The 57,671-nt window shown below is 35.1% G+C and carries 50 protein-coding genes and 2 tRNA genes (1 of these 52 running past the window's edge); 28 read left to right on the top strand and 24 right to left on the bottom strand.

The window, feature by feature from the left end; all coding sequences use genetic code 11:
• Together gyrB and DLK05_RS09025 are read left to right on the top strand one after the other, a co-directional pair.
• Positions 1-902 carry the end of a DNA topoisomerase (ATP-hydrolyzing) subunit B gene (gene gyrB / locus DLK05_RS09030; protein ID WP_127343682.1) on the top strand. It extends 1,060 nt beyond the left edge of the window, so only the last 902 of its 1,962 coding nucleotides appear in the window; its start codon lies off the left edge, out of view; the stop codon is at positions 900-902.
• 104 nt (positions 903-1,006) lie between these two features.
• Complete coding sequence (locus DLK05_RS09025; protein ID WP_127343681.1) at positions 1,007-1,573, top strand: LOG family protein; 567 nt, start codon at positions 1,007-1,009, stop codon at positions 1,571-1,573.
• Here DLK05_RS09025 and DLK05_RS09020 read toward each other — a convergent pair.
• Positions 1,570-4,386 carry a cache domain-containing protein gene (locus tag DLK05_RS09020; RefSeq protein WP_127343680.1) on the bottom strand — a complete coding sequence of 939 codons (2,817 nt, stop codon included), beginning with the start codon at positions 4,384-4,386 and terminating at the stop codon, positions 1,570-1,572. The two genes, DLK05_RS09025 and DLK05_RS09020, sit on opposite strands and share 4 nt — an antisense overlap.
• 116 nt (positions 4,387-4,502) lie before the next feature.
• Positions 4,503-5,288: a diaminopimelate epimerase gene (gene dapF / locus DLK05_RS09015; protein ID WP_127343679.1), complete on the bottom strand. Its 786-nt coding sequence runs from the start codon at positions 5,286-5,288 to the stop codon at positions 4,503-4,505.
• Positions 5,289-5,532: 244 nt separating this feature from the next.
• Between dapF and DLK05_RS09010 the strand changes: the two genes are divergently transcribed.
• Positions 5,533-6,978 (top strand): S1C family serine protease, encoded by a 1,446-nt coding sequence (locus DLK05_RS09010; protein WP_127343678.1) that lies wholly within the window; start codon positions 5,533-5,535, stop codon positions 6,976-6,978.
• Between the two features lie 108 nt (positions 6,979-7,086).
• Positions 7,087-7,947 (top strand): sigma-70 family RNA polymerase sigma factor, encoded by an 861-nt coding sequence (locus DLK05_RS09005; protein WP_127343677.1) that lies wholly within the window; start codon positions 7,087-7,089, stop codon positions 7,945-7,947.
• Positions 7,948-7,994: 47 nt separating this feature from the next.
• On the opposite strand, the gene uvrB is transcribed toward DLK05_RS09005, so the two are convergent.
• The 3 genes from uvrB to DLK05_RS08990 all read right to left on the bottom strand — a co-directional run bounded on the left by uvrB (position 7,995) and on the right by DLK05_RS08990 (position 11,757).
• The gene (gene uvrB / locus DLK05_RS09000) at positions 7,995-10,004 is read right to left on the bottom strand and encodes an excinuclease ABC subunit UvrB (RefSeq protein ID WP_127343737.1); all 2,010 of its coding nucleotides are present in this window, start codon (positions 10,002-10,004) and stop codon (positions 7,995-7,997) included.
• Between the two features lie 129 nt (positions 10,005-10,133).
• On the bottom strand, positions 10,134-11,153 hold the full coding sequence (locus tag DLK05_RS08995; protein WP_127343676.1) for an endonuclease/exonuclease/phosphatase family protein: 1,020 nt from the start codon (positions 11,151-11,153) through the stop codon (positions 10,134-10,136).
• 19 nt (positions 11,154-11,172) lie between these two features.
• A complete protein-coding gene (locus DLK05_RS08990) occupies positions 11,173-11,757 on the bottom strand; it encodes an HAD family hydrolase (RefSeq protein WP_127343675.1) in 585 nt (194 codons plus the stop codon).
• 323 nt (positions 11,758-12,080) lie between these two features.
• On the opposite strand from DLK05_RS08990, the gene DLK05_RS08985 reads away from it, so the two are divergent.
• The 4 genes from DLK05_RS08985 (at position 12,081) to DLK05_RS08970 (ending at position 17,049) form a co-directional block, all read left to right on the top strand.
• Positions 12,081-12,443, top strand: coding sequence for a hypothetical protein (locus DLK05_RS08985; protein WP_127343674.1), 363 nt, complete (start codon positions 12,081-12,083; stop codon positions 12,441-12,443).
• A 242-nt stretch (positions 12,444-12,685) separates the two neighbouring features.
• Positions 12,686-14,332: a hydroxylamine reductase gene (gene hcp / locus DLK05_RS08980; protein ID WP_127343673.1), complete on the top strand. Its 1,647-nt coding sequence runs from the start codon at positions 12,686-12,688 to the stop codon at positions 14,330-14,332.
• A 72-nt stretch (positions 14,333-14,404) separates the two neighbouring features.
• The gene (locus tag DLK05_RS08975; protein WP_127343672.1) at positions 14,405-15,940 is read left to right on the top strand and encodes a PepSY domain-containing protein; all 1,536 of its coding nucleotides are present in this window, start codon (positions 14,405-14,407) and stop codon (positions 15,938-15,940) included.
• Positions 15,941-16,002: 62 nt separating this feature from the next.
• Positions 16,003-17,049, top strand: a complete 1,047-nt coding sequence (locus DLK05_RS08970; protein ID WP_127343671.1) for a nucleoid-associated protein — start codon at positions 16,003-16,005, stop codon at positions 17,047-17,049.
• Between the two features lie 52 nt (positions 17,050-17,101).
• Here the strand turns inward: DLK05_RS08970 and DLK05_RS08965 are convergent, their stop codons facing one another.
• Positions 17,102-18,082 carry a transglutaminase domain-containing protein gene (locus DLK05_RS08965; protein ID WP_127343670.1) on the bottom strand — a complete coding sequence of 327 codons (981 nt, stop codon included), beginning with the start codon at positions 18,080-18,082 and terminating at the stop codon, positions 17,102-17,104.
• Positions 18,083-18,816: 734 nt separating this feature from the next.
• Here DLK05_RS08965 and DLK05_RS08960 point away from each other — a divergent pair.
• On the top strand, positions 18,817-20,253 hold the full coding sequence (locus DLK05_RS08960; protein ID WP_127343669.1) for a S8 family peptidase: 1,437 nt from the start codon (positions 18,817-18,819) through the stop codon (positions 20,251-20,253).
• A 204-nt stretch (positions 20,254-20,457) separates the two neighbouring features.
• Here the strand turns inward: DLK05_RS08960 and DLK05_RS08955 are convergent, their stop codons facing one another.
• Entirely contained in the window at positions 20,458-21,585 is a 1,128-nt protein-coding gene (locus DLK05_RS08955; protein ID WP_127343668.1) for a M14 family metallopeptidase, read from the bottom strand.
• A gap of 203 nt (positions 21,586-21,788) precedes the next feature.
• Here DLK05_RS08955 and mltG point away from each other — a divergent pair, with 203 nt between their 5' ends.
• Positions 21,789-22,859 (top strand): endolytic transglycosylase MltG, encoded by a 1,071-nt coding sequence (gene mltG, locus DLK05_RS08950; protein WP_127343667.1) that lies wholly within the window; start codon positions 21,789-21,791, stop codon positions 22,857-22,859.
• A 50-nt stretch (positions 22,860-22,909) separates the two neighbouring features.
• On the opposite strand, the gene murB is transcribed toward mltG, so the two are convergent.
• From murB to DLK05_RS08930, 4 genes are all read right to left on the bottom strand, one after another.
• The gene (gene murB / locus DLK05_RS08945) at positions 22,910-23,923 is read right to left on the bottom strand and encodes a UDP-N-acetylmuramate dehydrogenase (protein ID WP_127343666.1); all 1,014 of its coding nucleotides are present in this window, start codon (positions 23,921-23,923) and stop codon (positions 22,910-22,912) included.
• A gap of 28 nt (positions 23,924-23,951) precedes the next feature.
• The gene (locus tag DLK05_RS08940; protein ID WP_127343665.1) at positions 23,952-24,983 is read right to left on the bottom strand and encodes a threonine aldolase family protein; all 1,032 of its coding nucleotides are present in this window, start codon (positions 24,981-24,983) and stop codon (positions 23,952-23,954) included.
• Between the two features lie 91 nt (positions 24,984-25,074).
• Entirely contained in the window at positions 25,075-25,623 is a 549-nt protein-coding gene (locus tag DLK05_RS08935; RefSeq protein WP_127343664.1) for a hypothetical protein, read from the bottom strand.
• 6 nt (positions 25,624-25,629) lie between these two features.
• A complete protein-coding gene (locus tag DLK05_RS08930) occupies positions 25,630-25,962 on the bottom strand; it encodes a hypothetical protein (RefSeq protein ID WP_127343663.1) in 333 nt (110 codons plus the stop codon).
• 113 nt (positions 25,963-26,075) lie between these two features.
• On the opposite strand from DLK05_RS08930, the gene DLK05_RS08925 reads away from it, so the two are divergent.
• On the top strand, positions 26,076-26,948 hold the full coding sequence (locus DLK05_RS08925) for a metallophosphoesterase (protein WP_127343662.1): 873 nt from the start codon (positions 26,076-26,078) through the stop codon (positions 26,946-26,948).
• A gap of 164 nt (positions 26,949-27,112) precedes the next feature.
• Entirely contained in the window at positions 27,113-28,384 is a 1,272-nt protein-coding gene (locus DLK05_RS08920; RefSeq protein ID WP_127343661.1) for an alpha/beta hydrolase-fold protein, read from the top strand.
• Here DLK05_RS08920 and DLK05_RS08915 read toward each other — a convergent pair.
• On the bottom strand, positions 28,370-29,248 hold the full coding sequence (locus tag DLK05_RS08915; protein WP_127343660.1) for an AraC family transcriptional regulator: 879 nt from the start codon (positions 29,246-29,248) through the stop codon (positions 28,370-28,372). The two genes, DLK05_RS08920 and DLK05_RS08915, sit on opposite strands and share 15 nt — an antisense overlap.
• Positions 29,249-29,494: 246 nt before the next feature.
• Between DLK05_RS08915 and DLK05_RS08910 the strand changes: the two genes are divergently transcribed.
• Both DLK05_RS08910 and DLK05_RS08905 read left to right on the top strand, forming a co-directional pair.
• The gene (locus DLK05_RS08910; RefSeq protein WP_127343659.1) at positions 29,495-30,724 is read left to right on the top strand and encodes a sugar MFS transporter; all 1,230 of its coding nucleotides are present in this window, start codon (positions 29,495-29,497) and stop codon (positions 30,722-30,724) included.
• Positions 30,725-30,744: 20 nt separating this feature from the next.
• Positions 30,745-31,704: an ROK family protein gene (locus DLK05_RS08905; protein WP_127343658.1), complete on the top strand. Its 960-nt coding sequence runs from the start codon at positions 30,745-30,747 to the stop codon at positions 31,702-31,704.
• A gap of 168 nt (positions 31,705-31,872) precedes the next feature.
• On the opposite strand, the gene DLK05_RS08900 is transcribed toward DLK05_RS08905, so the two are convergent.
• Complete coding sequence (locus DLK05_RS08900; protein ID WP_127343657.1) at positions 31,873-32,529, bottom strand: response regulator; 657 nt, start codon at positions 32,527-32,529, stop codon at positions 31,873-31,875.
• 4 nt (positions 32,530-32,533) lie between these two features.
• Positions 32,534-34,327 carry a PAS domain S-box protein gene (locus tag DLK05_RS08895; protein ID WP_127343656.1) on the bottom strand — a complete coding sequence of 598 codons (1,794 nt, stop codon included), beginning with the start codon at positions 34,325-34,327 and terminating at the stop codon, positions 32,534-32,536.
• A 466-nt stretch (positions 34,328-34,793) separates the two neighbouring features.
• On the opposite strand from DLK05_RS08895, the gene DLK05_RS08890 reads away from it, so the two are divergent.
• Positions 34,794-35,663, top strand: a complete 870-nt coding sequence (locus tag DLK05_RS08890) for a Cbp1 family collagen-binding glycoprotein adhesin (RefSeq protein ID WP_127343655.1) — start codon at positions 34,794-34,796, stop codon at positions 35,661-35,663.
• Between the two features lie 78 nt (positions 35,664-35,741).
• Here DLK05_RS08890 and DLK05_RS17500 read toward each other — a convergent pair whose 3' ends face one another.
• Positions 35,742-35,885 carry a hypothetical protein gene (locus DLK05_RS17500; RefSeq protein WP_209319811.1) on the bottom strand — a complete coding sequence of 48 codons (144 nt, stop codon included), beginning with the start codon at positions 35,883-35,885 and terminating at the stop codon, positions 35,742-35,744.
• The gene (locus DLK05_RS18045; protein WP_369073566.1) at positions 35,852-36,043 is read right to left on the bottom strand and encodes a DoxX family protein; all 192 of its coding nucleotides are present in this window, start codon (positions 36,041-36,043) and stop codon (positions 35,852-35,854) included. Before DLK05_RS18045 ends, DLK05_RS17500 begins: the two co-directional genes overlap by 34 nt.
• A 358-nt stretch (positions 36,044-36,401) precedes the next feature.
• On the opposite strand from DLK05_RS18045, the gene DLK05_RS08880 reads away from it, so the two are divergent.
• Together DLK05_RS08880 and DLK05_RS08875 are read left to right on the top strand one after the other, a co-directional pair.
• A complete protein-coding gene (locus DLK05_RS08880) occupies positions 36,402-37,688 on the top strand; it encodes a citrate (Si)-synthase (RefSeq protein WP_127343654.1) in 1,287 nt (428 codons plus the stop codon).
• Between the two features lie 115 nt (positions 37,689-37,803).
• Positions 37,804-39,444 carry an ABC-F family ATP-binding cassette domain-containing protein gene (locus tag DLK05_RS08875; protein ID WP_127343653.1) on the top strand — a complete coding sequence of 547 codons (1,641 nt, stop codon included), beginning with the start codon at positions 37,804-37,806 and terminating at the stop codon, positions 39,442-39,444.
• Between the two features lie 109 nt (positions 39,445-39,553).
• On the opposite strand, the gene rplT is transcribed toward DLK05_RS08875, so the two are convergent.
• The 4 genes from rplT to thrS all read right to left on the bottom strand — a co-directional run bounded on the left by rplT (position 39,554) and on the right by thrS (position 42,754).
• Complete coding sequence (gene rplT / locus DLK05_RS08870) at positions 39,554-39,907, bottom strand: 50S ribosomal protein L20 (RefSeq protein WP_127343652.1); 354 nt, start codon at positions 39,905-39,907, stop codon at positions 39,554-39,556.
• A gap of 91 nt (positions 39,908-39,998) precedes the next feature.
• Positions 39,999-40,187, bottom strand: a complete 189-nt coding sequence (gene rpmI / locus DLK05_RS08865; protein ID WP_425593783.1) for a 50S ribosomal protein L35 — start codon at positions 40,185-40,187, stop codon at positions 39,999-40,001.
• A gap of 36 nt (positions 40,188-40,223) precedes the next feature.
• Positions 40,224-40,781 (bottom strand): translation initiation factor IF-3, encoded by a 558-nt coding sequence (infC, locus tag DLK05_RS08860; protein ID WP_127343651.1) that lies wholly within the window; start codon positions 40,779-40,781, stop codon positions 40,224-40,226.
• 20 nt (positions 40,782-40,801) lie between these two features.
• Positions 40,802-42,754, bottom strand: a complete 1,953-nt coding sequence (gene thrS, locus DLK05_RS08855) for a threonine--tRNA ligase (RefSeq protein WP_127343650.1) — start codon at positions 42,752-42,754, stop codon at positions 40,802-40,804.
• 303 nt (positions 42,755-43,057) lie between these two features.
• Between thrS and DLK05_RS08850 the strand changes: the two genes are divergently transcribed.
• Entirely contained in the window at positions 43,058-45,271 is a 2,214-nt protein-coding gene (locus tag DLK05_RS08850; RefSeq protein ID WP_127343649.1) for a S9 family peptidase, read from the top strand.
• Between the two features lie 193 nt (positions 45,272-45,464).
• Positions 45,465-45,537: transfer RNA gene (locus DLK05_RS08845), tRNA-Gly, on the top strand.
• A 69-nt stretch (positions 45,538-45,606) separates the two neighbouring features.
• Here the strand turns inward: DLK05_RS08845 and DLK05_RS08840 are convergent.
• Both DLK05_RS08840 and DLK05_RS08835 read right to left on the bottom strand, forming a co-directional pair.
• A complete protein-coding gene (locus tag DLK05_RS08840) occupies positions 45,607-45,870 on the bottom strand; it encodes a hypothetical protein (RefSeq protein ID WP_127343648.1) in 264 nt (87 codons plus the stop codon).
• Positions 45,871-45,972: 102 nt separating this feature from the next.
• Positions 45,973-46,056: transfer RNA gene (locus DLK05_RS08835), tRNA-Leu, on the bottom strand.
• Positions 46,057-46,222: 166 nt separating this feature from the next.
• Between DLK05_RS08835 and DLK05_RS08830 the strand changes: the two genes are divergently transcribed.
• The 5 genes from DLK05_RS08830 to DLK05_RS08810 all read left to right on the top strand — a co-directional run bounded on the left by DLK05_RS08830 (position 46,223) and on the right by DLK05_RS08810 (position 50,043).
• Complete coding sequence (locus tag DLK05_RS08830; protein ID WP_127343647.1) at positions 46,223-46,774, top strand: hypothetical protein; 552 nt, start codon at positions 46,223-46,225, stop codon at positions 46,772-46,774.
• A gap of 168 nt (positions 46,775-46,942) precedes the next feature.
• Positions 46,943-47,389, top strand: coding sequence for a thioredoxin family protein (locus DLK05_RS08825; protein WP_127343646.1), 447 nt, complete (start codon positions 46,943-46,945; stop codon positions 47,387-47,389).
• 2 nt (positions 47,390-47,391) lie between these two features.
• Positions 47,392-48,435, top strand: coding sequence for an FAD:protein FMN transferase (locus DLK05_RS08820; protein WP_127343645.1), 1,044 nt, complete (start codon positions 47,392-47,394; stop codon positions 48,433-48,435).
• A 100-nt stretch (positions 48,436-48,535) separates the two neighbouring features.
• Positions 48,536-48,763 carry a DUF4266 domain-containing protein gene (locus DLK05_RS08815; protein WP_127343644.1) on the top strand — a complete coding sequence of 76 codons (228 nt, stop codon included), beginning with the start codon at positions 48,536-48,538 and terminating at the stop codon, positions 48,761-48,763.
• Positions 48,754-50,043: a DUF3570 domain-containing protein gene (locus tag DLK05_RS08810; protein ID WP_209319802.1), complete on the top strand. Its 1,290-nt coding sequence runs from the start codon at positions 48,754-48,756 to the stop codon at positions 50,041-50,043. Before DLK05_RS08815 ends, DLK05_RS08810 begins: the two co-directional genes overlap by 10 nt.
• Positions 50,044-50,141: 98 nt before the next feature.
• Here DLK05_RS08810 and DLK05_RS08805 read toward each other — a convergent pair whose 3' ends face one another.
• Positions 50,142-51,530, bottom strand: a complete 1,389-nt coding sequence (locus DLK05_RS08805; RefSeq protein WP_127343642.1) for an FAD-binding oxidoreductase — start codon at positions 51,528-51,530, stop codon at positions 50,142-50,144.
• A gap of 100 nt (positions 51,531-51,630) precedes the next feature.
• Positions 51,631-52,710, bottom strand: a complete 1,080-nt coding sequence (locus DLK05_RS08800; protein ID WP_127343641.1) for a nickel-binding protein — start codon at positions 52,708-52,710, stop codon at positions 51,631-51,633.
• A gap of 498 nt (positions 52,711-53,208) precedes the next feature.
• Between DLK05_RS08800 and DLK05_RS08795 the strand changes: the two genes are divergently transcribed.
• The 4 genes from DLK05_RS08795 (at position 53,209) to DLK05_RS08780 (ending at position 56,948) form a co-directional block, all read left to right on the top strand.
• Positions 53,209-53,886, top strand: coding sequence for a DUF554 domain-containing protein (locus DLK05_RS08795; protein WP_127343640.1), 678 nt, complete (start codon positions 53,209-53,211; stop codon positions 53,884-53,886).
• Positions 53,887-53,931: 45 nt separating this feature from the next.
• Positions 53,932-55,371: a RapZ C-terminal domain-containing protein gene (locus DLK05_RS08790; protein ID WP_127343639.1), complete on the top strand. Its 1,440-nt coding sequence runs from the start codon at positions 53,932-53,934 to the stop codon at positions 55,369-55,371.
• A gap of 177 nt (positions 55,372-55,548) precedes the next feature.
• On the top strand, positions 55,549-56,280 hold the full coding sequence (locus DLK05_RS08785; RefSeq protein ID WP_209319801.1) for a nucleotidyltransferase family protein: 732 nt from the start codon (positions 55,549-55,551) through the stop codon (positions 56,278-56,280).
• A gap of 26 nt (positions 56,281-56,306) precedes the next feature.
• Positions 56,307-56,948, top strand: a complete 642-nt coding sequence (locus DLK05_RS08780; protein WP_127343638.1) for a transporter — start codon at positions 56,307-56,309, stop codon at positions 56,946-56,948.
• The last annotated feature ends 723 nt before the right edge of the window (positions 56,949-57,671 follow it).

The following is a 57,671-nucleotide window of genomic DNA, read 5'->3' as shown; positions in this document are numbered from 1 at the left end:
GTAATTCAGAGATCAGTATTGCTGTTGATCAGGCGGTAAGCTCTATGCTTTCCAATTATCTGGAAGAGCATCCAAAAGATGCAAGAACCATTGTTCAGAAGGTGATAATGGCTGCAACTGCGCGTCATGCAGCAAGGAAAGCTCGCGAGTTAGTGCAAAGGAAAACTATTTTAGGGGGTTCAGGTCTTCCTGGAAAATTATCAGATTGTTCGGATAAAGATCCTGTTAAATGTGAAATATTCCTTGTCGAGGGAGATTCGGCAGGAGGTACTGCAAAACAAGGTCGAGATCGTAAATTTCAGGCAATATTACCATTAAAAGGTAAAATTTTGAATGTGGAGAAAGCCATGCAACATAAGGTTTTTGAAAGCGAGGAGATTAAAAATATATTTACTGCACTTGGAGTTACTTTTGGAACAGAAGAAGATAGTAAAGCTGTTAATATGGAAAAGTTGAGATATCACAAAACCATAATTATGTGTGATGCCGACGTCGATGGTAGCCATATTGCTACGCTTATTATGACATTCTTTTTCCGTTATATGAAACCTCTTATCGAAAATGGATATTTATACATTGCAACTCCTCCTTTGTATTTGGTGAAAAAAGGGAAGAATCAGCAATATTGTTGGGATGAGAATCAGCGACTTCGCTTAATAGAAGATTGGGGAGGTGGAAAAGAAAGTTCTTTGCACATTCAACGATACAAAGGTCTTGGAGAAATGAGTGCCCATCAGTTATGGGAAACTACAATGAACCCTGAAGACAGAACTTTACGTCAGGTTACCATTGATAATGCTGCAGAAGCAGATCATGTATTTTCAATGTTAATGGGAGATGAGGTACCACCAAGACGTGAATTTATAGAAAGAAATGCTACTTATGCAAATATAGATGCTTAGTAGTAATTATTGAATATTTCAAAAGCCCTTGAGTAGATTACTCGAGGGCTTTTTTATTATTAGCATTTAAGTTTTTATTTTTAATAATCCTTAATAATAAGAAAATGAATATATGCGTGTTTTGTTCATCCAGTAATTTTGTAGGTGAAATTTATTTTAAAGAAGCCAGAGATCTTGGATCTGCTATTGGCAGAGGAGGACATCAATTGATATATGGAGGAACAAATGTCGGATTAATGAATGAGCTTGCTAAGACAGCACAGTCTTTCGGAGCTAGAGTGATTGGTGTAATTCCTGAATCAATAAAAAACAAAGGTATTGCTGCGGATGACTTGGATGAGTTGGTTGTCACTTCGGATATGATGGAGCGGAAAAAGATTTTGCAAGATAAGGCAGATGCATTTATTGCTTTACCTGGCGGATTTGGTACCCTGGAAGAACTTATGGAGGTAATCACTCTTAAACAATTGAGTTATCACCAAAATCCTATTGTAATAGTCAATACAAATGGTTTTTATAACCCAATGTACTTGCAATTTGAACAAGCATATGATCAAGGTTTCGCAGATGATAATTATCGCAAACTCTATAAATTTGTAAATTCATCGCAGGCTGCACTTGATTATATTTATACTAATAGTAGCAACTCTATCCCATCCAAGATGGATTAATTAATGAAGAATTGTTTATTGATTGATTCAAGTAGAACACTTGATTTTATTGGTTTTGTGAGATAATCGTCGCATCCGGCATCCATAACTTTTTGCTTGTATTCTTTTTGAACAAAAGAGGTTTGTCCGATAATTGGAATTTGAGCATTCTGCAATTTAATTTGCTTAGTTGCTTCGTATCCATTCATCACAGGCATTTGTATGTCCATAAGAATCATGTCTACCTTTACCTTTTCGCAAAAGGATATTGCCTCTATTCCATTTTTTGCCCAAATAATTTCAGCATTGGTTTTAGTTAAACTAGCCTTGAAAAATGCATAATTATTTTTCTCATCATCCACTATTAAAATTTTCTTTCCACTCCAGTCATATAGTTTTTCCTTCCCGATTTCAGAAGATTGATCAAGTTTGTAATTTTGAATATAGGGAAGACTGACATAAAATGAAGTTCCTTTATTTTCTTCAGACTTCACACTAATTTCGCCTCCTAATAACTCTGCTAAACGCTGAGAAATGGTTAAACCAAGACCTGTTCCTCCAAATTGTCTTGTATCTGATCCATCAAATTGTCTGAAAAGTTGAAAAATATTTTGAATAGCAGACTTAGGGATGCCTATACCGGTATCTTTCACGAAAAATTCAATAGTTTTTTGATCTTTTAGATGATAACCAAATTCCACAGATCCCTCATTTGTGAATTTTATCGCATTCTCAATTAAATTAGAAAGCAATTGTTCCAAACGATGAGCATCAGAAATGATGACAGAATCTTTATCACTTAATGCTTTCTGAATTTTTAATATAAGATGAGACTTTTGAATAGTATTCTTATGGTGATAGTACTTTTCGTATAATGAGGATAAGATTCGATTAATACTTATTTTTTGTTTGTTTAATTTAATCTGTTTAGACTCGATTTTTGATAAGTCGATAATGTTGTTGATTAACTGAAGTAAACTATTGCCACTTTGCTTAATAAGTTCAGCATATTCCTGACGGTCTTCATTCTCAATATCCTGATTGCTGATAAGATCAGTAAACCCAAGAATGTGATTCATAGGTGTTCTTATTTCATGTGACATGTTAGCTAGAAATGCAGATTTTAACTTGTCTGATTCTTCCGCTTTATGTCTGGCTTCTGTTAAATGCTGTTCGTATTCTTTCCGTTGTGTGATGTTTCGGTAAATAGCAAAAATAGCTATTGACTTTCCTTCAATTAAAATTGGGTTTCCCATAATAGAGACATCAATAAATTCACCATTTTTACATCTTCTTTTGGTCTCAATTTCAATTAATTGACCTTTGGATGTCATTGCGTTCAGATTCTTAGCCTCCTCTTTCTTTGATTCATCTGCGAGTAAAGAATCAATTACAACACCGTCAATATCTTCTTTTGTATATCCAAAGATATTGGTAAACTGTCGATTGATTTTTATTCCTTTGCTTTCATTATCTGTAATTGCAATTGCTTCTGGCGAATTTTCAAAAAGTTGTTCAAAATAAGCTGTTTCGATATTTAGTTGGTGTTCCGTTTCTTGCCGTTTTAGAATCATTTGATTAGCGAGTTGTCCAAGGCGCTTGAACTCTTTGAAGTGAAGCGTAGTGGTATCAATTAATATAGACTTGGAAGCTGCTTTCTCATAAAATTTAGTGAATACATTTAGTCCGGATTTGCTAATTTTAATCATAAAGCGAGTGAGAAAACCAATCAAAATACTAGTTAATAGTAAAATGATGCAAGCTTTTAGAATATAGTTATTAACGCTAGCCTTAAGTTCTGACTTTTTTCGAGCAATAGAACGGTTAAGCTCATCAGTGTGTACTCCGGATCCAATGACCCATTGCCAATCTTTAAAAGATTTCGCATACATTAATTTGGATAAATATTTAGAAGTATCTTGTTGGAAAGGATCAGAATACCTTATAAATCCCCCGTTTTCATCTGTGCCTCTGGTAATAAATTCTTGAACAATCATTTTTTTATCATGATCCTTGGTGTACCATAAATTTTTCCCAATTAGGTCTTTTCTACTGTGAGCAAGGCATGTTCCATCAAAGCTGAAAACCGCTATGGTTATACTATCATCAAATCTTAAATCTGTTATTTTATTTAGAATTTTCTTTTGGATCTCAGTTTTGTATTTTTCAACATATTGCGTACATCCAATATACCAATTGTAAGGTTTAAAGAGTTTTACAAATGATATTTTGGGATATATTTTTTGTTCGTCATCTTTTTGCCACGAATAGTTGGAATAACCTTCCTGTTTGCTTTTTGCCGTTTTAATCTCATTTTGAATGATTGGCATTCCATAAACATCCTTTAACGAAAGTCTATTTTCTCCTTCCATAGATGGTTGTTTAGGATCCATAATAACAGATCCATCTAAATTGTTGATGTAGAAAAACCCTTCTCCATCATTGAATCTAACGGATCTTAAGGCATCTACAATTAGTTTTTTTAAATCCTCATCAGGAAGCTGATCTTTATAATTTTCATAAAGATTTGTTGCAATGGAATGTGCTTCATGAACGCGGTTGCGAATATCTTTTTTTAGTAGGTTTCTAGTTTGTCGACGTTCGTTTTCTATGAAATTAATTAATGTTTGAGTTTCGTGCTGTAAGGTTTTTTCTTGATTTTTAAAAAAGTTTGCTTGAACTTTTGTAGATTCTTCATCAAACTTCTGAATTTCTTGTTGTATCCAAAATATACCTAAGGTGATAATTAGTAGAAAGGATGTGGAGAGTAAGGAAATCAAAAATACTTTGGATATACTTTTATCTTCAAAGATTTTACCAAATATATATTTCATGTTAAGATTTTGCTTTATAAGAATTGCCTTTTGTTGACTAAAATGCAAGAAATCAATAGTTAATAAATTTCCAGCAGATTTAACTTTATTGCCTTGTGAAAAATGAAAGGTTAAGGTTATAAGTTAAACTTTCCTGTAAATACGTACTTAGCCGGACCAGTTAACCAAATTTCTTTTATATTTTGGGAATCTATTTTTTCGAAATTAACTTTTAAATTACCTCCCTTGGTTATGATTTTAAAACTTTGATTCTTTGTTTTAAAACTTGCACTAATGGCAGCTGCCACTACTCCAGTACCACAAGAATAAGTTTCGTCTTCTACTCCTCTTTCAAATGTACTAACCATTATGGAATCATCTTGAAAAGAAACGAAATTTACATTTGTACCTTCCTTTTTAAACCGGTCGTTATTTCTGATTTTCCGACCTTCGGAATAGGTGTCAAAATTGTTGTGATTTGGAATAAATTTCACAAAATGAGGTGATCCTGTATTTAGATAAAAATAATCTTCACCGATTTCTAGTTTAGAGATATTTTGCATTTGTAAGGAAATCAAGAGTTCCTTTTTATTGTTCAGTATTTTTGCTTTATGTTCTCCGTCAACAGCTATAAAACTCGTTGAATCTGTAATTATTCCAAGATGATATGCAAAAGCAACAATACATCTTCCGCCATTTCCACACATACTTGCTTCTTTTCCATTTGAGTTAAAATATCTCATGCGGAAATCAAAGTTTTCTTCATTTTCTAAAAGCATTAAACCATCACCCCCTACACCAAAGCGCCGATCACAAATTTTCTCAATTAATGATATGTCCTTTGAATCGATGATGAAATCGCGATTGTCAATTAGTATAAAGTCATTTCCAGTACCTTGATACTTAAAGAAATTGAGTTGCATTATGTCTAAATATTGTTAATAAGTGTTAAAACCTGAAAATGAGTGAACACTTATGAAGTTATATCGTTAAAATTGTAATAAAAGTAAGAATCTTATTGGTATTACTCCTTTTCCAACAGATTAAAAGTTTAATTTTTTGACAAGAGGTAAAATCTTTGCTTTCACCTTACTTTGTTGGGATATAAGTGTAAAAGAACTACAATAAGGAGGAATTTAAATCGTTAAAAATAAAAGTAATTACAAAATGAAAACAAAATTATTTCTTGGAAGAATTTTAACCGCTGTAGTGGGTGGAGTTGTTGCTGTTTTATTATTTATTTTATTTGCGAATCACGAAAAAAAAATCATTGCTGTTTCAGAACCCAATACAGTGCAATTGGCTAGTCATTCTGCTTCTGGAGGGAATTCTGTTGATCTGACAGAGGCGGCTGCAATATCTGTAAAATCTGTAGTTCATGTAAAAACACTTTATTCAAACGAAGAATATCAATCGAATCCGTTTTACGATTTTCTTTTTGGTAATGCTGAGAGAAATTATCAACATGCTCCCAGTCTTGGTTCTGGTTCTGGGGTGATAATTTCTTCGGATGGTTATATTGTTACAAATAATCACGTCGTTAGAGGTTCAAATCTAATAAACGTTGTATTGTATGATAAGCGATCCTACGAGGCCAAATTAGTTGGACAGGATCCATATACAGATTTAGCATTGTTGAAGATCGATGAAAAGGATCTTCCTTACCTTGAAATGGGAAATTCTGATGATTTGAAATTAGGAGAGTGGGTTCTTGCAGTTGGTAATCCTTTTAATTTAACTTCTACAGTAACTGCAGGTATTATAAGTGCAAAAGCCAGGACTTTGGGCCTTTCGGGAAATCAAATGAGTATTGAGTCTTTCTTACAGACTGATGCCGCTGTTAATCCAGGAAATAGTGGAGGAGCTTTAGTCGATACAAGAGGTAGGTTGGTTGGTATTAATACAGCTATTGAATCGAGAACGGGTTCTTATTCAGGTTATTCTTTCGCGATTCCCGTAACAATTGTTAAAAAAGTGGTGGGAGATTTAAAAGACTTTGGTGAAGTGCAAAGAGCATTTCTTGGTGTTTCCATTAGAACCATTGATGCTAACCTGGCGGATAAAATTGGGGTGGATAAGATTGAGGGAGTGTACGTTGCCGGAATAAATACTGATGGAGCTGCAGAACAGGCTGGCATAAAGATGGGAGATATTATTTTGGATGTACACGGAAAAGTTGTAAATTCTAGCTCGGAACTTCAGGAGCAGGTTAGTAAATTTCATCCTGGCGATCATATTGCTATTGTAATAAAAAGAGATGGAAAAAAGAAACAAATAGATCTTGTTTTACGTAACAGGTTAGGAGATACCAATATAGTAAAATCTAAAGATTTAACTTTTCTTGGAGCCGAGTTTGAACCAATTTCCTCGCAAGAAAAATATCGACTTCAGATTAATAGGGGAGTAAAAGTGAAGCATCTGCGAAGTGGAAAGCTAAAAGATGAAAATATAAAAGAAGGATATATTATTTATAAAATTAACGATAAGCCAATCTATAAAACAGAGGATATTCAAAAAGCTTTGCAGGAGGTTAAAGATGGAGGCGTTTTTATATCAGGTATTTATCCAGATGGGAATGTTAAGTATTATGCCTTCTCTTTGAGAGATGATTAATAAGTACAAGCTATAAAAATAGAAATAATTCGAATTAAATGACAAAAAATGTTGACATTTTTTATTAAATAGTTTAATTTTGCGGCATATTTTCGATGAAAAGGGACTATGAGACAATTAAAGATAACCAAATCAATTACCAATCGTGAGAGTGCTTCATTAGACAAGTACTTACAAGAGATTGGTAAAGAAGATCTTATTACAGTAGAAGAAGAAGTTGAATTGGCGCAGCGAATCAAAAAAGGCGACCAAAGAGCTTTGGAGAAATTAACCAGAGCAAATTTGCGTTTCGTTGTTTCTGTAGCTAAGCAATATCAAAATCAAGGATTAAGCCTTCCTGATCTTATCAATGAAGGAAATCTTGGATTGATTAAAGCGGCAGAAAAGTTTGATGAAACTCGTGGTTTTAAGTTCATATCTTATGCTGTATGGTGGATTCGTCAGTCAATTCTTCAGGCTTTGGCAGAGCAGTCTCGAATTGTTCGATTACCATTGAACCAGGTTGGTTCGTTGAATAAAATCAACAAAGCATTTTCGAAATTCGAGCAAGAACATGAAAGAAAGCCATCACCAGAGGAATTAGCAGAATCTTTAGAATTACCTGCAGATAAAGTTGCAGATACTCTTCGTGTTTCTGGTCGTCATATCTCTGTAGATGCTCCATTTGTTGATGGAGAGGATAACAGTTTGTTGGATGTATTGGTGAATGATGATTCTCCAATTGCAGACAGAAGCCTCTTGAATGAATCATTAACCAAAGAAATTGATCGCGCATTGGCTACTTTAACAGAAAGAGAAAGCGATATCATTAAATTATTCTTCGGTATTGGAATTCAAGAAATGACATTGGAAGAAATTGGCGAGAAATTTGGTTTGACACGGGAGCGTGTTCGTCAAATTAAAGAAAAAGCGATTCGTCGTTTGCGTCATACTTCCAGAAGTAAATTATTGAAGTCATATTTGGGTTAATATTACCCTTGAGATAACTAAAGCAGTTTCGTGAGAAGCTGCTTTTTTTATTGTTTATTCTCTAAAAGTTTTTGCAACTTATACATTTCATCTCGATATTGAGCAGCCTGCAGAAAGTCTAATTCTTTAGCTGCCTTTTGCATGGCTTTTTTCGTTTTTTCTATGCTCTTTTCAAGGCTGGACTTACTCATGTATTGAATAATTGGATCTGCTGCAATTTCCACTGACTCCGGACCGCTGTAAGCATTTTCTACCACTCTATAGCCCTGTTCTAGAATGCTTTTCTTTGATCTTTGAATTTGTTTTGGTGAGATTCCGTACTTGGAATTGTAAGCTAATTGTTTTTCTCGTCTATGATTGGTGGAATCAATTGTTTCCTGCATCGACTTTGTTATTTTATCTGCATACATAATCACTTGTCCATTTATGTTTCGTGCTGCACGTCCCGAAGTCTGAACCAGTGATCGTGTAGATCGTAAGAATCCTTCCTTGTCTGCATCTAATATTGCCACTAAAGATACTTCTGGTAGATCCAGACCTTCACGCAATAAATTAACCCCAATTAATACATCAAAAACACCATTGCGTAAATCTTCCATAATTTTCACCCGATCTAAAGTATCTACATCGGAATGGATATAGCTACACCTAATATTTAAATTAGCAAAATATTCCGATAACTCTTCAGCCATTCGTTTAGTTAAGGTTGTGACCAAAGTGCGCTCGTTTTTTTCTGTTCGTTCGTTAATTTCTGCGATCAAGTCATCGATTTGATTTAGGCTTGGTCGAACATCAATTTTAGGATCTAATAATCCTGTAGGACGAATTACTTGCTCTACAACAACACCTTCGCATTTTTCTAATTCATAGTCTGCCGGTGTTGCACTCACATAAATAGTTTGATCTGTGATCTCCTCAAATTCCTCAAATCGCAATGGACGATTATCAAGTGCTGAAGGTAAGCGAAATCCATAATCCACAAGGTTAATCTTGCGGGAATGGTCACCTCCATACATCGCTCTAACTTGAGGAAGGGTAACATGACTTTCATCAATTATCATTAGAAAATCATCCGGGAAGTAATCAATCAGACAGAAGGGGCGGGTACCTGCTTTTCTGCCATCAAAATAACGTGAATAATTTTCGATACCAGAGCAGTGTCCCAATTCCCGAATCATCTCTAAATCAAAACTTACCTTTTCCTCCAGTCGTTTAGCTTCCAGGTGTTTTCCGATATCTTTTAGGAATTTTACTTGAGCAACCATATCGTCCTGGATCTGATGAATTGCTGTTTGAACCCTGTCTTTACTCGTTACAAATATATTGGCAGGATAGATTTTAATTTGGTCGTAATTTTCTATTTTTAAACCATTTAAAGGATCAAATGAGTATATTTCTTCAATCTCATCATCCCAAAAAATAATACGATAAGCAAAATCTGCATAAGCGGGAAAAATATCAATTGTATCACCTTTTACCCTAAATACACCGCGATCAAATTCGATCTCGTTTCTAGTATACAAAGCATCTACAAAAGCATGTAATAATTTGTTTCGAGAAATGATTTGTCCCTTTTTTATTTCGGTGACATTAGCATGAAAATCTTCAGGATTTCCAATCCCGTAAATACAAGATACAGAAGAGACTACAATGACATCTTTCCTGCCCGAGAGTAAGGAGGAGGAAGTACTTAACCGAAGTTTTTCAATTTCATCATTAATAGATAAATCCTTTTCTATGTAGGTTCCTGTTACTGGCAGATATGCTTCTGGCTGATAATAATCGTAATAGGAAACAAAATATTCAACAGCATTATTTGGGAAAAAGTTTTTAAATTCTCCATATAGTTGAGCAGCCAAAGTTTTGTTGTGACTTAATACGAGTGTTGGTCTTTGTACTTGCTCAATTACATTGGCAATGGTAAAGGTTTTTCCTGATCCTGTAACTCCCAAAAGAGTTTGGTATGGATTTCCGTTTTCCAAACCTTCTTTAAGCTGTTTAATAGCTTCGGGTTGATCTCCTGTAGGTTTATATGGTGATTCAATTTTAAAATCCATAGATTTTTTTTGATAGATTCTGTTGTGACTTCCTAAAAATAGAGAAACATTATGAGTGCAGGAATCTTTTAGAAACAAAAAATGCCAAACTTGCGGAGATGCAGTTGGCATTTTTGAAATATTTTGCTTCTAATTTTCAGTTAATCTAAAATAGACGGGAAAATGATCACTATAACCACCGTAATAATTAGGCCCTCCGTAAGTCCGACTTGGCGTTAAAACACCAGCTTTGTTTTTGTAACACATCCATTCTTCTGAGAAAATATGACCAGAAGTAGTAGTTGTATGGTATCCATTTTTATTATTGAATAAGCTATTGGAAACAATTAAATTATCAAGCATATTCCAGTTTCCCCGAAAATAATATGTTCCCTCACCTTGTGCATCCTGATTGAACATTAGATTGTATAAGGCTCTTGGATTATCAGTATTTATCTTGTTGTCTGCTTTTAAGCTTTCCACAACAGCTCTGTCATTTGGCTCATCATTAAAATCACCCATAATAATGATTTTTGCTTGGGCATTTGTGTTTTGAATCTTATCAACGGATGCTCGTAATTGGGAGGCAACAAATATTCTGTTTTTTTCAGATTTTTCTTGTCCTCCTCTGCGCGAAGGCCAGTGGTTTATAAAAACGTGAAGCGTGTCCTGATTTCCGATAATCCCTTGTACATGTAGGATGTCACGAGTTTTATATTCGGGCTCCCAAGGGAATTCAATTCCAATAATTTCCTGATTTAATATCTTAAAATCATTTTTATTATAGAGTAAAGCACAGTCAATACCTCTTTTATCCGGGCTTTCGATATGTACTATCTTGAAATTAGAGGAAATTAGATTCTTGTCATTAATTAGATCTTTTAATACCCTTTGATTTTCAATTTCACAAAGTCCAATCAATGCAGGTGATTTTCCATTATCAATGGAGGAAATTACCTTGGAAATTTTGTCAAGTTTATCCTGATAACGCTTCGAAGTGTATTGAAGTTTACCTTCAGGGGTGAAATCATCATCCCTTGTGTTTGGATCATTGATTGTGTCAAATAGATTTTCAACATTATAAAAAGCAAATGTATACTCCTTTTTTTCCTTCGTACAGGAAAAGGTTACCAGAGCCACCAAAAGTAAAAATAATGATTTTCTTAACATGAAATAAGCTTTATTAATTCTAATAAAATGGAGTTACATCTGTGACCATCATTCCGGCTTTTTGAGCTGCCTGAATGCCTAATGCACCATCTTCGAAAACTTGACAATTTTGTGGTGATATACCCATCAAATCAGCACATTTCAGAAATGTCTCCGGATTTGGTTTAAATTGTGTAACGTCATCAGCACTCACAAGAATTGAAAAATATTTGTTTAAGCCTAGAATTTTTAAGGTTTCTTCGGCAATTTTTCTTTTTCCTCCAGTTCCGACAGCCATTGGCAATTTTTTGTGGTATTTGTATACTAAATCGGTTACTGATGAAATTTCTTTGATGTTATGCATCTCCTTGGTGAAAAATTCCTCTTTCAATAGGGAGAATTCCTGCGGATTAATAGAATGGTTATTTCTTTGATTTAATAGTTCGATGATTTCTGATGTAGGCATTCCTGCACAACTACAAAGAAAATCAAAACTATAATCTACACCCATTATTTTTGATGTCTTTTTCCATGATTCGTGATGAATAGGCATCGAGTCTGCCAAAGTTCCATCCAAATCAAAGATTAAAGCTTTTGTATTAGGGTATATTTCTATCGATTTCATGCTGTTTTGTTTTATGTATTGTTTCACTTCACTAGATTATTAAACCTCTATCGCACAAATCTGTTTCTAGTATACAATATTACTATAGCTTCGATAGAAAAGGATGCCTAAATTATTAAATATTTTTTAATTTATAGAATGATAGAAGAACTATTTAAAGTGTATTTAGATAGTGTACTTCTTACTGAAATACATCCATTTATAATGGTTGGGAATTTGTTATTACTACTGTTTTTTCTAATTTTAAGCAGTTTTGAATAACTTTTAAGCAGATTAAACGTTTCTTAAGAGTTCGTGGTAGTATAAATTAATAAATAGAATTTATGAAGATTGTGGCTAGAAGTTTGATTCTATTGTTTGTGCTTTTGAATTTTGAAGGGAGTGCCAAAACAATTTCTTTTGCAGAAAAAAGAGCACAACTTATAACTAGTTGGATGGAAAAGAAGTTGGAGTTGAAACCCAATCAAATTCCTCAAATTGAAGCCTTAAATTTAAAATGCGAAAAAGAAATTGATCGATTAAGCAGAGAAAAGAATGGTTTCTCGTGTATGCAGGCTGTTCGTGATAGCTTGTTGCAAAAGGAAAGTGAATTTAGAAATATCCTTACATCGCAGCAATTGGAGAGCTATTTAAAATGTAAATGTGAATTAAAAAAGGAGTTGAAGCGATATTATAGTCAACTTTAGCGATATATGGCTTAGAATTAGTCCCAAACAATTTTCGTTTGGGATTTTTTTGTTGAAAAAACAGAAAGAGATAAAAAAATCTTATTTTTTTCATGTTTGTAACATCTGTTACACTTTTTAGAATCGGGCTGTTGCATCTTTGTGGTGTCGAAAGGAGATAAGCTCACTAATTATAATGGACATATCTTCGCAGATTTTGTAACTTGAATAAATTAATATCAACAATACTAAAAAATAAAATTATGAGCATGTTTTGTTATCAATGTCAGGAAGCAGCCAAAGGAACAGGCTGTACTGTAAAAGGAGTTTGCGGAAAAACCGATGAGGTTGCAAATATCCAGGATTTATTGATGTACGTGATGAAAGGAATATCACAGTACAGTACTAAAGCTCGTGAAGCTGGTGTTGAAAATGAGAAGGTGAACAAATTTATTACAAATGGTTTGTTCATGACTATTACTAATGCCAATTTCGATAAGACAAAATTTGTTACTGTAATTCGCGAAGGTCTTCAACTGAAAGAAAAAATTAAGAAACAAGCAGAGGATGCAGGAGTTGTTTTTGGTGATTTACATCATTCTGCAACTTGGACTGCTGATTCTGAAAATGACTTTGATGCAAAAGCTCGTGTGGTTGGAGTTTTATCAACTGCAAACGAGGATGTTCGTTCATTGCGCGAACTAACAATTTATGGATTAAAAGGTTTGGCAGCTTATGTAGAGCATGCTTATAACTTAGATTTCGAAAAAGCTGAATTGTATGCATTCATGCAAAAAGCATTGGTTGCAACAACTGATGATACGCTTACAGCAGACGATTTGGTTGCTTTAGTAATGGAATGTGGTGCGAATGGTGTAACCGCTATGGCTACATTAGATGAGGCAAACACTTCTGCTTATGGTAATCCTGAAATCACGAAAGTGAATATAGGTGTAAGCAACAAACCAGGTATTTTGATTTCAGGTCACGACTTAAAAGATATGGAAGAGTTGTTGAAGCAAACAGAAGGAACTGGTGTTGATGTTTATACTCACTCTGAAATGTTACCCGCAAACTATTATCCAGCATTTAAAAAGTACGAACACTTTGTAGGAAACTATGGTAATGCTTGGTGGAAACAAAAAGAAGAATTCGAGACTTTCAATGGACCAATCTTATTTACAACAAATTGTATTGTTCCTCCGAAAGCTACTTCAACTTACCAAGATAAAGTATTTACTACTGGTGCATCGGGATTCCCTGGATTTAAGCATATTTCTGCTGACGAGAATGGAAAGAAAGATTTCTCTGAAATCATTGAATTGGCTAAAACTTGCGCTGCTCCAATCGAAATCGAAAAAGGTGAAATTATTGGTGGATTCGCTCACAATCAGGTGATGCAACTTGCCGATAAAGTAGTTGATGCTGTAAAAAGTGGTGCTATCCGTAAGTTCTTTGTTATGGCAGGTTGCGACGGTAGAATGAAAGGACGTGATTATTATACTGAATTTGCGGCTAAACTTCCAAAAGATACAGTAATTCTTACTGCTGGTTGTGCTAAATATCGTTACAACAAATTGGAGCTTGGCGATATAGGTGGAATTCCTCGTGTGTTGGATGCCGGCCAGTGTAATGATTCCTACTCTTTAGCAGTAATTGCATTGAAATTGAAGGAAGTATTTGAGTTGAATGATATTAATGAACTTCCAATTGCATACAATATTGCATGGTACGAGCAGAAAGCAGTAATCGTATTGTTGGCGCTTCTTTCATTAGGTGTGAAAAATATTCACCTGGGACCTACATTGCCAGCATTCCTTTCTCCTAATGTAGCTAAAGTATTGGTTGATACTTTCGGAATTGCAGGAATTGGTACTGTTGATGAAGACATGAAAATGTTTTTGAACTAAACGATTTAAAATTGTTTTATATATTCATCCTGACAGGTTTTAATAACTTGTCAGGATTTTTTCTTTTGTAGTATGAGCAGAAACAAAACAATTAAGTTTTTAAAGAAATACCACAAGTGGCCTTCAATTGTGTTGACCGTGTTTCTTATTCTATTTTCCTTTTCGGGGATTGTGATGAATCATCGGAGTATTTTTTCAACGTTTGATGTGAATCGGAAATTTCTTGGGAAAGGGTACCAATATAATAATTGGAATAAGGCTGCGGTGAAGTCTGCAATTCAAATACAAGGGGATGCCGCATTGATTTATGGGAATATTGGAGTTTGGAAAACGAAAGATAATTTTAAGAGTTTTACAGCTTTTAATAAGGGATTTCCAAAGGGAATTGATCACCGAAAGATTGAAAAGATGATTCAAACTAATTCGGGAGATGTTTACGCCGGAACTCTGTTGGGATTATATCAATTGAATTGCCAATCCAAAATTTGGGAGTCTGTGGAGTTACCCGTTCACGAGAAGCGTGTTGTCGATTTTATGGAAATTAACGATGATTTTTATGTGCTTACCCGTTCTCATTTACTAAAGAAAAATAGTACAGGTTTTGAGCAAATCAATTTATTATCTAAAGCCGATTACGATGGTAAAATGAGTTTGTTTAAAACCTTATGGGAATTGCATAGTGGGGAAGCATTTGGTTGGCTTGGAAAACTATTTGTCGATTTTATTGGATTCCTATTTCTGTTTCTGTGCTTTAGTGGTTTGGTGTATTTCTTTTTTCCGGCATGGATAAAAAAGAGAAAGAAGAAAGGAAACATTGTTAAGCGGAAGGTGAATTTCCTAAAATTCAATCTGAAATGGCACAATCATTTGGGAAACTGGTTGTTTGTGTTTCTTTTGCTCACTACGCTTACCGGTATGTTTTTGCGTCCACCATTATTAATTGCTATTATTTCTAATAAAGTAGCTAAAATACCTATGACTCATCTGGATAATCCAAATCCATGGTATGATCAATTGCGCAGAATACTTTACGATGAAGAATTAAAACGAGTGGTGCTTGCAACAAATGAAGGGATATATTATAGTGATGATCTTTTTCAATCTGCACCAAAAGCTTATCCGGTTCAACCGCCATTTTCAGTAATGGGAGTGAATGTATTGGAAAAAGTTGCAGGCGGACAATATTTATTGGGCTCTTTTAGCGGTTTGTTTTATTGGGTTCCTGAAAGAAATGTAGTTATTAATTATATTACGACAAGACCTTATATCCCTGTGAAAACAATGGGTCCCCCTTTGTCAGACCATCCGATAGCTGGTTACCTTAAAGATGCTACGGGAAAGGAAATTGTCTTTGATTATAACTTGGGAGCGGGAAATTTGAGCGATTCCTCCGGATTTACTATAATGCCCCAACAAATTAAAAATTCTCCTATGTCCTTATGGAATCTTTGCCTGGAAATTCATACCGGAAGAATATATCAATACATCTTTGGAAAATTTTATATTTTATTTATTCCACTTGCCGGACTCGGTATTTTATTAGTATTAATAACCGGATATTTGTTGTATAGAAAGCAGAGAAAGAAATCTGTTAAAATCAGTTCCTGAAAAAGGAAACTTAAAATATCACGAAAGTGAGTACTTTTAGGGCGTTATTAAAATTTAAGAAGATGTTCAATTTTGAAGATATAAATTTGGATCGGATTGTGGTTCATAATGTAGGAAATAAACACTTAGAGGAAGATTTAAAGCTTTCCAAAACTGAAATTCAGATAGAAGACGATGATGTTCGGGATATCCTGTTAAAGTATTTTTTAACGGCTTTTAATAAGGAAGAATTTTATAATTTCCAGCATGATTTAGGTCTGGAAATGAATGAGATTTATTCTTATGCGAATGAATATTTTCAGGATAACACTACGTTTTACGATCAATCTAACAACATTGCAGTTCATCTGTACGAAGTATCTAATCACCCAAATATAAAGGGAGGAGAGTTTTATCTGGTTGGCTTTTCGGGATGTATTGTAGATGGGGAAGTCTGCGATGCACTCGGTATTTTTAAATCGGAGAACAAAGATACTTTCCTGAAGGTTTATCAAAAACAGGATAATTTCGAATTGGGTTGTGAAAGTGGAATCAATATTAAAAAACTTGATAAGGGTTGCTTGATTTTTAATACCGAGAAGGAGACCGGATACAAGGTTTGTATTGTGGATAAAACCAATAAAAATAACGAGGCATTATACTGGAAGGATGACTTTTTAAATTTAAAATTGCGGGAAGATAATTTTTATCATACCCAGAATTATCTGGATATGTGCAAAGGATTTATCAAGGATGTATATAACGACGATAATGAAGTTGCCAAGGCCGACCAAATTGATATGATGAACAAATCTATCAATTTTTTTAAGGATAAAAAGGAGTTTAACGAGGAGATTTTTAAGGAGGAAGTAATTGAGCAGCCAGAAGTTGCAACTGCTTTTGCTGAATACAAAGATTATTACCAGAATGAAAATGGAGCAGCTATTCAACCCGAATTTGAGATTAATAACGATGCAGTTAAAACAGAGCAGCGTTTTTTCAAGCATGTACTAAAACTCGATAAAAACTTTCATGTTTATATTCATGGTCAGCGCAAGTATTTAGAGAAAGGATATGATGCTGCTCGCGACATGAGCTATTACAAGCTGTTTTTTAAAGACGAACAGTAACAAAAAGAAATGAAGCTTTTGCAATGTACTATTGTAAAAGCTTCTTTTTTATTTATTTTACCTGGATTTGATAACCCAAAGCCGGCTCATTATTAAAATAAATAATCAATTCATCTTTCCCTTTAAATTGAGGTCGAATTGTGAAAATGGTGGAATCCTTATTCCGATATATCTGAAGATGTTGACCGTATTTCTCCTTCTTAAAATGATATGCAACAGAGGTATTTTCAGGTAGATTTAACATTTTAAAAGCCAGGGTCTCTCCATTCTCGATGTGTTGAATTCCCTTAGTTGGAGATAATAATTCTATATTTTTACCCATAAAAGCAGGATACAACATGGGCTGTTGTGCAAAAGATATTTTGTCGATTTTTTCTTTGGTAAGCAACCATTTCGGATTATCCGGATAATGTTTCATCGCAAACTCGACAGGCTTGCTTGCAAAGTAAGCCGATGCATAGTCTCGGGTGAAAATCATTCTGCTAAAATCTACCGATCCAGCGGCCCAGGTAGCATCAACAAGCAACCATTTCTGATTTACTTTTACAGCATTCCAGGTGTGATTTGAACTTAGGCTCGTATTACCAATGTCGGCAACAGAACGCCTTGCCGTGCCGGTCACAAGCTCACATTGCAGGTGCATTAATTGGCATACTTCCTGATAAAGAGTGGCATAACCTTCGCACAATGCCTTTCGTTTGTGTAAGGTTTTTAAAGCTAAATTTTTACGAAATTGTCTCTTCTTGGCTTGTAATTCAGTCTCGGTACGATATGAAAATCGAATTCGTGAAGGTTTTGTAAGATTTTTGGTATCGTAAGCTATATTCCTGGCAATCCATGCAAATGCTGCTTTTGCTCTTTCCTTATCTGTCTTGAAATCGGATTCTATTTGTTGGGCGAGCTCCACCGTATTCTTATAATATTTAGGATACCTGCTTATTTTTTCTTCCATACTATTATTTTCCTGGCTATGGGCTTTTAATCCAGTGAAGAGGAATAGAATGATTAAGAAAGGAAAAATAGAATGCTTCATTGTTTTAAACCTAAATAAGACAAAGCGTTTTTGGTAAAAATAGAATAAGGATTGAAAGTACTAAAATAGTTTTTTCTAATAAAAGGATAGGTAGTAAGGTACATTTCATTTAAGCTTAAGTATCTTTTCTTTAAAAGGTCGTTATGTATTGATGTTTTGATCTACATCAAAAAAGAATATCATCTACATGAAAATATATTTTGATGTAGGTCAAAAATTATTTTAATGCAGGTGAAAAATGTAAACCTTCCTTACATTTTCTCTGAAAGATAAGGTGGAAGATAATAAAATAAGCTTATTGCTTGGGTGAGAATAGGCTAGGGAATTGATAAAGGAATGTTGGATAGTGTGAAATTAGTTTGTCAATAGAGTCTTGTTCTTCTAGGTAAGCAGATGAAAAAATCAAATTTAAGAATAGAAATAATCCTATTTGTAACAATGATATAGCTATCATTTTTATGTTACTGTTTAATAAATTTATTCAGTTGTGAGTTGTTTGTGGGTTATACAATAAAAATAATTTCAACGCATGTTTGAGATTAATCGATTTGATATTCAGATCTTCTTGGAAGATAGTTTGTCGTTTCATAAAAAAATAATTGTGATTTCAATATTATGAATATTTTAATGTACGGTAAAATAATTTAGATTGTTCTTGCGAAATTAATATTGACTTTGAAATTTTTATGATGTAATTTTATTTGTGTTATAACACTTTAAACTAAAAAATTACTATGAAAAAAATTATTGTTATTTTCTTTGCTGGGCTGTTTATTTCAGCCTGTTCAAATGATTTTATTGAGGAAGACCTTAATTTGGAAACTCCCGAATTAGCGACCAAAGTAAAAAGTGTAGAATTGTCTGCTACACAAAGTGTAACTTATAAGGCTGATGGATTTCTTATTTTTGCAGATAATTTCTCGACTGAAATTGAAAATCAAATTCTGCAATTAAATGCTAAAATTAATCAGAAACTCCCCGAAATAGGAATGATTGTGGTTAAAAGCAAAGAAGCTGATTTTATTAAAAAAATTAAAAAAATTAAGGGTATCACTGATGTGTTGCCAGATATCCGTTTGCAATGGATAAACACTGAAACAACAGACAAAGCTCAGTTTTTTCCATTAAACATAGGATCAAATGAGCAATATTTTGGATATCAATGGGGGTTGAAAGCTATTAATGCTCCTGGTGCTTGGGATAAAGGTTATACTGGAAATGGAGTAAAAGTCTTTATTCTTGATAGTGGTATTGATGCAGAACATCCTGATTTGGCACCCAACCTAAATACTGATTTATCGAAATCTTTTGTTCCTGGCGAAGATTACAACATCCGCCCTGGTTTTTATTTTAATCATGGCACCCATGTGGCCGGAATCATTGGTGCTACTAATGGTCCAGACTTGGGTGGTGTTGATTATGGTGTGATTGGAGTTGCACCAAAAGCTGAATTAGTTGCCGTTAAAGTACTTTCAGAATATACTGGGAGTGGTTCTTTTTCATGGATAAATGCTGGAATTGTCTATGCTGCGAATAATGGAGCTGATGTAATAAATATGAGTTTAGGAACAAGTCTTCCTCAGAATGGTTATTATGTGCAATTACCAGATGGTTCAATTATAAAAGTGGGGGCACAAGAAGTAGCTGCTTACATTAATACCATACAAAAAGCCATAACTTATGCTTATCAAAAAGGATCTTTGGTGGTTGTTGCCGCTTCAAACGATGCTTTGGATGCCAACCATACCAAAAATTTGGTTTTTATACCAGCCAGTCTCAATCATTTAATGAGTGTATCTGCGACTGCTCCTTATGGCTTTGCTTTTGATCCCAATACCAATTTGGATATTCCTGCCAGCTATACAAATTACGGCCAGTCTTTGATAGACATTGCAGCACCAGGTGGTGATTTCGATTACCCTGGTAATTTTTGGTGGTATGATATGGTAATCAGTACGATAAGTGAAGGGTGGGGTTTTGCAGCAGGAACTAGTATGGCTGCACCTTATGTTGCAGGAACAGCTGCCCTGATAATTGAAAAATTCGGAGGAGATGCTACACCTGCTCAAGTGATGTCGATATTAAGGCAAAGTGCAGATGATCTTGGAAAACCAGGGAAAGATGCCTATTTTGGTTCTGGCAGGGTTAATGCCGCCAATTCTGTTCAATAAACTTGAAATTTATTTTTTCTGGAAAGTAAATTTGATTAAAAGGAAAAAGTCCATGTTTGAATTTAAAATATGGACTTTTTTTATGCATTCCCTATAGGGGAATTTTTGTTCCATTAATTGCTAAAGAAAAATTAAAAAGACCCACACTTACGGAAGCTTAAGCATGGGCCTTTCGAGTAATATACTTAGTAGTATAATCCTTAATTATCTTAGTTGATCAACCACTTGCAGAATTGGCTGAAGTACAGATTCTCCAAATAAAATACACCTATCAGGAGACCAACCACATTCTGGTTCAGGTAAATCATTATTATCCTTAAAAGGCATTTCGATTGTCAAAGATAAACATTTAAATCTTTCACCAATGTGTTTTGAGCAAATTGCGAGATTTCCTTTGCCCGGCTCATTCTTTGGGTATCCATGAAGATCCTGGAAATCAGGACAACTAGCTTTCCATGAGTCGATAAAAATTTTGGTGAGATTTTTAAGACGATCATCGAAAGATGGGATTCCTTCAATACCGGAAATGAAATTATAGGGCAATGCTTCATCGCCGTGAATATCTAAATTCAGATCACAGCCATACTCATCCATTAAATTGCGAACATGAAAAACTTCGGGGCTGTTGTCAATATTCGGTTCTGCCCATTCCCGGTTGTAATTAAATCCTTTGGTATTTACACGAAGATTACCTGCAATACTACCATCAATATTCATGTTAGGAACTAAGTAAAACACTGCTTTATTCAATAAAGTTCTGGATACCGGATCATCCTCATCTAATAATTTAGCTATTAATCCCTGCATAAACCATTCTGCCATGCTTTCACCAGGATGCTGACGTGCAATTATCCAGATTTTTTTCTTCTGCTTATCGGGTTCACCAACAACCAGCATATCAATATCCTTTCCTTCTACACTTGTACCGATAGAAACCAATTCGCACTCAGAGGACATTTGTGCCTGATGCACCAAATCTAAATGTTGGGAGTAGGTGTAGGGTGCAAAATAGGCGTAATAAACTGAATTAAACTCTGGTGTATGTTCTATAATCAGCTCCTTTCCATTGTAAAGAGTAGGTACTCTAAACCAATGTTGCCTATCATAAGAAGCTACTGTATTGTAATGTTCATAACCTTCGGGATAGGAGGCCTCGTGTGCATTGATTATCTTAAGTTTCAATGCCTGATTTTGTATTCCTGTCACTCGAAAATGAAACCACTGAAAATGTTCAGAGTTAGTATCATTCGGGATTTTTAGTTGTATGTTTTGTGGATCGCGAATATCAACGATTTGGATTTTACCACTATCAAAATTAGATGAAATGTTCATGTATGTTGTATTTTTGTTGTTGACATTCAAAGGTAGATTTTTTGCTTTTGGCGGACAAGCAAATTTCGAAATTAGCTTAAGAAATGCTATTGGTTATTACTAGAACAATAAACCAGCTCATGTAATAATATATCTTGATATAATATTTAGGAAATAATATTTCTCTATTTTTGCAGAGAATCAAAAATCACAAATCAAGTAAAATGATAAATCTAGCACGACTCAGGGATAATCGTTCCACAATGTGGAGAATAATAGTTCTCGTTCTTATGCTGATTTTAATAATCACCGGTGCCATATTATTTCATTTATATACCAGAGTTTATAGTCAGAATATTAATTTGGGAGGGAAGCAAACAGATTATCTGTACATTCCTAGTGGTTCAACACAGGTAGATGTTCTTAATACACTACAAAAAAATACTTACCTGGAAAACCGAAATTCTCTGGATTGGGTAATGACAAAAAAGAATTATTCCAAAAATGTAAAGGCAGGAAGATATCAATTGAAAAACGGGATGAATAATAATGAATTGGTGAATTTGTTACGTTCTGGAATTCAAAGCCCTGTTCATCTTACCTTTAATAATACCAGAACCTTAGAGGATTTCTCGGGAAAGATATCCCGACAGATTGAAGCTGATTCGATACAGATATTAAATTTACTACGAAATAAGGCGGAAATTGGGAAATATGGATTTTTGCCAGAAACTATCATTGCAATGTTTATTCCCAATACCTACCAGGTATATTGGAATACGAGTGCGAATGAATTTGTGGATCGCATGTATAAAGAGTATATAAAGTTTTGGAATGTTGATCGACTAAAACGGGCTGAGGCAATTGGATTATCTCCGGTACAGATAAGTACACTAGCCTCTATTGTTGACGAGGAAACGATTAAGAACGATGAAAAGGCCAGGGTGGCAGGAGTTTATCTGAATCGCTTAAAACGAAAAATTAAATTAGATGCCGATCCAACTTTGAAATTTGCATTGGGAGATTTTTCTATAAAGCGGATTTTGAATAAGGATAAAAAAATAGATTCTCCATATAATACTTATAAATATCGTGGTTTACCTCCCGGACCAATTCGACAGGCTTCTATTTCTGGAATCAATGCTGTACTGCATTACGAGAAACACAGATACTTCTATTTTTGTGCTAAACCGGATTTCTCAGGATATCACAATTTTGCCAGTAGCTTACGAGAGCATAATAATAATTCAAGAAAATATTGGAAGGCCTTAAATCACAGGGGAATTAAAAGATAATAAGTTTATATCTCTAATGATGTTACTTTATACAGTTTCAGGGAATCTGTTTAAATGGCATTAACTTCCATTTCCAATTTAATGCCAAATCGATAGATTACTGATTTTCGAATTTCGTTTGCTAAATTTAGAATTTCGCTTCCGCTGGCATTACCCAGGTTAACAAGCACTAAAGCCTGATCTTTGTGAACGCCTGCATTACCTATTTGTTTGCCTTTCCAACCGCATTGATCAATGAGCCATCCTGCTGCTACTTTGGATTCATTTTCGTTCATCGGATAAATGGGGAGTTTCTGATACTTTTGTTTTAGAATATCTGCTTCTTCCTTTGGGATTATTGGGTTTTTAAAAAAGCTTCCCGCATTTCCTATTTTCTCAGGATCAGGTAATTTACTTTTTCGTATTTTTATTATTACCTCTCGTATATTACGGAGATTAATCTCACTATAAGACTTTAACTTCTCTTCAATAGCCCCGTAATGAATTTTGAATTTTGAAGTTTTACTTAAGCGAAAATACACATGAGTAATAACGAAAAGATTTTTGTATTCCTTCTTAAAGACACTATTTCGGTAATCAAATTCACACTGTGTATTACTGAAACTTACCAGATTGTTTGTTTCAATTGAAATTGCATCAACCCGTTCAATTACCTCCTGTACTTCTACACCATAGGCACCAATGTTTTGAACGGGAGTTGCTCCAACAGCTCCTGGAATTAGAGAGAGATTTTCAATTCCGGAATAATTATTCTTCACACTCCACGCTACAAATTCATCCCAATTTTCATTGGCTCCGACTTTTACTAGAATAGATTCTTCACCATCTTCCTGTATTTCGATACCTCGAATATTGGGGTGTAAGACTAATCCATTGAAATCATCAGTAAATAGAAGATTGCTCCCGCCACCCAAAATCAAATAGGAAGAATTGATAAGGCTGTTATTTTTTAAAAAATGAATTAATTCTAATTGAGATTCAAATTCAAAAAAATAATTAGCCTTCGCCTCAATGCCAAATGTATTGTATTTCTTTAAGGAATAGTTTTCGTGTAAAACAGCCATTGTATGGATTGAATATTTATACTTCAGGTTAGTTGGCAAGCTCTTTTTGTAATAGTTCTACAAAGCTATGAATATCTTCTTCTGTAGTGTCGAAAGAACACAACCAACGCACTTCGCCAGCGTTTTCATCCCATATCCAAAAGAAATATTCATTTTGTAAATTCTCTATTTTGTCTTTTGGTATAATAGCCCAGATACCATTTGCTTCTACCTTTTGTGTTATTTTTACCTGAGGGATTTTAGCTACTTCAGTCTCCAAAAGTTTGGCCATTTTATTAGTATGACGTGCAGTCTTTAACCAAAGATCATTGCTTAACATTGCATCGAATTGAGCTCCGATATATCTCATTTTAGAACAAAGCTGCATACTTTGTTTCCGAATGTATTTTGCTTCCTTAGAGAGTTCCGGGTTAAAGAAGATTACTGCTTCCCCCAACATCATCCCATTTTTAGTTCCGCCAAAACTAAGTACATCAACACCTGCGTTGGCAGTGATTTCTTTTACATCAACCCCTAAACTAACTACTGCATTAGCCAATCGAGCTCCATCCATATGCACGTACATATTGTGTTGGTGAGCCAAATCACAAATAGCTTTAATCTCTTCTGGTTGGTAAATAGTACCTAGTTCGGTGCATTGTGTGATGGAAATTATTTTGGGTTGTGAATGATGTTCAAACCCAAATCCATGCAGTTGAGGAAGAATTAATTTCGGACTTAGTTTTCCATCTGGAGTGTCGATAGGAATCACTTTACAACCAGTGAATTTATCCGGAGCACCGCACTCGTCAACCTGAATATGGGCAGATGACGGACAAATAATAGAATGATAGGATTGCGAAAGGGTAGATAAGCCAATAACATTCGCCCCAGTACCATTAAAAGCAAAATAAACATCAATATTATTTCCCAAAAGATGTTTGAATTTATTAATGGCAGAGTCGGTGTAGGGATCACCACCATACGCCATTACATGACCTTGGTTTGCCTCTTGTAAGGCGTTCATAACTTCGGGTAATACTCCTGAAAAATTATCGCTTGCAAATCCTCGTTTGTTCATTTTAATTCGATTTTTTATCCAAGCCCTAAAATTATACTTTATTGGTTAATTTGCGATTAAAAGGAACAATTTAAAATCATAAATAGTCATTTTATTCTTCGAGAAGAATTCTGATATCATGAATTAGTGTTTTAATTTCATTGGAAGAGGATTCTCCTTTGTTCATATAGCATATTTCTCCTTTTTTATTTAAGAGAAATAGATAACAGAGTTTTCTATCCTCCACTCCGAAATAATTGAAATATTCGTCCAGAGAACCATAGTATGTCATTACATTTTTATGCATAGATGAAATTATACCATTTCGCATTCCATTATTGATGTAATTCGATATCCAGGAATAAAAATTACTGATCATTGGTATTTCAATGAATCGAAACTCTTCCTCTTGGCTAAATTCGAATAATATTGGTCTGGTCCAACTGTCTATCTGATCTTGCGTTCCTCTCTTAAAGGCTGCAATCAGTAAGGTGACTTTTCCCTCACAATGATTTGGTAAGGTAATTTTTTTAGAGGATAATAGTTCTCCTTCCATTTTGGGAAATCTATCACCTATTTGTAATTTCTTTATTTTTTTTGCTTCCAACATTGGAGAATATAGTAGGCACAGAAATAGAAGGCTAAGAAAAGTCTTATTCATTGTTTATTATTTGAGATAATGTTTTTGAATAAATTTCATCGTGTTTTTGAGAGTTAGATCCCGATCTAATGTTGGTTCATTTTCCAGATAAGATTTTACTAGCTCCATCAATTTCACAACTTGTTTATATTCTTTTGTATTCTTTAAATAATTGTGTGGATGCCCAACATAGCTTCCGGGAATTTCTTCAACAATTGGAGCAAGATTTACCCAATTATCCGTTAGGGTGAAAATAATCTTTGCTTTAGGTTCTATATCGGAACAGCCAAGAATAATGTCCCCATCCTTATTCATATCCCAAAAGTAATTTTTTGTATTCTTAATAAGTTCTTCAAGCATATTAGTAAAATTTAAGTTGCATATAATATTGATATAAGATCTTACTTGTATAATTTATTAAAATTTTAGAACATTTGCAGAACGCTTCTACTTACAATTTTATTTTTTTATATATGATTCGCGATTTGTCCCTTGGTAATTTAATGATTGTTTCTGATTTACATGGAAATGCTTATGATTTCAGACAAATATTAAAGCTTTATAAGCAACTGAAAAAAAGTGGTAAGGCTGATTATCTTGTTTTCCTGGGCGATTTGATTCATGCTTATCCTGGCAAACAAAAGGATGAATCGTTGGAAATGGTTTTGCAATTATTGGAAATGGGCGCTAATAAGCCTGAAAGTGATATTATATGCTTGCTTGGGAATCATGAATTTGTTCATATCTACCATATTGCTTTGCAAAAAGGGACTTTGGAATTTACTACATGGTTCGAGAATCGTATTCGACAAAACAGAGAAATTATAATTCGTTTTTTTGCAAGTATGCCACTTATGATTCGAACAAAAGGAGGGGTTCTGATTAATCATACCGGTGCTTCAGATCGTTATGGTGTAGATGAAGAATTCAATCTTCAATGGTTGAAAAATTATCCTACTTCTGTACAATTTCAAAGACATTTGGAAAATATCACTCAATTCAATCCTCAAATTGGTGCTGAATTTATGAGCACCAAAGAGGGAGATTATCTTTGGGATGTTTTCATGAATGGAAATGAACGACAATATGGAGAGTCCTATCTGCAAATGGTGGACAATTTACTGGATTTGATGAGTCAGGATCGTTTGGAGTCACCTCTAAAAACTTTAGTGAGCGGACATATTGGCGTAAACTATGGTGCTGAAAATATTGGGGAACATCAGCTTCGAATCTGCACCAGTACCGGATGTCTACGAGATCTGGAAAAGAAGCTTTTGTTGATAAGTACAACGCAAGAATATCAGAATTCAACAGAATTATTAAAAAATTGCAAAGAACTATTTTAAGATTTGCTGACCATACGAGATGTTGAAATCTGTCGTTTACCTATTCGAACTAGCTTTTCATTGAATTTATTTGGGTGAATTTTTATTTCTATGTTTATTGATGATAATTCTTATTGAGGAGTGCTAATAGCATCAGAAATCTAACAAACCAATTTAAAAATTTTATGAAAAACCAATTCTTTCTTTTACTTACTCTGTTTTTTCTTTTTTCCTGCTCATCAGAAGATAAAACCATATGGGAACCTTCACCAGAGAAGGATGTCACAGAAATGGAGCGTTTTTCTGAGTTCATTTCTCAGCTGAATAAGCTTACCAGTGGGGATGCTCAGAAATACCTGGATTCTAATTTCGATGAGCTCCAGGATAAATTTAAATTTCCATGTGTAGAAGGTGAGTCTGTAAGTTTTATCTACAAAGGAGATGTGCAAAATGTTGATTATAGTGGTGATTTTAATTATTGGGGAAATGAATCTCAAAATCTAAACTTTAACCGAGTAAACGGAACGGATTTGTTTTACCTTAAGCAAACCTATGAATTGGATGCGCGATTGGAATATGAATTTATATTGGATGGGAAGAAAGCAATATTAGATCCACTGAATCCTAACTTTGGACTTACTGGATGGGGAAAGCACTCCGAGCTAAAAATGCCGGATTACCCCGATCAGCCAGAGGTGAAATATTACGAAAATATACCACACGGTAAAGTTCTTCTGGATTTATCCCACCAAGGAAAAGTTGGAATAAACGGGCAGGAGCAAGTAGTCTCGCGTATCTATCATGTTTACTTGCCTCCAAATTATAATTCAGATATTTCTTATCCTGTAATCTATTTCCAGGACGGTAAAGATTATGTCAAGAATATGAAGATAAATAATGTTTTAGACTACATGATTTTTCATCAGGAGTCTGAACCTGTTATTGCTGTTTTTATGGATTTCTATCAAGTGTCGGATCAGATATTCTACAGAAATGAAGACTATGTGAAGTCGGAGAAGTCTATCTATCTCGATTACCTTGTCAATGATTTTGTTCCTTTTATTGATGCTAATTATTCTACGAAACCGGATGCTCAAGACAGAACCATTGTGGGACTTTCTAATAGTGGAGCCTTTGCCGTTTATGCAGCACAAAAACATCCCGAAATCTTTCAAAATGTGATTAGTCAATCCGGAGCGTTAAATGTTTTGTATAGGTCTCAGAATCTTGGAGAGGACTTGGGAAATCGTATTGCCGAGGTATCCTTTCCAGTAAACATATTTTTACATGTAGGTTCATATGAGCCTTGGTTACAGGTGAATAATGATTTTTACAAGGCATTAGAAAGTAACAAAAGCGTGCTGCGACACCATTATGAGATCACGCATCAGGGGCATGCTTTGTTTCATTGGCGTGATATGTTTCGAGAAGCATTAATTTGGTTAAATGCTGATTAAATCTGAATTTTTCTCCCGTTCCTGTAGTGGTGAATTTCCCGTAAAGGCTTTAAATTGTTTATTGAAATAGGAAGGACTGTTAAATCCACATTCATAGGCAATTTGTGCTATTGTTAGTTTGCCTTCCAGAAGTAGTTTTTTAGAGTAATTTATTCTCATTTCATTCAGGAATTCAGAGAAAGTTTTTTTCGTTTTGCTCTTGAAAAAACGGCAAAATGCTGACTTACTCATATTAGCGACCTTTGCCGCTTCTTCTAATTCAATTTTTTGCTGAAAATTCTTACTTACATATTCGTATATTTTATAGAGTTTTTGGTTGCTACTCTGTTTAAAGGATTCGACAAAATTTTCGGAAGCCAAATATTCCAGATCATCAGAAAGGGCTAGTATTTGTAATATTTGTAGTAAAATAATGATACGTTGTGCAAAATCTGAAGTATGCAATGTTTTAAGCTGTTGAATAATTTTGAATTTGGTACTTCCGTTTACTCTTACTCCTTGAAAGGACTTTTTTAGAAACTTTCGAATGCGAGACATTTCCGGCAGTAGAAAAAATTCCTTCCCAAAACTTTCCTTTTTAAAATGTACTACCCAAGCAATAGCTTGCATTTCGGAATTATTTTGGTAGTACAAATTTTCATTCTTCATAACATGCGGAGTGTTCGGTCCAATAAACACCATATCTCCATCCTTGAATTTATCGATGCAATCTCCAACGATCAGAGTACCTTTACTCTTTTCGATAAAAATTAGTTCATATTCCGGATGATGATGCCAAGGCACTTTGATATGAGGAAGAACATCAATTTTTGTTCGAAAGGAGTGTTCGTTTTTTACGGATATTTCTTCGAGTACCAGTGACATAGGTGTAAAATTTTATAAAATAAGTAACATACAACGTTAGCTTTATTGTATCCATGGCAAAGTGAATAGGATAATACCGTAAGAGGAACAATCCCTTTACAACTTGTAGCTAATTAGCAACTACAAGCTATTAATACAACTTAAATGCAAATATAGTGTTATAGAATGGCAATATAGTAAAATGCTTTCTGTTTTAATTGATCGAGATTTGTCTACAGAAACTCAAACGATTGAAATATTAAAGATATGGTCAGCATTAGCACAAATTTAAATTCGGATACATCCAGAGCAAAGAAGCAGGGGATGAATTATAAAGGAGCATTGGCTCTATTGACTTCTCTGTTTTTTATGTGGGGATTCTTAACCTGCATGAACGATATTTTAATACCACATTTAAAAGGCCTGTTTGATTTGAATATTACTCAGGCAATGTTGGTGCAATTCACTTTTTTTGGAGCTTATTTTTTAATGTCATTACCCGCTGGTTGGATTATCGGTAAGATTGGTTATAAAATGGGAATTGTAACCGGATTGGGTATTGCAGGAATAGGTGCAGGCTTATTCTTCCCGGCAGCAGCTTTTTTATCTTATGGCTTTTTCCTTTTTGCATTCTTTATTCTTGCAGTGGGAATTGTAATCCTGCAGGTAGCTGCAAATCCTTATGTTGCGGAACTGGGTAGTCCGGAAACGGCATCAAGTAGATTGAATTTAACTCAAGGTTTCAATAGCTTGGGAACCACTGTTGCGCCAATTTTTGGATCCTATCTAATTCTGGAAAATACAGCTCAGGAATCTGCTGCCAAAGCGGAAGCGGTTCAGCTTCCCTATGTAGGCCTGGCTCTTGCATTGGTTTTAATTGCAGTGGTTTTCGCATTTGTAAAATTGCCTAAAATACAGGAAGTAGAGGAACAAAAGGCTGAAGGTTCAGCTTGGAAATTCCGACACTTAGTATTAGGGGCAGTTGCCATATTTGCTTATGTAGGTGCCGAAGTTGCAATTGGTAGCTCTTTGGTAATGTATTTGGGAAGTGAAGGCTTACATTTGTATGGAGAAGCTCAAGCAGCAAATTATGTAGCTGTTTTTTGGGGAGGTGCCATGATAGGTCGTTTTATAGGATCAGCAATAATGCAGAAGATGTCCGCATCTAAGGTGTTGGCATTTAATTCTGTTTTTGTGGTTGTATTGATTATCACTAGTATGTTGACTTCTGGTTATGTGGCTATGTGGAGTATTGTTTTGGTAGGATTGTTCAATTCTATCATGTTCCCAACTATTTTTACACTTGCTATTGATGGATTAGGAAAGCATACTAGTCAAGGATCAGGAATTCTATGTCTTGCCATTGTCGGAGGAGCGATTGTTCCTGTTCTAATGGGTGTTTTGGCTGATAATTTCGGATTGAGTAATTCTTTTGCAATTACTATTTTGTGTTATGGATATATTCTTTTCTATGCACTCAAAGGACATAAACATTAATTTAAAATATTCACAAGGCTATGATAAAAGTAGCATTAGGCATAGATATAGGAGGAACAAATACTGTATTTGGTTGTATTGATCCACAAGGAAATTGTTTGATGGAAGGAAGTATTCCTACACAAAAACATGATCGTATTGAAGATTATCTGGATGAATTATTTGAGGCAATAGAATTGGGTCTTCAGAATCCTGCTAATGATCTAAAGATAATAGGAATTGGAATTGGTGCTCCTAATGCGAGTTATTATTCCGGAACTATAGAAAAAGCTGCGAATCTTCCTTGGAAAGGAAGTATTCCATTAGCTGAAATGGTAAGAAAAAGATTGGATGTTCCTGTCGTTATTACCAACGATGCAAATGCTGCCGCCATGGGGGAGAAGGTGTTTGGAGCAGCTAAAGGAATGAACAATTTCATGGTAATTACCTTAGGTACCGGATTGGGTAGTGGCATTGTGGTAAATGGCGAATTACTTTATGGGCATGATGGATTTGCTGGTGAAGTTGGTCATATGATTGTACGGAAAAGCGGACGAGAATGTGGTTGTGGACGAAAAGGTTGTCTGGAAACTTATGTGTCGGCAACGGGGGTAAAAAGAACTGTATATAAGCTCTTGGCCAGGCATCTTGGGGCAAGCGAATTGCGGGATATTCCATTTAGTCAGCTTACTGCTAAAATGGTTGCTGAAGCGGCCGGCCGGGGTGATTTGGTGGCAAATGAAACATTCAGCTATACAGCTAAAATGCTGGGAGAAGTACTTGCTAATGTTGTTGCTGTAACGAGTCCAGAAGCTATTTTTCTGTTTGGGGGATTGACGAAAGCTGGAGATATTCTATTTGAACCTGTTCGCGAAACATTAGAGAGCCAGTTGTTAGATATCTATAAAGGAAAAATAAGCGTTCTGCCATCTGGAATTGTTGATAATGCCGCAGTTCTAGGTGCTGCAGCTTTAGTATGGAATAGTAAAAATAATCGATAGCTCTAAATTTCATTATTAGAGTTCCCTTCCGGACTGTCTTGATAACAAGGCAGTCCTTTTACTTTAATAGAATTTGACTTTGGATTGTAGGATTATTATTGGTCTGTTAGTCTGACTTGAACGAATTCTATACTTGTGAAAACACTGATTTTTAAAAATGAACAGTAATTACTCGATGGTAATGATTTTGTGTTTAACTGCATAACGAACAAGAGCCACAACGGTATTTACATTTAGTTTTTGCATTACATTCCGACGGTGCGTTTCTACAGTTCGTAAACTTATTGATAGTTGATCTGCAATTTCCTGATTGCTTAAATCAGTAGCTATTAGTCTGATAATTTCCTTCTCTCTTTTGGTGAAATGAACCTTGGTTTCTTCCTTTTCTGCCTTGGTGGATTTATCGATGATGCTATTAATCATCACTTTGGAAATTCGATTTCCGAGATAGCTTTCCCCTCTCATCACTGTGTCAATTGCTTCTACAAGTTCAGGTTTTTTACAGTTTTTTAAAAGATAGCCATTTGCACCGGCTCGTAACATTTGCATCACATATTCTCTGTTTTCATGCTGCGTTAGAACCAGAATTTTGATCTTGGTATTCTCTTTTCGAATACGTTTAGCTACTTCAATTCCCGATAATTTAGGCATAGAAATATCCAGTATTACCAGATTGGGACGTAAATCAAAAATTATATTTACAGCCTCTTGACCATCCCGTGCTTCACCAATAATTTCGATGTTTGGTATCTGATTGAGCATGGCTTTTATTCCATCCACAATTATTTGATGATCATCGGCTATAATGACTTTGCAAGTTGTCATAGTATTATAAGTTTAAAGGGATTTCAATTAAAATTTCAACGCCATTATTTGGAGAAGAATGTATGCTAATATTACCATTAAATGCTTGTACACGTTCTTTCATACTCATTAAACCAATTCCTCCTTTGGATGATTTTTTCTTTGTTTTCGTAAGATCAAAACCAAGTCCGTCATCTTCTATCGAAAGGGAAAGCATATCCTCATGTTTTACGATTTGAATGTTTGCCATCCTTGCTTTCGAGTGCTTAAGAATATTATTGAGAGCTTCTTGGATAACTCGGTACAGCACCTTTTCCAGCTTTTCATCCAATCTATTGGGATAATTAAAAGCATCAAACCGAACTTTGATTCCACCTTGCTCATTGGTTTGTGTAATCAAATTGTTTACCGCTACAATTAATCCAAAATCTTTTAATAAAATAGGAATTAAGTCGTAGGCAATACTTCTTGATTCCTGTATGGCAGCATCAATTTGATCGTGTAGAAGGTGTAGCTTATTTTTTATTGGATCGTTATTTTCAAACTGATCCATAAAATAATTGTCCACAGAATAGGAAATTCCAGTAAGCATTTGGCCTAAGCCATCGTGTATCTCTGTGGCTATGCGCATACGTTCCTCTTCCTGGGCTTCGTTAATGGCTATCAATCTTTCTTTTCTTGAACTTTCCAGCTCCAACCTTATTTTTTCTCTCTCCGAAATATCGTGGGCTGCAAAAACAATTCCTTTAGTATTGCCAAGATTATCTCTAAATGCAGAACAGGAAAATAGTACAGGAATAGGTTTTCCTGATTTGGTTCGGTAATACTTCTGCTGACTAAAACGATCTCCTCGTAAAGCTTGTTTCACACAATTTGGATCTTTGCTATTTTGGGGAGAATCTTCGTCATGATAGAATATTTTATTTATTGGCTGACCTATCAATTCCATTTCCTGAAAATCCAAAAGATGAAGTGTAGCCTGATTAAGGGAAAGAATTTTACCGTTGATATCACTTACTACTACAGCATCAAACATGCTCTTTAAAACATTATCCAGATAATCTCGGGATACAGTAGTTCGATCCAGACTTTCTATCATCCGATTGAAATAGATTGCCAATTCACCAATCTCATCATCAGAAATATTCTCTGCTCGAACAGACAGATCCCCGGCTTCTGCTTTTATAGTGGATCGAACTAATAATTTTATAGCTTTTATAATTTTTTTTACAAAACGTGTTCCCCAGATAGAACTACTTATTATTAGAAGCAATGCTAATATGAAAATGCTAATAGTAGTATGACGTGAAGCAACCCTATTGGTGTGGATATATTCATTTATTTCTCGTTTGGTTTCTCCAAATAATTTGTCCAATTCATGGTTAGCTCTTCGGATGAGGATATCCGCTTTATCAATTAATTCTCCTCTGCTGAGGTTATCGTTAGCTATGTCATCAATACTACTTCTAAAACCATTTAGGTGTTTTTCAAATTGAATTAGCATTCTTTTGCTGTGCGTGGATGATAATACTACTTTGAGATCTTGCAAGTAGGCAAATGTTCGATTAGATTGTTGAATAAACTGTTGCTTATCTTTAGGTCTTTTGAGCAATATGTAATCGTGAGCCGAATCAGTCATTACATGAAAGGAATACTTGAGTTTCTGAATTGCATTTAACTCCAGATATTCCACTACAATTTTATTTGAAGTTCCTTTCAATACTTGAATGCAAATTAAACCAACCATCGCTATCATTGCAATAAGAACTAACATCGTTATCATGAAACGAAATAGTTCATTACCAATTCTTTTCTTCATACTTTAATAAATTGTTCTAATTTCAATTGAACTGAAATTGATTTGAATTTGTGGAATTTATCAAATATTTATGAAATTCTCCTATTTTTCTATTTTATTGAGATTGGTTCTTTTTACTACCTTACTATATCTTCTATATCGTATGTTTGCGAACGATGTATCAAAAGATATTTTTCTTCTTCTTAAATGGCGATGATAGTATAATTTGGTAATTCATGATCTTTGCATCATCAATTTTGTAGAACTCATTTCTACAAAGTGGGGAATCTTAGCTACACATGATCCGTTTCTTACAAAAGATCATAAAATAAAAATCAAAAGCAATGGCGAATTAAAATAGCTTGTAATCAGTGCGTTTTGCATTTTTGAGGAGGAATTACTGCAACAAGATATTTTTTGGCATAGAATTCTCATATCCCTAATTGAATTTGAATTGATGTAAAATTGTTTAAAAAAATTAAAAGTTATGAGAAAGTTATTATTTGCACTATTAGTATTGCCATTTTTTACCGCATGTAACCAAAAAGAGTTAAAGGAACTTCGCCAGCAGAATGCACAACTTACCCAAATGGCTGTTGAAAAAGATTCTACTATTGATGATTTTGTAGAATCTTTTGATGTGATTGCAGCTAACATTAATATTATCAAAGAGAAAGAGAATATTATTAAGGTGAATGCAAAAGAAAATCCATCTGTTGGACAGAAAGAACAAATCGTAAATGATCTGAATATGGTTCGTGACCTTTTAGAAGATAACAAAGCGAAGTTGGAGAGTTTAGATAAAAAATTAAAAAACAGTTGGTATCAAAATTCAAAATTGAAAAAATTAGTTGCTGGACTAAAATCTCAAATTGAAGAAAAAGATGCTTCGATAACTGCTCTTTCTACACAGCTTGCTCACTTAAACGTAGAGGTGGAGAATCTTAATGGACAGGTTACCGAATTAAATGGCACCGTAGTAGCTTTAAATACTCAAAACGAAGATAAAGATAAAGTTATCGCAGAGCAAACTAATAATTTGCATACCGGACACTATGTTATAGGTGACATGAAAGAGCTAAAAATGAAAAATGTGGTAACAACTACTGGTGGTCTTTTAGGAATTGGTGCTACTAGTAAATTGAATCAAAAAATCAATCCTGATAATTTCAATACTATCGATATTACCGAAACTACAACGATACCTGTAAATGGTAAAAAAGTAAGCTTGGTAACTTCTCACCCAAGTGATTCCTACAGAATTGAAGGTACAGATAAAGAGGTAGAAGCAATCAAAATTCTTAATCCTGAAGAATTTTGGAAAGCATCAAAATATTTAGTTATTGCTGTGAAGTAATCGTACTATTTAACTTATAATATAAAGCTCCAAACCTTACGGCTTGGGGCTTTTATTATGCTGTTAATTATACAGTTTTTAAGCAAAAAACTTTCCGTCGTAAATTTTGGATACAATCAAAAGAATGATGGCTACGGCTGCCATGCCAAATTCACCATCATTAGCTACTATATGTGCGCTAAAGGCGATCAGAAAGTCGAAGAAAATCCGGCGTATGCCCATTCTTTTAAAAGTGCTGATTTCTTACTTAGTATAGCTATTAACCCTAATAGTTTTGCCAGAGCTAAAGGATAAATAAGAAAAGTAGGAAAACCCAGATGGGTGAATGTTTTACTTACCATTTCGTGTTTCAAAATGTACAGGCTTATCGATATTAACATGAGGACTATCAATAGTCCTGTAACAATCCAATAAATAATCTTGTTTCTTTTTTCCATTGGTTGAATTTATAGTTGATTAAATAAATCGTTAATAATAAAAATTAATTAAAAAGTTAACTAAAATTATTCAGCTATTGTTCTCTCTGTTTTGATAAAAGTCTAGAGTGTAATCTGTGCGACAAGAATAGAGATTTACTTTTTAAAATAATTTCCCGACTAGAGTAGTAACGTATAAGCTTCTGAATAGCTGTTGTTTTCTTGTTTTTTCGTAACTTAAAGTGAGCCTTTGGATATTTTATTGTGTGTGTTCTATACACTTTGATACGGATTGATGTTATAACGGATAAAGCTAGTAGATATGTCTAATTTAAAAGAAGAAATAAGAAACAACCTTAACAAATTACAGGATGAAATTAATTTTATTTTTGCTCAAGGTCGAGATACTGTTCTATCCGAAGTTACGGTAGGACAAGTGTATGGTGGGATGCGAGGATTAACTGCTTTAGCGTGCAATACTTCTTATGTGGATCCTTATTCCGGATTGCATATTGGAGAATATACTACTGAAGATTTTTCATCCAGGTTACCAGAAGAAATATTTTTCCTATTGTGTACTGGTAAATTTCCAGAGAGTGATTTTATTGGAAAGTTTAGGGAAGATCTCAACCAGCGTACCTCAGTTCCAGAATATACTTGGAATTTATTACGCACACTTCCTAAGGATACACATCCCATGACAATGTTGAGTTTAGGAATTTTGTCTATGGAAAAGGAGTCGGTTTTTAAGAAAGAGTACCAAAAAGGAATTCAAAAAAGTCAATATTGGGAGTATACTTTAGAAGATGCACTAAATGTAATTGCGAAATTACCCGAACTTGCAGCTGGAATATATCGAATCCGTTTTGGTGACGGTAATTTGATTCCTCATAATCCTGATTTAGATTGGGCTGGTAATTTGGCAAATATGTTGGGATTACCGAATTCTGGAAAGGACTTTTCCGAGCTAATTCGTTTGTACTTGGTTTTACATTGCGATCACGAAGGAGGTAATGTGAGTGCTTTTACTTCCCGGGTAGTGAATTCTGCCTTATCTGATCTTTATTATGCAATTTCTGCAGGCTTGAATGGTTTGGCTGGTCCACTTCATGGATTAGCAAATCAGGAATGCCTTAAGTTTATTTTAAAAATTGATGATCGATATGGAGATTCGCTTACCGAAGAGGAGGTACGAAAATATGTGTTTGAAACACTTGATTCCGGTAAAGTAATTCCCGGATATGGTCATGCAGTATTACGGGTTACCGATCCCAGGTTTACTGCATTTATGAAATTCGGAGATACCTATTGTGCCGAAAATAATTGTTTTAAAATTACGAAAAAGTTATTTGCAGTTGTACCAGGGATATTGAAAACCTATAAAGGCGGTAAAGTTGCAAATCCTTGGCCTAATGTCGATGCTGTTTCCGGATCATTGTTGTATAATTTTGGCTTAGATCAATTTGACTATTATACCGTGTTATTCGGTGTTTCCAGGATATTGGGATTTTGCGCGCAAAATATACTGGCTCTAGGTTTGGGACAACCTATTATTAGACCTAAAAGTGTTACCAATAAATGGATAATAGATAAGCTGAGAGAGAGGTAGTAGAGGAAAATGTATCGCACCTTTCTTTCTGGAATAAGCATCACTTATTTAATTTCATTAGGTTTTGAATGATATAAAGTAATTATCTTAGCGGCTCAAAAAAAGAGAGATTAAGATGATTACTGTAGATGCATTAGCTGTTGAGTTTGGAGGAACGAGTCTGTTTCAGGATATTTCTTTTGTGATTAATGAGAAAGATAGAATAGCCCTGATGGGAAAAAATGGAGCGGGAAAATCAACCCTTCTTAAAATTATTGTCGGTGTAGATACGCCAACTCGGGGTCGGGTGTCTTGTCCTAAGGATAAGGTGATTGCTTATTTACCTCAGCATTTAATGACTTCAAATAGTAGAACTGTTTTTGAAGAAACAGCTCAGGCATTTGCTTCTATCTTTGAAATGGAAAAACAGATAGAAGTATTGAATCTGGAGCTGGCTTCGCGAACCGATTTCGAATCGGATGGTTATTATAAATTGATTGAGGATGTATCTTCCTTAAGTGAGAAATTTTATTCCATCGAGGAGATTAATTTCGATTCTGAGATTGAAAAAATACTTCAAGGTTTAGGATTTCAGCGAGAGGATTTTACTCGTCCTACTAGTGAGTTTAGTGGTGGATGGCGCATGAGAATAGAATTGGCCAAAATATTATTGCAAAAACCAGACTTGATTCTATTGGATGAGCCAACCAATCATTTAGATATTGAATCGATTCAATGGCTGGAGGAATTCTTGATTAATTCCGGTAAGGCTGTTATGATTATTTCTCACGATAGAGCCTTTGTGGACAGAATTACTACTCGAACCATTGAGATCACTATGGGACGAATCTATGACTATAAAGCTAATTATTCGGAGTATCTTAACTTGCGGAAGGACAGAAGGGTACATCAGCAAAAAGCTTATAATGAGCAGCAAAAAATGATAGCTGAAAACAGAGCTTTTATCGAAAGGTTTAAAGGGACTTACTCTAAAACTTTGCAGGTTCAATCAAGGGTTAAAATGCTCGAGAAATTAATTTTGGTAGAAGTGGATGAGGAGGATACTTCTGCTTTGAGATTGAAATTTCCACCAGCGCCACGTTCTGGTAATTATCCTGTTATTATACAGGATTTATCTAAGAGATATGGCGATCATTTGGTTTTCGGCGATGTGAATTTAAGTTTGCAGCGAGGAGAGAAAATAGCCTTTGTAGGAAAAAATGGAGAGGGAAAATCTACTTTAGTGCAAGCTATCATGAAGGAAATTGAACATGATGGTACGCTTGAACTCGGACACAATACTAAAATTGGGTACTTTGCTCAGAATCAAGCTTCCTTAATGGAGGAGGAATTAACTGTTTTTCAAACTATTGATTTGGTTGCTATAGGTGATATCCGAACGAAAATTAAAGATTTATTAGGTGCTTTTATGTTTGGAGGAGATAATTCAGCAAAAAAAGTGAAAGTACTGTCGGGAGGGGAAAGAACCAGATTGGCAATGATTAAATTGCTATTGGAGCCTGTTAATCTGCTCATTCTTGACGAGCCTACCAATCATTTGGATATGAAAACCAAAGATATTTTGAAATCTGCATTGAAAGATTTTGATGGAACTTTAATTGTGGTTTCGCACGATAGGGATTTTTTGGATGGATTGGTTGAGAAGGTATATGAATTTGGGGATAAGCGGGTAAAAGAACATATGGGAGATATTTATTCTTTCCTAAGTAAGAAGAAATTGAGCAATCTTAAGGAATTAGAAAGAACTAACTTATAAGCTGCTGATTAAACGAAAATTGCAGTATTAATCGCGCATTAATACAAACAGAAAAATCGTCTCAAACTAAGGTTTAAGACGATTTTCACAAAGTTAATAATTTATAGTACTATTTGGCTGTTTGTGCTTTTCCCACTACAGCTTTAAATGCTTCTGGATGATTTACTGCTAAATCTGCTAAAACCTTACGGTTAATTTCAATATTAGCTTTGTGCATCAAACCGATTAATTGAGAATAAGATAATCCTTCTAATCTGGCAGCAGCATTAATACGCTGAATCCATAATGCTCTGAAGTTTGATTTCTTTTTCTTTCTATCACGATATGCATATTGCAAACCTTTTTCCCATGTGTTTTTTGCAACGGTCCAAACATTTGCTCTTGCTCCAAAGTAACCTTTGGTTTCCTTTAGAATTTTCTTCCTTCTAGCTCTAGATGCTACAGAATTTACTGATCTTGGCATAATTCCTAAATTTTGAATGTTAGCGTTCCCCTTAAGGACTCTTTGGTGCTAAATCACTCGGTTAATAACTAAAAAAATCAATTACTGATTTCTACAACATGTTAAGCATTAACTTAACATTCTTTTGGTCTGCTTTATTTACAGTACCGAAGTAAGTAAGATTTCTCTTTCTTTTAGTGCTTTTTTTAGTCAAAATATGACTTTTAAAAGCGTGCTTTCTTTTGATTTTCCCAGATGCAGTCAAAGTAAATCTTTTCTTTGCGCTGCAATTTGTTTTCATCTTAGGCATTGTACAACTAATTATTGATTATATAAACTATTTAACTTTTTTCTTTGGTGTAAGAAACATGGTCATGCGTTTACCTTCTAATCTTGGAAGCTGTTCCACTTTACCTAGTTCCTCTAAATCCTGTGCAAATTTAAGCAATAATATTTCACCTTTGTCTTTGAACAGAATTGAACGACCTTTAAAGAATACGTAAGCTTTTACTTTCGCTCCTTCATTTAGAAATTTTTCAGCATGTTTTAACTTAAAGTTATAATCATGTTCGTCGGTATTTGGTCCGAAACGAATTTCTTTAACAATAACTTTAACTGCCTTGGCCTTCATTTCCTTTTGTTTCTTTTTCTGTTGATAAAGAAACTTGTTGTAATCGATGATCTTACATACTGGTGGATCGGCGTTAGGCGAAATTTCAACTAAATCCAATTCTTGATCTTCAGCAAATTTTAAAGCTTCAGTAATTGAATAAACTCCTGGCTCAACGTTGTCTCCTACAACGCGAACACTACGGGCTCTAATTAACTTATTTATTTTGTGTAGAGCCTCTTGAGGTTTTCTTCTTCCTCTGTTGTTTCTTTGAAATCCAGCTATGTCTAGGTCCTCCTGTTTAGTTAGTAATTCTCAATAGAAGATAATTGATCTTCTACTTCCTTATTTATAAATGTTGCAAATTGATCTATACTCATCAATCCCATATCTCCCTCTCCTTGTTTCCGAATAGAAAGTGTATTTTCTGTCACTTCTTTTTCGCCAACAATAATAAGGTATGGGATCTTTTTTAATTCGTTATCGCGGATTTTGCGACCGATTTTTTCGTTTCGATCATCTAATACGGCGCGAATATCGGAATTATTTAACGAATTTAAAACTTTTTTTGCATAATCGTTATATTTTTCGCTAATTGGCATAATTACAGCTTGTTCCGGTGTCAACCACAATGGGAATTTACCGCCTGTGTGTTCCAATAAAACTGCAACAAATCGTTCCATAGAACCGAATGGAGCTCTGTGAATCATAATTGGGCGATGTTTTTGATTGTCGCTTCCTACGTATTCCAATCCAAATCGCTCTGGTAAATTGTAATCTACCTGAATGGTTCCTAACTGCCATTTACGTCCGATAGCATCTTTAATCATGAAATCGAGTTTAGGACCATAAAAGGCTGCTTCGCCATATTCCACAATTGTATTTAAACCTTTCTCTTCAGCGGCTTCTATAATTGCCTTTTCAGCCTTATCCCAGTTTTCATCACTACCAATATATTTTTCACGATTTACTTGATCGCGTAATGAGATTTGTGCAGTAAATTCCTTGAAATCTAAAGCTTTAAAAATGATAAAGATAATATCAATAACTTTCTTGAATTCATCTTTAAGTTGATCCGGAGTACAGAATAAATGCGCATCATCTTGAGTAAAGCTTCTTACCCTGGTTAAACCGTGCAATTCCCCACTTTGTTCGTAACGATAAACGGTTCCGAACTCAGCATAACGAACAGGAAGATCCTTGTAGGAACGTGGTTTAAATTTATATGCTTCGCAATGGTGAGGACAATTCATTGGTTTCAATAAATATTCTTCCCCTTCTTGTGGCGTTTTAATGGATTGAAATGAATCTTCTCCATACTTCTCGTAGTGACCAGAAGTTTTGTAAAGATTGATATTTCCTATGTGTGGAGTGATGATTTGTTCGTATCCGAATTTTTTCTGAACACGTTTCAAAAATGTCTCCAGACTTTCTCGTAGTTGGGCACCTTTAGGTAACCATATTGGCATACCTTGTCCTACATTCTGTGAGAAGGTAAATAACTCCATCTCTTTTCCTAACTTACGGTGATCCCTTTTTTTCGCCTCTTCCATCATCACTATATATTCATCCAAAAATTTCTTTTTCGGAAAAGTAATTCCATATACTCGGGTAAGTTGAGGTCTTTTTTCATCACCGCGCCAATAGGCTCCGGCAATAGAATTTAATTTAATTGCCTTAATATAACTAGTATTTGGCAGGTGTGGACCTCTACATAAATCGGTAAAATTTCCCTGTTTGTAAAAGCTAATGGTTCCATCTTCCAATTCACTAATTAGTTCCAGCTTATATTCGTCATTTTTATCAGTGAAGTAAGATAAAGCTTCTTGCTTGCTTACCTCACTTCTAGTATATGTATTCTTGCATTGTGCAAGTTCCAGCATTTTCTTTTCAATTGCGGGAAGATCCTTATCGGTTAAAACCGTACCATTTCCTAAATCAATATCATAGTAAAAACCCATATCGATAGATGGACCAATACCAAATTTCACACCAGGATACAAAGCTTCAAGCGCTTCGGCCATTAGGTGAGCTGAACTGTGCCAAAATGCATCTTTACCTTCTTTGTCATCCCAGGTATGTAGCTTAATGGTAGCATCTTCCGTAATCGGACGAGTCAAATCCCAAACAGTATCATTTACTGTAATGGCAAGAACTTCCTTGGCTAATCGATTACTAATGCTTTTAGCAATTTCGAGACCGGAAATGCCAGCCTCAAAATCTTTTACAGTATTATCAGGAAATGTAATTTTAATCATTATTCGTATTTAAAATTCGTGTTTTTATTCGATCCTCAAAGATATAACTTTCTGCCTAAAACCTGCTTTAAAATCCGGGTCAATCTTCTGGTATTCCGAAGAATTCTGCCAAGCTAATTTAATTCCTAGGTTTATTTCTTGGGTGAATGGATTGAAAAGGATTTAAGGATTGTCCAATATCTATAGATTGTATGAGATAAATCAGCAAGGAATATCTGTTGTAAATGTTTCTTTTCTCTAAAAAAAATAGAATCTTTGGATTCTGTTTTAACAACTGATACTAATTGTAATAATTCAATAACTATGAAGAAGTTTAGGCAATTTTTAGCGCTGGGAATTTTATTGTGTTTCTCTATTCTCTCGTTTGCTCAGGATGATGTGAAGAAAATTACAATGGAGGATTTGATGCTGAATCGTTCATTTCATCAGAAATCAGTATATGGCTTACGATCTATGAATGATGGAGTCCATTATACTACACTTGAAGGTGATGGTACCTTGATTGTGAAATCTAATTACGCTACAGGTTTGGTGGTAGATACACTGCTCAATCTTACTACACTGAAAGATGCTGTGGTGAAAAAGATTAATGATTATGAATTTAGTGCTGATGAAAGTCGAATTCTATTAATGTCGAATCCAGAGCGAATTTATCGTCGTTCTTTTACTGCTGATTATTATGTGTTTTCATTTAAAAATAAGGAATTGCTTCCATTGTCGAAAAACGGTAGGCAGCGTTTGGCAACTTTTTCTCCGAACGGTAATAGAATCGCTTTTGTGAGAGATAATAATATTTACATCCATAATGTTCCTTTTGGTTCTGAGATTCGAATTACAAAAGATGGAGAATATAATAAAATTCAAAATGGATCTCCGGATTGGGTATACGAGGAAGAGTTTGAATTTAACAAAGCATTTGAATGGTCGCCTGATAGTAAGTTTTTAGCATATATGAAGTTTAATGAGAGTGCTGTGAAGCTTTTCAATATGACTAAATTCGAAGGTACAAATCCTCAGTTAAAGGAAAATGCGCTTTATCCAGAAAACTATACCTATAAATATCCTAAAGCAGGAGAAAAGAATTCTGAAGTTAGCGTTTGGGTTTATAATGTGGAGGATCGAGTTACAAAAAAAATGGATGTAGGAGAGGAGAAGGATCAATATATTCCCCGAATTAAATGGACTCAGAATCCTAAAATGCTTAGTATTCTTCGCTTGAATCGTCTTCAAAATAAATTGGAAATTCTACTTGCTAACTCAAAAACAGGAGCTTCTAATGTGATTCATTCTCAGGAAAATAAATATTATATTGAGGAATCTAATTTTGATTATCTAACCTTTCTTAAGGATGGAAAACATTTTATTTATCTAAGCGAACAGGATGGATTTAATCATCTTTATTTATATGATATGACAAATGTGGAGTCTTATCAGCAAATAACAAGTGGAGATTGGGATGTGACCGACTTTTTAGGATATGATGAAAGTAAAAAGCTTTGCTATTATCAGTCGGCAGAGGTTTCTCCTTTGGAGCGCAATGTTTATACAATCAAGTTAAATGGAACGGGTAAAAAACTTCTTACTCCCAAAAAAGGAACGAATAGAAGCGTATTTAGTAATGGCTATAAATTCTATATCAATTATTTTTCAAGCATTACACAACCCAACACGGTTAGCTTATTTAGTGGAAAAGGAAAGCAAATTAGAGTGTTAGAGGATAATCATGCTTTGGTTGAGAAATTAAAAGAATATCATTACCGTCCGAAAGAATTTACCATGTTACCAGCTGCTGATGGCATGACGATGTTGAATGCTTGGATGATTAAGCCATACGATTTTGATCCATCGAAAAAATACCCTGTTGTGATGACTCAGTATAGTGGTCCTAATTCTCAAGAGGTATTAAACTCATGGAGCTTTGACTGGTATCAATATTTGGCACAAGAAGGTTATATTGTAGTTTGCGTTGATCCCAGAGGAACTGGTGCTCGCGGACAGGTATTTAGAAAATGCACTTACATGCAATTGGGTAGGTTAGAGTCTGATGATCAGATTTCTGCTGCGAAAAGTCTTGCGAAAGAGAGTTTTATCGATGAAAATCGTATTGCAATTTGGGGATGGAGTTATGGTGGTTTTATGTCTTCTCTTTGTTTAGAAAAAGGGAATGACGTATTTAAATCAGCGATTGCTGTTGCTCCGGTTACCAACTGGAGATACTATGATTCTGTTTATACCGAACGATTTATGAGAACCCCACAGGAAAATCCTACCGGATACGATGATAACTCGCCAATTAACCATGTAAAGGAGTTAAAGGGTGCTTTATTGCTTTGTCATGGAACAGCGGATGATAATGTTCATGTTCAAAATACTTATGAGTTTGCAGAACGTTTGGTACAGGAAGATAAAGCATTTGAAATGCAAATGTATACCAATAGAAATCATAGTATATATGGCGGAAAAACCAGATTACACTTGTATAAAAGATTCAATAAGTTTTTAAAGCAAAATTTATAAATTAAGGATTTTAGTAATATAAGAAAGAGGAAAATGTTGTTTCATTTTCTTCTTTTCTTTTTGCCAAATAATCAGTTTTTTAGCCTTTAAATGGCAATGTTTTTGATATTTTTTTGCTGAAAACTCTTGTTAAAAGCATTGGATTATCTATATTTGCATCGCAAAACGAAAGAATAAAGGGTTTTTGCAAAATGCGAGAATAGCTCAGTTGGTAGAGCACAACCTTGCCAAGGTTGGGGTCGCGAGTTCGAGTCTCGTTTCTCGCTCAATATTACTTGCCTCGAGAGAGGATTTTACTGTATAATTAAGCATTATGGAAACTGTTTCTTATATTTTTAGGGAACAGTTTTTTTTTTGTAGATTAGGTGCCTAATTGATCCATTCCATCCCTCTTTAAGCATGGTAAGAAGAGCACTACAAAGGGAAGTTTCCTCTACTATGCGATCATGTTTTGATTTATGATGATTAATGCCGCCACGGAACTGAAATTGTTTACGTTCACCCGTATTTGGGTCGGCAAATCGAAATGCAACAAACCACAGCTTTTTTATGTTCCGATCAGTCGGAAATAATTTAGGTTCTGAATATGTATTTTTCATTGCGTAGGTTTTCAAAAAGTGATTGAGTTTTTGAAAACCTATCGCTAGTGCGTTGGAGAACGACTTAAAATAAGAGTGTTAACTCTATAAAACTTCTAAAAGTGCCCAGAACAAGACTCGAACTTGCACGACCATAAGGCCACCAGCCCCTCAAGCTGGCGTGTCTACCGATTCCACCACCTGGGCAAGGGCTAGCAAAATTAACAAAAAAGAAACAACCGCAAAGAGAATTTAAAATCTGAAATGCATATTTTGTTCTAAATGATAAAAAATCAGCACAAAGCACGCCTGGTAATTTTACTTTGGAGATCACATTCATTTCTTATCTTTGCAGCACTAAAAAAAATAGCCGATGTCTGTAAATAAAAATGATTACTCCTACTTAGATCAATTAACACTTCAGCCAGAAAAATGGGATGACTTAAATAAAAATGAAGTGCAGGTAATGGTGTTTCGTGCCTGTTATTTGTACGGAGAAAGCAGAAATAAACATATGATTTCTGCCTTATTCCAGCTATACGAATATTTGCAATCACACAGTACGAGCATGGAAAGAACCAAAATGCTTACCGCCTTAAGCGCTACCATTCGCAAGAAAAACCCACGTGCAATTATGGCTTTATTCCCATTTATTCAGGTAGAAGAAGATGGAGAAGTCATAAGAACAGCAAGTCAGTTTTTTGTAAATCTATCTGTCCTTAGTAACAAAGAATACCAATCTGGAGCTAACATCTTAATCGAACTAATACAAGATGCTCCAAAAGACAGCAAGTCAGCATATATAATTTTAGGTTTATTGGATGTAGATAATAAAAAAATCAAGCAACATCTCCGACTTCTAAAAAATAATCTTGGCAGTGAAGTATTAGGCATTCTTTATAATAACGGAATTCAGTTACAATAAACTTTTCATATACTAATTCCAAGCAAATCAAGTCTCTTACACCTATACATCTGGATTTTCACATCTTTTAACGTTAAAATAAAATACTAAAAGGTATTTTTATATAGTTTTGATTTATTAAAAATAGAAATAGCAAAAAAAATCGGCGCTATTTATAAAATAAATCAAATGAAAAAGTACACACAGATGTTGTTTTTAATCCTGACAATTAGCATGATAGGATTTACAAATATAAATGCTCAAAACAATTTGCCGGATGCTTTGAAAAAGGCAAAACTAGAAAACAAGCAAGTATTGATTAATTTTTCCGGGTCAGATTGGTGTCGTTCTTGTATATTATTACGTAAAACTATTCTGAGCACTAATGAATTTAAAGATTTTGCTGCAAATAATTTAGTTATCCTAAATGCAGATTTTCCTCGACTAAAGAAAAATAAACTTCCTAAGGAACAAGTTGAAATCAACGAAAAACTTGCTGCTAAGTACAATCCAAAAGGACAATTTCCTACAGTCATTTTAATGGATAGTGATGGAAAAGTATTAGGAAGAACTGGATATAAAAAGCTGAACCCTTCGGAATACGTACGACACATTCAATCTATTATTAATAATTAGAAATGCGAAGAATAATAAGCATATGCCTTCTTTGTATCGGACTAGTATCTGGTGCCCATGCTCAGCAAAGTAGATCTCACACCAAGGTTCTGCTTTTAATGGGATCGCGTTTCGAGATGACTGCTGTTTGTTCTGATGAGGATAAAGCAGATTTGGCAATAAGTGCAGGCATTAAGGAGATCAAAAGAATAGAAAAATTGATTTCGTCCTGGGATGCTAATTCGCAAACCAGTAAAATTATTCGAAATGCAGGTGTTAAACCTGTAAAAGTAGATCGTGAATTATTTAATCTAATTCGGCGAAGTATTAAAATATCAGATCTTACACATGGAGCCTTTGATATTAGTTATGCCTCCATGGATAAAATTTGGAAATTTGATGGTAGCATGAAGAAAATGCCTGATTCAGCTAGTATTAGAAGCTCTGTAGCTAAAATAAATTATAAAAATATTATCCTGAACGATTCTGAAACCACTGTGTTTTTAAAAGAAAAGGGAATGAAAATAGGTTTTGGTGGTATAGGTAAAGGATATGCTGCCAATAAAGCATTAGAAATCATGTCGAAAATGGGCTTGGTTGGCGCTTTGGTTAATGCTTCGGGAGATTTAATTAGTTGGGGAAAAGACGAAGGTCAAAAAAATTGGAAAATAGGGATTTCGAATCCAAAGCAAAAAGATAAAATATTTTCCTGGTTAAGTATTGGTGAAACTGCTGTGGTAACATCCGGAAACTATGAGAAATATGTTCGCTTTAAAGGTATAAGATATTCTCATATTATCGATCCCCGAACAGGATATCCGGTAAGAGGATTAAATAGTGTGACCATTATTTGCCCTAATGCTGAACTTGCAGATGCTTTAGCTACCTCGGTATTTGTATTGGGCAAGCAAAAAGGTTTGGAGTTAATTAACCATTTAAACGGAGTGGAATGTATTTTGGTGACAGATGATCAAAAAATGATTACTTCTGCCAATATCAAATTAGATTTTAATGCAAATCAGAAAAGTACAAAACATCAAATTCAAATAGGTGCTATACAAAATTAGAGCATTTGATAGTTTGATAACAAATAGCAAACGAATAGAATGATAATCACTAATTGTGTTAACTTATACAATCCTGTGATATTAATATTAAAAAATACGCATGAAAAGAAAAAGCAAAATAAACCTGGTTCTGATGGGATTTTTGGCAATGATTGCTTTGAACAGCTGCGTTTCTGTTGCAGCCTATCAGAAAACATATCTTAATGATGAAGAAATGGCTCTCCAAGCCAAAAAACTGGAAGTTTATGAAACCAATTTCGAAGCTTACCGTGAAGGTGCCGCTGGTGCTAATGGAGGAAAGTCTGGAGGAGGATGCGGATGCAACTAAAGAATCTATTCACCGCGCTATTCCTTTTATCTGTAAGCGTAAGTAGTTTTGCCCAAACAAATAAAAATAGTCTGGACGACAGACAGGAAGAAAGTCGTAAACAAGTCAAAACCACTACTGATCAAAGTGATTTCAAAGATGTGGAAGTAAATTTTTTACTGAATTATTACAATCAGGATGGAGATCATTCACCAGTAACAGGGGGACGAGGTACCGAACAATTGGACAATATCGCACCAAGCTTTGTAGTTCATGTTCCTATGGATTCCCTATCAAATCTGGATTTGAATTTCGGTATCGATATTTACTCCTCTGCCTCTACTAACAATATCGACTACTTCGAAACACATAAGACATCGGCTTCCAGTAGTGATTCCAGAGCACATATTAATGTTGCCTATTCACACAACCTGCCAAAGTCGGGAAATGCTTATAGTGCCTTGGCTGGTTTCTCAAAGGAATTTGATGTTACCTCCTATCATTTGGGAGGATCATACACTATTAATTCAAAAGATCTGAATCGTTCATTAACCCTTGACGGATTATATATGAGCGACAGTTGGAAATTACTTTACCCATTTGAACTGAGAACCGGAACAAAATGGCTCAAAGATGATGTAAGAACGACCATGAAACTAGGACTTTCCTATTCACAGGTATTTGGAAAACGCTTACAAGCACTTTTTTCAGCAGAACTTGTATCTCAAACTGGTTTGTTATCAACCCCCTTTCATCGGGTATTTTTTGACGATGCATTTGCTTTTGCAGATAATAAATCAGCACTGCGATCACTTAGCCATGTAGAAATGTTGGATGATAATCGACTGAAAATTCCCATCTCGATGCGGTGGAGCTACTACCTTAATGATTTTATGCGGGTAAAAGCATTCTACCGATTTTATACAGACAATTGGGGAATAACGGCACATACTGCCAGTATCGAACTTCCCATGATGATATCCTCCTCTTTTATTGTTTCTCCCTTTTACAGATATCATACTCAAACCGCTGCAGATGATTTCTTTGAATTTGGAACTGTGAGTGTAAGTAATACACCTCAATTCTATACCTCAGATCATGACTTGTCCGATTTTAATAGTCATAAAGTGGGATTAGGATTACAATATTCTCCATTAATGGGTATTGGTAATTTCAAATCATTAGTTCGGAAAAACAGAATTGCTCAATTTAAGAGTATAGGCTTGAGAACTGCCTACTACAAAAGAAGTGATGGTTTACATGCATGGCTGGTAAGTCTTGATTTTGGTTTTACATTTTAAGCTAAATATGAATAATTAAAAAATGAGCTATTTCTCCTGGAATAGCTCATTTTTTTGTGTCATTATATAGTAGGATTATACCAAACTTACCTTGAGAATTAATTATTTGGCTTAATATTTTGATTTACCCGAAATAAATTATCAGGATCATATTGGGCTTTAAGTTTTGCTAATCGATTGTAGTTATGCTTATAGCTGGCCTTTATTCTATCTTGACCTTCATCCATCATAAAATTTGAATAAGCACCACCCGAAGAGTAGGGATGTAAAGCTTCCCAATAGTCCTTGCACCAATTGGTAATTTTTTCTGCATTCACAGGATCCGGATCTACCCCAACAATAACACCCGCATATTTTGCATCTCTATATGCCCATGGAGTATCTTCTTTTCCCACTCTGCTGGCTGCACCACTAATCGGATACATGTGCATTTGGGAAAGAGGAGTAGGAATACTAGACCCAAACTTTAGGTGTTGAGCACGTGCATCCATTCCCAGTTCTGTATAAAAGTCTGCTCTCCAATACCATTGCATTCCCGGAGGCATTAATCCGTCAAACAGAGTTTGAATAGAGGGGTAAGGCATTTCTCCGACGAATTCGAAAATTGGATTTTTATCTCTAACAGCTTTAAATACTTCTTCAAACTTATCGGGTGATCCTGTATAGCACCATACAATTCCACAAAATTTTTTGTTATGAAGGTGTTCAGGAAAAGGATCGCCTGGAATTATCATGATAGCTGCAAAACCATTTAAGTCTTCTGGTGCATCATGAATAAATCTATGATACCATTCCATTACTTCATCGGTTTGCTCAAGGGGCCAAAGTGTAGGACCTCCAATGACAGTTTTTACAGGATGAGCCTGAAATTTAAAGGAGGTGACAATTCCGAAGTTTCCTCCTCCTCCCCGGATAGCCCAAAAAAGATCCGTGTTCTGATCTTTATTTACAGTTACAACCGATCCATCAGCCAATACCATGTCAGCTTCAAGTAGGTTGTCGATAGTAAGTCCATATTTTCTGGAAAGATGACCTACGCCACCTCCAAGTGTTAATCCTCCAACTCCGGTAGTAGAAATAATACCTGCTGGAACGGCCAATCCAAACGGATGAGTAGCATGATCTACTTCGCCCCAGAGATTGCCTCCACCCACACGCACGGTATTGTCAGAAGTATTTACCCTAACAAATTTAAGGCCGGACAAATCAATTACTAATCCCTCATTGCAGAGTCCTAGGCCTCCACCATTATGACCACCTCCTCGAACAGCTACAAGAAGATTATTGTCCCTGCCAAAATTTACTGCGGCTATCACATCAGCAACATCCACACACATAACAAACATACCTGGTTGTTTATCTATCATGCCATTGTAAACTTTGCGAGTTTCGTCAAAATCAGCATCTATAGGCATTATTATTTTGCCTCGTAGTTGATTTTTAAATGATTCAATGATTGTTTGTTCAATCTCTTTTATTGTCTTCATAGCAGTAATCTATTTGTTGATATATTAAAATTACGCTTCGACAAGCTAAGTAGCTGTCAGTTGTGATTCAAATGCTGAAACTATTGAATCAAAGAAATACCTAATGGGTGGTTTTGAAAAGATCTGTATAGGAGGAGGGGCTTAACCCAAATCTTTTTCGAAAAGCTCTTGCAAAATAAGTAGGGCTGTTAAACCCATGACCATATCCTATTTCAGCTACTGTTTCATTGTTATTCTTTAAAGCTCTCAGAGTATGGCGGAGTTTTATTTCCTGAATAAGCTCATTGGTTGCAATTCCTGTTAATGCTTTAATTTTCCTATAAGCCTTAGATTTACTTAATCCTAAAGACAAACTTAATTTTTTACTATTAAAATCAGTGTCATGTAGTTTTTCATTTACTTTTAGAATTAATGAATTGATGAAAATGAAATCTTCTGTTTTTAAAACTCTGAACTCTTCAGCACTGGTATTGGTGGGGCTGCCTTCTTTGATAGAAAGTAATTTTGTTGATTCGTCGAGGTAAATGATATTATTCAAGCCTATCATACATATCTGATTTACTCTTTTCTTGGTTTCCTCAAAAATCTCAGTTCCGGTTTCGTCAACAGGGCTTCCTGTTACCAGTCCAATTCTGAATTCAATGTTATCAGGACTATTTTTTAATAGCTTAGTTAGCATTTGTGCACATTGGATAGCTTTTGAGGCTGAAACGAAAGAAACCAGAATATCTTCATTCGGCTGTAGAATTATAGTTCCCTCGCTTTCTTCGATCAAGGTTAATTCCTCCTCAAGAAGGAGATCGTATTTTCGAGTAAAATCAAAATGGTTAATTAATAAAATGGTTCTATAACCCTCGTCAATTTCCCCTGTGAGTGTTTGAGCTAAATCAACCTCATTTTTATCCCCTATGCCTAAAAAGAGATGATATTCATCATCGGAAACCTCAATGATATTACATGCAGTTAAACCGTGTGATTCCTTGTGAACCGCATTGCACGATTCTTTATCGGGACCCTGCATTAAACAAAAGATGGTCTTATTTTCCACGTTTACCCAATACTTTCGTTGGGTGACTCCGAATTTTTTTTCTACTGCCAAATCTTTCATATGTGCTTTCACAACATCCTCAACCGAGAAGTCATCTGAATCAACAGTATGTATGTCCATGTATAAAGGCATATCTTAAACGGTATTTATTTTTCTTTTGGTCTTTATAAAATTAAAGGATATTCGAACTGACAAATAATAATAGCTATTTTTTGTTTCTGTTCAATTCGCTATCCTTGATGAGTTAGCCTCACCTATATGGCTAATGGTGAAAGCTATGATTTCGGGATGTAAAATTCGTTAGGGTTTTCCAGGGTAGAAATCAAGTTAGTTAAAAATACAACAAACTTTTCACAATGTGAAAAAGCAAGATGAACGATTAGGTTTTGTTTTACCTTGAAGAATCATTGCTGGTATTGCTCTGTCTTGAACGAATCTGCATCATGTTTCTATCTGCTTTTCTTCTAATTTTATATCAATAAATGATCGGTGACCTAAGTATGTCTTTTTATAATGCTGTTCTTTTTTATCATACTAGGATCTTAAGGAATAACTACATATTTCTCTACTCACAAAGCCTATTTTGTTATATTTTGCACTATTTTAGATTCTTCAAATAAATTAGATTTTATGATTGGCACATTTGTTAATGTTATTGCAGTTCTTATTGGTGGTAGCATCGGACTCCTTTTTCGTAGTCGTATACCCGAACGAATGTTCACCATCGTTTTTCAGGCGATTGGAATTTTTACATTGTATTTGGGAATTAGCATGGCTTTAAAAGCAAATGAACTTCTAATTATGGTGTTTAGTTTGGTGGTAGGTTCTTTAATTGGTGAATTACTCCGCTTAGAGGATCACGTTGAGAGTTGGAGTGGTAAGTTGAAAAAGAAAATAGGTAGCGAAAATGATAAATTCTCGACAGGATTGGTGACTGCTTTCATGCTATTTTGCTTAGGCGCAATGACCGTATTGGGGAGCATGGAGGAAGGAATGGGAAAAGAACCAACCTTACTTTTAACCAAGTCTATGATGGATGGATTTTCTTCCGTTGCCTTGGCTGCTGTTATGGGGTCAGGAGTTTTGTTTGCAGCCATTCCATTATTGATTTATCAGGGAGGACTTACCTTATTAGCAGCTTTGTTTGGAGATGTTATTCCGCCGGTAATTATTACCGAGTTAAGTGGGGTAGGAGGTGTCCTGATTATAGGCTTGGGAATTAGTATCCTTGAGTTAAAAAAAATTAAGGTGTTGAATATGCTTCCAGCCTTGTTGGTAGAGGCCTTGTTGTGTTATATCTTTTTGTAAATTTGTATTCCCGCAAACCGCAGGATAACTAAAATTTAGATTGCTTTGAAACAAGAAATTAAAAATGCCCTTATCCAATTATTCGAGTCCTGGGCTGACGATAAAGTAGTGGAAACCGAACTATTACCGCAGTCGGGTTCGTATCGGGAATATATCCGATTAATCGGTCAAAAAAGAATAGTGCTAGGTGCTTTTAATGAAGATAAAAAGGAAAATCATGCATTTGTGAGTTTCAGCAATCATTTCGCTTCTAAAGGTCTTCCGGTTCCCAAAATTTATCATCAGAACGAAGCTCAGAATATGTATCTGCTTCAGGATTTGGGAAACACAACCCTTTTCGATTACATTTTAAATTTGCGGGTAGGCGAGGGCTTTGCCAATGATTTGATCGTGATTTATAAAAAAATCATCAACCAATTGGTTCGTTTCCAGATAGAGGGGAGAGAAGGTTTGGATTATTCTGCTTGTTATCCCCGCGATAGTTTCGATAAGCAATCCATGATCTGGGATTTGCACTATTTTAAATATTATTTTCTAAAGTTGGCAAAGATCCCCTTTGATGAGCAACTTTTGGAAAATGACTATCAGAATTTTACAGATTATTTGTTAGAAGCTCCCCGAGATTATTTTTTGTATCGAGATTTTCAATCCCGAAATATTATGCTGGTAAACGGAGAACCTTGGTTTATCGATTATCAAGGGGGAAGGAAAGGAGCTTTGCAATACGATTTGGCCTCTTTGCTTTACGATGCTAAGGCAGATCTCCCTCAGGAAGTTCGGGATGAATTATTAGAATATTACATACAGGAAGTTCAAAAAGTTCAGGCTGTGGATGTCGATGCATTTCGTTCTTTCTTTCATGGATATGTGTTGATCAGAATCATGCAGGCGATGGGAGCTTACGGATTTAGAGGGTTTTATGAACGCAAAGAACATTTTTTGAAGTCTATCCCTTTTGCATTGCAGAATTTAAATATCATATTATCTCGCTTAAATCTTCCGGTGGAATTGCCGGAGCTCACCATGGTGCTAAATGCTGTCTTGCAATCAGATTTTTTGAAGCAGGTGGGACAGAAGGAGAAAATAAAACTGCATGTGGAAATCAATAGTTTTTCCTATCGAAGAGGAATTCCCTTGGATAAAACTACCAATGGAGGCGGTTTTGTTTTCGATTGTCGTGCCATTCATAATCCAGGGAGATATCCCGAGTATGTAGAGATGACAGGTAAGGATCAGTCGGTAATCGATTTTTTTAAAGAACGTAGCGAAATGGATGATTTTCTGCAATCGGTATATGCTATTGTGGATATGAGTGTAAACAAATATATAAAACGAAATTTCCATGACTTACAAGTAAGCTTTGGTTGCACCGGCGGTCGCCACCGATCGGTTTTTTCTGCCGAGAGTTTGGCGAAACATCTGCGCGAAAAGTTCGATGTCAATATCAGTTTAAGACATATTGAAAGAGAAATAGAAGGAGAATAATGGGCAAGAAGCGTTGTAAATTATCGCCACAGGAGTATGCCCTTGAAGTATGCGATTCCGAAAACTTTGTCTGTAAAAAGTGCCATAGAGTGGCAATAAAGGCAAAACAAGTGTGTGCTGGAAAAAAAAATAAGCAATCGAAATAGAGGATTGTACTGAACCTTAAAAAATACCCGCATGTTGAATGCAATGATTTTTGCTGCCGGATTGGGTACGCGCTTGCGACCATTAACCGATAATAAACCAAAAGCATTGGTGGAATTGGCTGGTAAAACACTTCTGGAAAGAGCCATTCGAAATATGATTGATCTGAACGTAGATCGGATTGTGATTAATGTGCATCATCATGCCAATTTAATTGAGGAATTCTTAGAACAGAACCATAATTTTGGAGCAGATATTCGCATATCTGATGAACGGAATTGTTTGCTGGATACTGGTGGAGGGCTTAAAAAAGCAGCTGGTTTGTTTATTCCTAACGCACCAATCCTAATTTATAATGTGGATATTTTGGCTTCGCTTGATTTGAAGGATTTGATTACAGATCATCAAAAAACCGGTGCCCTGGTAAGCATGGTAATGCGCCTGAGAAAGAGCAGTCGATATCTTTATTTTAATCAGGAACATCAGCTTACCGGTTGGAAGAATTGTAAAACCGGCGAGATAAAACAAGCTAGAGTAGATATGGAGAAATCAACTCCGCTTGCCTTTAGCGGAATTCATTTGATTAGTCCGGAACTCCTACCATTGATTCAGGAAGAAGGGAAATTTTCGATTATCGATCTGTATTTAAGATTGGCAGCAAAAGAAAAAATCCTTTCCTTTATCGACGAATCGGAAATTTGGATGGATCTGGGGAAACCAGAACAGTTGGCTGAAGCTGAAAAATTTATTCTACAAAAAAAATAAAAGTGTAATTCTTAATAGTTTAAACGATGAATATCAAACCTATATTATTTGCGGCTTTACGAGTAGTTTTATATGCGATACCTGTTGCAATATCAGCTTTAATAATTAAAAGTGATGCAGGAGTTATAGTGGATGGAATGAAATTTAGCGAAAGCTCTTCAACAGAGTGGATGCAGGAAATTTACTTGCTTCTTACCAGCATGGTATTTATTGCCGCAGGTATTGTATCCAAAAAACATAAGGCGATATCTTACTTAATGGGAGGTGGTGCACTAGTTGCCCTTATCCGCGAATGGGATGCTTATTTCGATCAGATTTATCATGGAGCATGGCTGCCTTTTGCTGTGGTAATCCTATTAATTACTATTGTGTTGGTTTATAAAAAACGCGATCAATTGTTGGAGAATCTTGAGGATTTCTTTAACACTCCTGCATTTGGGACTTTTATTGCCGGTTTTCTTTGCGTGTTTGTTTTTTCTCGTTTGTTCGGAACCAAAAAAGTATGGCGTGCGGTATTTGAAGTGGGACAGTTGGAACCAATGCAACGCTGGGTAAAAAATGCAGTGGAAGAAGGTAGTGAGCTCTTCGGTTACACACTTTTGTTTATTGCTGCAATTGAATTTTTCGTTTTCGTGAAACGAAAAGTTAAAAACAAGATTGCGGAATAATTAGGCTGCCATTGAGAGGTGGAGGTACGGAGCCATGGCAATCTGTTCGAACACTGCAAAGCCAAAAAAAGAAAGTGCAATAAGTAACGGATTGTCACAGTCACTAGCGTTCCTTCATAAGGTCAGTCGATTCGGATCGTGGGAGCCGCGGCAATCAGTTTCTTCAAAGTTGTCATTGTGAGGCGGAGGCACGGAGCCGTGGCAATCTCTAACAAACTGCACCTGCTCTAATTCATAGCTGTCATTGCGAGCGTAGCGCGGCAATCCTTACGAATACTGCTAAGTACAAAAAACAATTGCAATTAGTTTTGCATTTAATAGAGCCTGAAAGGCTCCAATCTCATAGCCAGGGGCATCGCTCCTGGTATTTATGTACCACGGTTAATTCAGGCTGAAGGCCTGATATATTCCAGCCCTTCAGGCTGATGACTTACAGCTTTTTACACTAGGGGCGATGCCCCTAGTTCTAGTATGTTAGCCCTTCAGGTTACGGGATTAGCTGACTGAAGTGATGCTTTAGTGTGAAATGATCATTCGCGACGCAATAGGAAATCTCTTCAGGGATAGGATTGTAATGCTTTCGTTCATTTTGCCTTGATGCAAAAAGAACCAAAAAATCAAGAAAAAAATATGCTATCCCCACACTCTGGATATTCTTAACGACTTTTCTGGTTAGCAGAAAAGCCTAAATATCCATTCACCCCACCGCCGGCCCGCATTTTT

Origin of the sequence: Ancylomarina longa, from assembly GCF_003996985.1 — a bacterium.
Lineage (GTDB): Bacteria > Bacteroidota > Bacteroidia > Bacteroidales > Marinifilaceae > Ancylomarina_A > Ancylomarina_A longa.
Note: the sequence above shows the minus strand (reverse complement) of the source record. Positions and strands in the feature narration are given on the sequence as shown.

Bases quoted from the DNA above. Each gene is read 5' to 3' on its own strand.
- DLK05_RS08785 (WP_209319801.1), top strand. From the start codon at position 55,549: ATGTTGAATGCAATGATTTTTGCTGCCGGATTGGGTACGCGCTTGCGA.
- DLK05_RS08840 (WP_127343648.1), bottom strand. From the start codon at position 45,870: ATGAAAAATACATATTCAGAACCTAAATTATTTCCGACTGATCGGAAC.
- DLK05_RS08895 (WP_127343656.1), bottom strand. From the start codon at position 34,327: ATGAAGAAAAGAATTGGTAATGAACTATTTCGTTTCATGATAACGATG.
- dapF (WP_127343679.1), bottom strand. From the start codon at position 5,288: ATGCAACTCAATTTCTTTAAGTATCAAGGTACTGGAAATGACTTTATA.
- DLK05_RS09010 (WP_127343678.1), top strand. From the start codon at position 5,533: ATGAAAACAAAATTATTTCTTGGAAGAATTTTAACCGCTGTAGTGGGT.
- DLK05_RS08995 (WP_127343676.1), bottom strand. From the start codon at position 11,153: ATGTTAAGAAAATCATTATTTTTACTTTTGGTGGCTCTGGTAACCTTT.
- uvrB (WP_127343737.1), bottom strand. From the start codon at position 10,004: ATGGATTTTAAAATTGAATCACCATATAAACCTACAGGAGATCAACCC.
- murB (WP_127343666.1), bottom strand. From the start codon at position 23,923: ATGGCTGTTTTACACGAAAACTATTCCTTAAAGAAATACAATACATTT.
- DLK05_RS09005 (WP_127343677.1), top strand. From the start codon at position 7,087: ATGAGACAATTAAAGATAACCAAATCAATTACCAATCGTGAGAGTGCT.
- DLK05_RS08905 (WP_127343658.1), top strand. From the start codon at position 30,745: ATGATAAAAGTAGCATTAGGCATAGATATAGGAGGAACAAATACTGTA.
- DLK05_RS18045 (WP_369073566.1), bottom strand. From the start codon at position 36,043: ATGTTAATATCGATAAGCCTGTACATTTTGAAACACGAAATGGTAAGT.
- mltG (WP_127343667.1), top strand. From the start codon at position 21,789: ATGATAAATCTAGCACGACTCAGGGATAATCGTTCCACAATGTGGAGA.
- thrS (WP_127343650.1), bottom strand. From the start codon at position 42,754: ATGATTAAAATTACATTTCCTGATAATACTGTAAAAGATTTTGAGGCT.
- DLK05_RS08800 (WP_127343641.1), bottom strand. From the start codon at position 52,710: ATGCCTTTATACATGGACATACATACTGTTGATTCAGATGACTTCTCG.
- DLK05_RS08970 (WP_127343671.1), top strand. From the start codon at position 16,003: ATGTTCAATTTTGAAGATATAAATTTGGATCGGATTGTGGTTCATAAT.
- rpmI (WP_425593783.1), bottom strand. From the start codon at position 40,187: ATGAAAACAAATTGCAGCGCAAAGAAAAGATTTACTTTGACTGCATCT.
- DLK05_RS08920 (WP_127343661.1), top strand. From the start codon at position 27,113: ATGAAAAACCAATTCTTTCTTTTACTTACTCTGTTTTTTCTTTTTTCC.
- rplT (WP_127343652.1), bottom strand. From the start codon at position 39,907: ATGCCAAGATCAGTAAATTCTGTAGCATCTAGAGCTAGAAGGAAGAAA.
- DLK05_RS08890 (WP_127343655.1), top strand. From the start codon at position 34,794: ATGAGAAAGTTATTATTTGCACTATTAGTATTGCCATTTTTTACCGCA.
- DLK05_RS08825 (WP_127343646.1), top strand. From the start codon at position 46,943: ATGAAAAAGTACACACAGATGTTGTTTTTAATCCTGACAATTAGCATG.
- DLK05_RS08965 (WP_127343670.1), bottom strand. From the start codon at position 18,082: ATGAAGCATTCTATTTTTCCTTTCTTAATCATTCTATTCCTCTTCACT.
- DLK05_RS08910 (WP_127343659.1), top strand. From the start codon at position 29,495: ATGGTCAGCATTAGCACAAATTTAAATTCGGATACATCCAGAGCAAAG.
- DLK05_RS08940 (WP_127343665.1), bottom strand. From the start codon at position 24,983: ATGAACAAACGAGGATTTGCAAGCGATAATTTTTCAGGAGTATTACCC.
- DLK05_RS08960 (WP_127343669.1), top strand. From the start codon at position 18,817: ATGAAAAAAATTATTGTTATTTTCTTTGCTGGGCTGTTTATTTCAGCC.
- DLK05_RS09025 (WP_127343681.1), top strand. From the start codon at position 1,007: ATGAATATATGCGTGTTTTGTTCATCCAGTAATTTTGTAGGTGAAATT.
- DLK05_RS08955 (WP_127343668.1), bottom strand. From the start codon at position 21,585: ATGAACATTTCATCTAATTTTGATAGTGGTAAAATCCAAATCGTTGAT.
- DLK05_RS08900 (WP_127343657.1), bottom strand. From the start codon at position 32,529: ATGACAACTTGCAAAGTCATTATAGCCGATGATCATCAAATAATTGTG.
- DLK05_RS08880 (WP_127343654.1), top strand. From the start codon at position 36,402: ATGTCTAATTTAAAAGAAGAAATAAGAAACAACCTTAACAAATTACAG.
- DLK05_RS08935 (WP_127343664.1), bottom strand. From the start codon at position 25,623: ATGAATAAGACTTTTCTTAGCCTTCTATTTCTGTGCCTACTATATTCT.
- DLK05_RS08975 (WP_127343672.1), top strand. From the start codon at position 14,405: ATGAGCAGAAACAAAACAATTAAGTTTTTAAAGAAATACCACAAGTGG.
- DLK05_RS08875 (WP_127343653.1), top strand. From the start codon at position 37,804: ATGATTACTGTAGATGCATTAGCTGTTGAGTTTGGAGGAACGAGTCTG.
- hcp (WP_127343673.1), top strand. From the start codon at position 12,686: ATGAGCATGTTTTGTTATCAATGTCAGGAAGCAGCCAAAGGAACAGGC.
- DLK05_RS08815 (WP_127343644.1), top strand. From the start codon at position 48,536: ATGAAAAGAAAAAGCAAAATAAACCTGGTTCTGATGGGATTTTTGGCA.
- DLK05_RS08780 (WP_127343638.1), top strand. From the start codon at position 56,307: ATGAATATCAAACCTATATTATTTGCGGCTTTACGAGTAGTTTTATAT.
- DLK05_RS08990 (WP_127343675.1), bottom strand. From the start codon at position 11,757: ATGAAATCGATAGAAATATACCCTAATACAAAAGCTTTAATCTTTGAT.
- DLK05_RS08830 (WP_127343647.1), top strand. From the start codon at position 46,223: ATGTCTGTAAATAAAAATGATTACTCCTACTTAGATCAATTAACACTT.
- DLK05_RS08805 (WP_127343642.1), bottom strand. From the start codon at position 51,530: ATGAAGACAATAAAAGAGATTGAACAAACAATCATTGAATCATTTAAA.
- DLK05_RS08810 (WP_209319802.1), top strand. From the start codon at position 48,754: ATGCAACTAAAGAATCTATTCACCGCGCTATTCCTTTTATCTGTAAGC.
- DLK05_RS08850 (WP_127343649.1), top strand. From the start codon at position 43,058: ATGAAGAAGTTTAGGCAATTTTTAGCGCTGGGAATTTTATTGTGTTTC.
- DLK05_RS09020 (WP_127343680.1), bottom strand. From the start codon at position 4,386: ATGAAATATATATTTGGTAAAATCTTTGAAGATAAAAGTATATCCAAA.
- DLK05_RS08985 (WP_127343674.1), top strand. From the start codon at position 12,081: ATGAAGATTGTGGCTAGAAGTTTGATTCTATTGTTTGTGCTTTTGAAT.
- DLK05_RS08820 (WP_127343645.1), top strand. From the start codon at position 47,392: ATGCGAAGAATAATAAGCATATGCCTTCTTTGTATCGGACTAGTATCT.
- DLK05_RS08925 (WP_127343662.1), top strand. From the start codon at position 26,076: ATGATTCGCGATTTGTCCCTTGGTAATTTAATGATTGTTTCTGATTTA.
- DLK05_RS08915 (WP_127343660.1), bottom strand. From the start codon at position 29,248: ATGTCACTGGTACTCGAAGAAATATCCGTAAAAAACGAACACTCCTTT.
- DLK05_RS17500 (WP_209319811.1), bottom strand. From the start codon at position 35,885: ATGGGCATACGCCGGATTTTCTTCGACTTTCTGATCGCCTTTAGCGCA.
- DLK05_RS08795 (WP_127343640.1), top strand. From the start codon at position 53,209: ATGATTGGCACATTTGTTAATGTTATTGCAGTTCTTATTGGTGGTAGC.
- DLK05_RS08930 (WP_127343663.1), bottom strand. From the start codon at position 25,962: ATGCTTGAAGAACTTATTAAGAATACAAAAAATTACTTTTGGGATATG.